54 protein-coding genes (2 of these 54 only partly in view) are annotated in these 56,472 nt (G+C 67.4%); 33 read left to right on the top strand and 21 right to left on the bottom strand.

The annotated features are described in order from the left end of the window. Window positions 1-1,149 carry the 5' portion of a YifB family Mg chelatase-like AAA ATPase gene (locus DKG74_RS12350; RefSeq protein WP_109906175.1) on the bottom strand. It extends 360 nt beyond the left edge of the window, so the window shows 1,149 of its 1,509 coding nt (coding positions 1-1,149); it begins with the start codon at window positions 1,147-1,149; its stop codon lies beyond the left edge, outside the window. Between the two features lie 161 nt (window positions 1,150-1,310). Between DKG74_RS12350 and DKG74_RS12345 the strand changes: the two genes are divergently transcribed. Then, complete coding sequence (locus tag DKG74_RS12345; RefSeq protein WP_109906173.1) at window positions 1,311-2,000, top strand: hypothetical protein; 690 nt, start codon at window positions 1,311-1,313, stop codon at window positions 1,998-2,000. A gap of 9 nt (window positions 2,001-2,009) precedes the next feature. On the opposite strand, the gene DKG74_RS12340 is transcribed toward DKG74_RS12345, so the two are convergent. Continuing rightward, entirely contained in the window at window positions 2,010-2,666 is a 657-nt protein-coding gene (locus DKG74_RS12340) for a glutathione S-transferase family protein (protein ID WP_109906171.1), read from the bottom strand. Between the two features lie 284 nt (window positions 2,667-2,950). Between DKG74_RS12340 and DKG74_RS12335 the strand changes: the two genes are divergently transcribed. Together DKG74_RS12335 and DKG74_RS12330 are read left to right on the top strand one after the other, a co-directional pair. Beyond that, on the top strand, window positions 2,951-4,171 hold the full coding sequence (locus tag DKG74_RS12335; RefSeq protein WP_109906169.1) for a polyhydroxyalkanoate depolymerase: 1,221 nt from the start codon (window positions 2,951-2,953) through the stop codon (window positions 4,169-4,171). A 46-nt stretch (window positions 4,172-4,217) separates the two neighbouring features. Further along, complete coding sequence (locus tag DKG74_RS12330; RefSeq protein ID WP_109906167.1) at window positions 4,218-5,315, top strand: fatty acid desaturase family protein; 1,098 nt, start codon at window positions 4,218-4,220, stop codon at window positions 5,313-5,315. Between the two features lie 169 nt (window positions 5,316-5,484). Here DKG74_RS12330 and DKG74_RS12325 read toward each other — a convergent pair whose 3' ends face one another. Continuing rightward, window positions 5,485-5,901, bottom strand: coding sequence for an ester cyclase (locus DKG74_RS12325; RefSeq protein WP_109906165.1), 417 nt, complete (start codon window positions 5,899-5,901; stop codon window positions 5,485-5,487). A gap of 130 nt (window positions 5,902-6,031) precedes the next feature. Between DKG74_RS12325 and chrA the strand changes: the two genes are divergently transcribed. Further along, the gene (chrA, locus tag DKG74_RS12320; RefSeq protein ID WP_109906163.1) at window positions 6,032-7,297 is read left to right on the top strand and encodes a chromate efflux transporter; all 1,266 of its coding nucleotides are present in this window, start codon (window positions 6,032-6,034) and stop codon (window positions 7,295-7,297) included. 42 nt (window positions 7,298-7,339) lie between these two features. On the opposite strand, the gene DKG74_RS12315 is transcribed toward chrA, so the two are convergent. Further along, a complete protein-coding gene (locus DKG74_RS12315) occupies window positions 7,340-9,232 on the bottom strand; it encodes a propionyl-CoA synthetase (RefSeq protein WP_109906312.1) in 1,893 nt (630 codons plus the stop codon). 211 nt (window positions 9,233-9,443) lie between these two features. Here DKG74_RS12315 and DKG74_RS12310 point away from each other — a divergent pair, with 211 nt between their 5' ends. The 4 genes from DKG74_RS12310 to DKG74_RS12295 all read left to right on the top strand — a co-directional run bounded on the left by DKG74_RS12310 (window position 9,444) and on the right by DKG74_RS12295 (window position 14,909). Further along, window positions 9,444-11,075 carry a methyl-accepting chemotaxis protein gene (locus DKG74_RS12310; protein WP_109906161.1) on the top strand — a complete coding sequence of 544 codons (1,632 nt, stop codon included), beginning with the start codon at window positions 9,444-9,446 and terminating at the stop codon, window positions 11,073-11,075. A gap of 111 nt (window positions 11,076-11,186) precedes the next feature. Next, the gene (locus tag DKG74_RS12305) at window positions 11,187-12,497 is read left to right on the top strand and encodes a hemolysin family protein (RefSeq protein ID WP_109906159.1); all 1,311 of its coding nucleotides are present in this window, start codon (window positions 11,187-11,189) and stop codon (window positions 12,495-12,497) included. A 76-nt stretch (window positions 12,498-12,573) separates the two neighbouring features. Then, window positions 12,574-13,203 (top strand): YjbE family putative metal transport protein, encoded by a 630-nt coding sequence (locus tag DKG74_RS12300; RefSeq protein WP_207779339.1) that lies wholly within the window; start codon window positions 12,574-12,576, stop codon window positions 13,201-13,203. A 74-nt stretch (window positions 13,204-13,277) separates the two neighbouring features. Next, window positions 13,278-14,909, top strand: coding sequence for an acyl-CoA synthetase (locus DKG74_RS12295; RefSeq protein ID WP_109906157.1), 1,632 nt, complete (start codon window positions 13,278-13,280; stop codon window positions 14,907-14,909). Window positions 14,910-14,974: 65 nt separating this feature from the next. On the opposite strand, the gene DKG74_RS12290 is transcribed toward DKG74_RS12295, so the two are convergent. The 5 genes from DKG74_RS12290 to DKG74_RS21775 all read right to left on the bottom strand — a co-directional run bounded on the left by DKG74_RS12290 (window position 14,975) and on the right by DKG74_RS21775 (window position 22,090). Next, the gene (locus tag DKG74_RS12290) at window positions 14,975-17,293 is read right to left on the bottom strand and encodes a calcium-binding protein (RefSeq protein WP_109906155.1); all 2,319 of its coding nucleotides are present in this window, start codon (window positions 17,291-17,293) and stop codon (window positions 14,975-14,977) included. A gap of 203 nt (window positions 17,294-17,496) precedes the next feature. Then, window positions 17,497-19,425 carry a PAS domain-containing sensor histidine kinase gene (locus tag DKG74_RS12285; RefSeq protein ID WP_109906153.1) on the bottom strand — a complete coding sequence of 643 codons (1,929 nt, stop codon included), beginning with the start codon at window positions 19,423-19,425 and terminating at the stop codon, window positions 17,497-17,499. Between the two features lie 128 nt (window positions 19,426-19,553). Then, window positions 19,554-20,183 carry a GcrA family cell cycle regulator gene (locus DKG74_RS12280; RefSeq protein WP_109906151.1) on the bottom strand — a complete coding sequence of 210 codons (630 nt, stop codon included), beginning with the start codon at window positions 20,181-20,183 and terminating at the stop codon, window positions 19,554-19,556. 48 nt (window positions 20,184-20,231) lie between these two features. Then, a complete protein-coding gene (bioD, locus tag DKG74_RS21780; RefSeq protein ID WP_165837656.1) occupies window positions 20,232-20,945 on the bottom strand; it encodes a dethiobiotin synthase in 714 nt (237 codons plus the stop codon). Continuing rightward, a complete protein-coding gene (locus tag DKG74_RS21775; RefSeq protein WP_165837655.1) occupies window positions 20,942-22,090 on the bottom strand; it encodes an aminotransferase class I/II-fold pyridoxal phosphate-dependent enzyme in 1,149 nt (382 codons plus the stop codon). The genes bioD and DKG74_RS21775 overlap by 4 nt, the downstream gene beginning before the upstream one ends. Before the next feature lie 192 nt (window positions 22,091-22,282). Between DKG74_RS21775 and bioB the strand changes: the two genes are divergently transcribed. Together bioB and DKG74_RS12265 are read left to right on the top strand one after the other, a co-directional pair. Then, window positions 22,283-23,314: a biotin synthase BioB gene (gene bioB / locus DKG74_RS12270; protein WP_109906147.1), complete on the top strand. Its 1,032-nt coding sequence runs from the start codon at window positions 22,283-22,285 to the stop codon at window positions 23,312-23,314. Window positions 23,315-23,318: 4 nt separating this feature from the next. After that, entirely contained in the window at window positions 23,319-24,587 is a 1,269-nt protein-coding gene (locus DKG74_RS12265; protein WP_109906145.1) for an adenosylmethionine--8-amino-7-oxononanoate transaminase, read from the top strand. Here DKG74_RS12265 and DKG74_RS12260 read toward each other — a convergent pair whose 3' ends face one another. Both DKG74_RS12260 and DKG74_RS12255 read right to left on the bottom strand, forming a co-directional pair. Further along, on the bottom strand, window positions 24,588-25,346 hold the full coding sequence (locus DKG74_RS12260; protein WP_109906143.1) for a TSUP family transporter: 759 nt from the start codon (window positions 25,344-25,346) through the stop codon (window positions 24,588-24,590). Window positions 25,347-25,352: 6 nt separating this feature from the next. Further along, on the bottom strand, window positions 25,353-25,625 hold the full coding sequence (locus DKG74_RS12255) for a hypothetical protein (RefSeq protein ID WP_109906141.1): 273 nt from the start codon (window positions 25,623-25,625) through the stop codon (window positions 25,353-25,355). A gap of 104 nt (window positions 25,626-25,729) precedes the next feature. Between DKG74_RS12255 and DKG74_RS12250 the strand changes: the two genes are divergently transcribed. From DKG74_RS12250 to DKG74_RS12195, 12 genes are all read left to right on the top strand, one after another. Further along, on the top strand, window positions 25,730-26,023 hold the full coding sequence (locus DKG74_RS12250) for a hypothetical protein (RefSeq protein WP_109906139.1): 294 nt from the start codon (window positions 25,730-25,732) through the stop codon (window positions 26,021-26,023). 108 nt (window positions 26,024-26,131) lie between these two features. After that, on the top strand, window positions 26,132-26,410 hold the full coding sequence (locus DKG74_RS12245) for an acyl carrier protein (protein WP_109906137.1): 279 nt from the start codon (window positions 26,132-26,134) through the stop codon (window positions 26,408-26,410). A 14-nt stretch (window positions 26,411-26,424) separates the two neighbouring features. Continuing rightward, window positions 26,425-26,886 carry a 3-hydroxyacyl-ACP dehydratase FabZ family protein gene (locus DKG74_RS12240; RefSeq protein ID WP_109906135.1) on the top strand — a complete coding sequence of 154 codons (462 nt, stop codon included), beginning with the start codon at window positions 26,425-26,427 and terminating at the stop codon, window positions 26,884-26,886. Window positions 26,887-26,913: 27 nt separating this feature from the next. Continuing rightward, complete coding sequence (locus DKG74_RS12235; protein ID WP_109906133.1) at window positions 26,914-28,104, top strand: beta-ketoacyl-ACP synthase; 1,191 nt, start codon at window positions 26,914-26,916, stop codon at window positions 28,102-28,104. Window positions 28,105-28,119: 15 nt separating this feature from the next. Continuing rightward, the gene (locus tag DKG74_RS12230; protein WP_109906130.1) at window positions 28,120-29,370 is read left to right on the top strand and encodes a beta-ketoacyl-ACP synthase; all 1,251 of its coding nucleotides are present in this window, start codon (window positions 28,120-28,122) and stop codon (window positions 29,368-29,370) included. Then, entirely contained in the window at window positions 29,370-30,095 is a 726-nt protein-coding gene (locus tag DKG74_RS12225; protein WP_109906128.1) for an SDR family oxidoreductase, read from the top strand. Before DKG74_RS12230 ends, DKG74_RS12225 begins: the two co-directional genes overlap by 1 nt. A 13-nt stretch (window positions 30,096-30,108) precedes the next feature. Next, entirely contained in the window at window positions 30,109-31,143 is a 1,035-nt protein-coding gene (locus DKG74_RS12220) for a zinc-binding dehydrogenase (RefSeq protein WP_243404113.1), read from the top strand. Window positions 31,144-31,255: 112 nt separating this feature from the next. Continuing rightward, window positions 31,256-33,154, top strand: coding sequence for a GmrSD restriction endonuclease domain-containing protein (locus tag DKG74_RS12215; protein WP_109906124.1), 1,899 nt, complete (start codon window positions 31,256-31,258; stop codon window positions 33,152-33,154). 92 nt (window positions 33,155-33,246) lie between these two features. Then, window positions 33,247-33,810 carry a DUF2975 domain-containing protein gene (locus DKG74_RS12210; RefSeq protein WP_109906122.1) on the top strand — a complete coding sequence of 188 codons (564 nt, stop codon included), beginning with the start codon at window positions 33,247-33,249 and terminating at the stop codon, window positions 33,808-33,810. Further along, a complete protein-coding gene (locus tag DKG74_RS12205) occupies window positions 33,810-34,025 on the top strand; it encodes a helix-turn-helix domain-containing protein (protein ID WP_109906120.1) in 216 nt (71 codons plus the stop codon). Before DKG74_RS12210 ends, DKG74_RS12205 begins: the two co-directional genes overlap by 1 nt. After that, window positions 34,022-34,228 (top strand): hypothetical protein, encoded by a 207-nt coding sequence (locus tag DKG74_RS12200; RefSeq protein ID WP_133251577.1) that lies wholly within the window; start codon window positions 34,022-34,024, stop codon window positions 34,226-34,228. The genes DKG74_RS12205 and DKG74_RS12200 overlap by 4 nt, the downstream gene beginning before the upstream one ends. Window positions 34,229-34,291: 63 nt before the next feature. Continuing rightward, window positions 34,292-35,674, top strand: a complete 1,383-nt coding sequence (locus DKG74_RS12195) for a sensor domain-containing diguanylate cyclase (protein WP_109906116.1) — start codon at window positions 34,292-34,294, stop codon at window positions 35,672-35,674. A gap of 10 nt (window positions 35,675-35,684) precedes the next feature. Here DKG74_RS12195 and DKG74_RS12190 read toward each other — a convergent pair whose 3' ends face one another. The 8 genes from DKG74_RS12190 to DKG74_RS12155 all read right to left on the bottom strand — a co-directional run bounded on the left by DKG74_RS12190 (window position 35,685) and on the right by DKG74_RS12155 (window position 43,505). Next, complete coding sequence (locus tag DKG74_RS12190) at window positions 35,685-37,283, bottom strand: peroxidase family protein (protein WP_165837654.1); 1,599 nt, start codon at window positions 37,281-37,283, stop codon at window positions 35,685-35,687. A gap of 158 nt (window positions 37,284-37,441) precedes the next feature. Then, on the bottom strand, window positions 37,442-38,029 hold the full coding sequence (locus DKG74_RS12185) for a hypothetical protein (protein WP_109906112.1): 588 nt from the start codon (window positions 38,027-38,029) through the stop codon (window positions 37,442-37,444). A gap of 10 nt (window positions 38,030-38,039) precedes the next feature. Continuing rightward, window positions 38,040-38,951, bottom strand: coding sequence for an Hsp33 family molecular chaperone (locus DKG74_RS12180; protein ID WP_109906110.1), 912 nt, complete (start codon window positions 38,949-38,951; stop codon window positions 38,040-38,042). A gap of 55 nt (window positions 38,952-39,006) precedes the next feature. Continuing rightward, complete coding sequence (argF, locus tag DKG74_RS12175; protein WP_109906108.1) at window positions 39,007-39,951, bottom strand: ornithine carbamoyltransferase; 945 nt, start codon at window positions 39,949-39,951, stop codon at window positions 39,007-39,009. Beyond that, the gene (locus DKG74_RS12170; RefSeq protein WP_243404112.1) at window positions 39,948-41,159 is read right to left on the bottom strand and encodes an aspartate aminotransferase family protein; all 1,212 of its coding nucleotides are present in this window, start codon (window positions 41,157-41,159) and stop codon (window positions 39,948-39,950) included. Before DKG74_RS12170 ends, argF begins: the two co-directional genes overlap by 4 nt. A 297-nt stretch (window positions 41,160-41,456) precedes the next feature. Continuing rightward, window positions 41,457-42,188 (bottom strand): SDR family NAD(P)-dependent oxidoreductase, encoded by a 732-nt coding sequence (locus tag DKG74_RS12165; RefSeq protein ID WP_109906104.1) that lies wholly within the window; start codon window positions 42,186-42,188, stop codon window positions 41,457-41,459. After that, on the bottom strand, window positions 42,185-42,769 hold the full coding sequence (locus DKG74_RS12160; protein WP_109906102.1) for a 2-hydroxychromene-2-carboxylate isomerase: 585 nt from the start codon (window positions 42,767-42,769) through the stop codon (window positions 42,185-42,187). Before DKG74_RS12160 ends, DKG74_RS12165 begins: the two co-directional genes overlap by 4 nt. Before the next feature lie 10 nt (window positions 42,770-42,779). Continuing rightward, window positions 42,780-43,505 (bottom strand): SDR family oxidoreductase, encoded by a 726-nt coding sequence (locus DKG74_RS12155; RefSeq protein ID WP_109906100.1) that lies wholly within the window; start codon window positions 43,503-43,505, stop codon window positions 42,780-42,782. A gap of 79 nt (window positions 43,506-43,584) precedes the next feature. Between DKG74_RS12155 and DKG74_RS12150 the strand changes: the two genes are divergently transcribed. Further along, complete coding sequence (locus tag DKG74_RS12150) at window positions 43,585-44,184, top strand: TetR/AcrR family transcriptional regulator (RefSeq protein ID WP_165837653.1); 600 nt, start codon at window positions 43,585-43,587, stop codon at window positions 44,182-44,184. 38 nt (window positions 44,185-44,222) lie between these two features. Continuing rightward, window positions 44,223-45,032: an SDR family oxidoreductase gene (locus DKG74_RS12145; protein ID WP_109906096.1), complete on the top strand. Its 810-nt coding sequence runs from the start codon at window positions 44,223-44,225 to the stop codon at window positions 45,030-45,032. Window positions 45,033-45,096: 64 nt separating this feature from the next. On the opposite strand, the gene DKG74_RS12140 is transcribed toward DKG74_RS12145, so the two are convergent. Both DKG74_RS12140 and DKG74_RS12135 read right to left on the bottom strand, forming a co-directional pair. Continuing rightward, on the bottom strand, window positions 45,097-45,411 hold the full coding sequence (locus tag DKG74_RS12140) for a hypothetical protein (protein ID WP_109906094.1): 315 nt from the start codon (window positions 45,409-45,411) through the stop codon (window positions 45,097-45,099). A gap of 44 nt (window positions 45,412-45,455) precedes the next feature. Further along, a complete protein-coding gene (locus DKG74_RS12135) occupies window positions 45,456-46,235 on the bottom strand; it encodes a TetR/AcrR family transcriptional regulator (RefSeq protein ID WP_165837652.1) in 780 nt (259 codons plus the stop codon). A gap of 147 nt (window positions 46,236-46,382) precedes the next feature. Here DKG74_RS12135 and DKG74_RS12130 point away from each other — a divergent pair, with 147 nt between their 5' ends. From DKG74_RS12130 to thiD, 9 genes are all read left to right on the top strand, one after another. Next, window positions 46,383-46,697: a chorismate mutase gene (locus tag DKG74_RS12130; protein WP_109906090.1), complete on the top strand. Its 315-nt coding sequence runs from the start codon at window positions 46,383-46,385 to the stop codon at window positions 46,695-46,697. 151 nt (window positions 46,698-46,848) lie between these two features. Next, window positions 46,849-48,192, top strand: coding sequence for a Tol-Pal system beta propeller repeat protein TolB (tolB, locus tag DKG74_RS12125; protein WP_109906308.1), 1,344 nt, complete (start codon window positions 46,849-46,851; stop codon window positions 48,190-48,192). A gap of 214 nt (window positions 48,193-48,406) precedes the next feature. After that, window positions 48,407-48,892, top strand: a complete 486-nt coding sequence (gene pal / locus DKG74_RS12120; RefSeq protein WP_109906088.1) for a peptidoglycan-associated lipoprotein Pal — start codon at window positions 48,407-48,409, stop codon at window positions 48,890-48,892. Between the two features lie 181 nt (window positions 48,893-49,073). Beyond that, complete coding sequence (ybgF, locus tag DKG74_RS12115; protein ID WP_165837651.1) at window positions 49,074-49,979, top strand: tol-pal system protein YbgF; 906 nt, start codon at window positions 49,074-49,076, stop codon at window positions 49,977-49,979. A 31-nt stretch (window positions 49,980-50,010) separates the two neighbouring features. Further along, window positions 50,011-51,231, top strand: a complete 1,221-nt coding sequence (gene tilS / locus DKG74_RS12110; protein WP_165837650.1) for a tRNA lysidine(34) synthetase TilS — start codon at window positions 50,011-50,013, stop codon at window positions 51,229-51,231. Window positions 51,232-51,343: 112 nt separating this feature from the next. After that, window positions 51,344-53,275 (top strand): ATP-dependent zinc metalloprotease FtsH, encoded by a 1,932-nt coding sequence (ftsH, locus tag DKG74_RS12105; RefSeq protein WP_109906082.1) that lies wholly within the window; start codon window positions 51,344-51,346, stop codon window positions 53,273-53,275. A gap of 81 nt (window positions 53,276-53,356) precedes the next feature. Further along, window positions 53,357-54,343 (top strand): dihydropteroate synthase, encoded by a 987-nt coding sequence (gene folP, locus DKG74_RS12100; protein WP_109906080.1) that lies wholly within the window; start codon window positions 53,357-53,359, stop codon window positions 54,341-54,343. A 14-nt stretch (window positions 54,344-54,357) separates the two neighbouring features. Continuing rightward, window positions 54,358-55,710 (top strand): phosphoglucosamine mutase, encoded by a 1,353-nt coding sequence (glmM, locus tag DKG74_RS12095; protein WP_109906306.1) that lies wholly within the window; start codon window positions 54,358-54,360, stop codon window positions 55,708-55,710. After that, a protein-coding gene (gene thiD, locus DKG74_RS12090) for a bifunctional hydroxymethylpyrimidine kinase/phosphomethylpyrimidine kinase (protein ID WP_109906078.1) crosses the window boundary here: on the top strand, window positions 55,707-56,472 show its 5' portion. It continues 50 nt past the right edge of the window; only the first 766 of its 816 coding nucleotides appear in the window; the start codon lies at window positions 55,707-55,709; its stop codon lies beyond the right edge, outside the window. Before glmM ends, thiD begins: the two co-directional genes overlap by 4 nt.

The following is a 56,472-nucleotide window of genomic DNA, read 5'->3' as shown; positions in this document are numbered from 1 at the left end:
GAAAAGATCGAACCGGTCGAGCAGCGGGCCGGACAGGCGGTTCTGATAATCGGCGGCGCAGCGCGGTGCCTTGGCGCAGGCGCGCCCGGCATCGTCGAGATAGCCGCAGCGGCACGGATTCATCGCCGCGACCAGCTGGAAACGGGCGGGATAGCTGACATGGGCATTGGCCCGCGCGACCACGGCACGGCCGGATTCGATCGGCTGGCGCAGGGCTTCGAGGGCGGCGCGCTGGAACTCCGGCAATTCGTCGAGGAACAGCACGCCGCGATGGGCAAGGCTGACCTCCCCCGGCTTGGCCCGCTGGCCGCCGCCGACGAGGGCCGCCTGGCTGGCGGAATGGTGGGGATTGCGGAACGGCCGCTCGCGGGTGATGGTGCCGTCGTTCAGCTGGCCCGCGACCGACAGCACGAGCGACAGCTCCAGCGCCTCCGCCGGCTCGAGCGGGGGCAACAGCCCGGGCAGGCGCGCCGCCAGCATGGATTTGCCCGACCCGGGACTGCCCTGCATCAGCAGGTGGTGACCGCCCGCCGCGGCGATTTCCAGCGCCCGCTTGGCACTTTCCTGACCCTTCACGTCGCGCAGGTCCGGCGCGGCGCCGCTCTCCGTCGGCGGCCGGGGGCGCGGCGTGTCAAGCAGCTGGGTCCCCTTGAAATGATTGACGAGGGCGATCAGCGACGCGGGGGCAAGCACGGCGGGATTGCCCGCCCAGGCGGCTTCCGGCCCCGAACGGGCGGGACAGATCAGGCCCCGCTCGTCGGCGACGGCGGCGACAGCGGCGTTGAGCACACCGGCGACCGGGTTCAAGCGCCCATCCAGCGATAATTCGCCAAGGGCGACATAGCCATCCAGCTCCTCGGCCGGGACAAGGCCGAGGGCCGCCATCAGGCCGAGGGCGATGGGCAGGTCGAAATGGCTGCCTTCCTTCGGCAGGTCGGCGGGGGCGAGGTTGACCGTGATCCGCTTGGGCGGCAGGCCGAGGCCGATGGCGCCCAGCGCCGCCCGCACCCGCTCCCGGCTTTCCGCCACCGCCTTGTCGGGCAGGCCGACGACCGAAAAGGCGGGCAACCCTTGCGCCAGCGCCACCTCGACCTCGACAGGCACGACTTCGATGCCCTCGAAGGCGACGGTGTGGATGCGGACGACCATGCGGGAACAAGCCTGAACCTGTTTAATCGAGGGTTGCAAGGCTAGATCAATGGGGGGGCCGGCGACTAGCCCTGATTGTCGTTTGTCCCTGGCCGCCCGCCACGGGTTGACGAAGGCCAGGCGGCACCGCATACCGGCTTCCACCGACACCGGGGGGCAAAATGGTTAACACTGCTTGCGAACTCAAGCGCCTGGCCGATGGCCTCTGGGCGGCGGAAACGGGCTTGCGTGCCCTCGGGATGCCGATGACGACGCGGATGACGATCGCGCGGCTGCCGTCCGGCCTGTGGGTGCATTCGCCGGTGCCGCTGGTGCCGCTGCGCGCCGCCGTCGACGATCTGGGACAGGTGCGCTGGCGCGTCGCGCCCAATCTGATGCACCATCTCTATCAGGCGCCCTGGCAGGCAGCCTATCCCGACAGCCCCCTGTTCGCGCCGCCCGGCCTGGCGGCGAAGCGGCCCGACCTGCGCATCGACGGCAGCCCCGTCGCGGGCGCGGCGTCCTGGGGCGACGACATCCTGGCGCTGCCCGTCGCGGGCAACCCCACCCTCGACGAGACTGTATTCCTGCATCGGCCGAGTGGCAGCCTGATCATCACCGACCTCGCGGTCAACCTGGGGCCCGAAGCTCACTGGATGGTTCGGCTCTATGCCCGGCTCATGGGCTGCCATGGCCGGCTGTCGCTGTCCTATCTGCTGAAGCTGCTGTACCGGGACCGGCAGGCGGCGCGGGCGTCGCTCGACCGCATCCTGTCGCTGGATTTCGACCGGGTGATCCCGGCCCACGGTCCCGTGATCGAGACCGGCGGCAAGGCGGCGCTGACGGCCGCCTTTGCCTGGCTGAAGCCCTGAAGACAGGCGTCAGAACTCGACGTCGAGCTCTTCCAGTTCCTCGGGCTCGGCGAGGGCGGCCGCCGTCCATTCGATCATCTGGGGCAGGTTCAGGATGCGGTTGGCATAGGTCTGGCACTTGCGGTCCAGCTTCACGTCGTAGGTCTTGAAGCGGGTACAGACGGGGGCGAACATGGCATCCGCCATGGTCAGCTTCGGGCCGAACAGATAGGGGCCGCCGTAAGTGTCGAGACAGGTGCGCCAGATGCCGATCATGTGGTCGATGTCGGCCTGGGCGCCGGCCCAGACCTTGAAGCCGGGGAAGTGGCTCTTCAGGTTCATCGGCAGGGCGGAACGCAGATTGGCGAAGCCCGAATGCATCTCGCCCGAGACCGAGCGGCAGTGGGTGCGGGCGGCCAGATCCTCGGGCAGCAGCGCGGCGCCGGGGATGACTTCCTGCAGGTATTCGGCGATGGCCAGCGTGTCCCACACCGTGATGTCGTTATGGGTGAGCGCCGGCACCTTGAAGGAAGGGGAAAGCAGCAGCAGCTCGGCCCGCGTGCCCGGATCGTCGATCGACAGGATTTTCTCTTCGAAGTCCAGCCCGACGAATTTGCACAGCAACCAGCCGCGCAAGGACCAGGACGAGTAATTCTTGCTGCTGATCGTCAGAGTGGCCATCGCCATGGACTACCTGCCTTCGCTTCTTGGGGCCCTGCCCTTGGTACCAGAAATTTTTCCCGTCCACCGTGCGGCAACTTCCCCCCGTACCGGACTTTGGTCCAAGGCCGGGAGTGAATTGCTTCCAAACTGCCTCCCGGCGACAGTTCGTTGTTGCACTCGGTGATCCGTCCCTATGATATTGTGGCAGTGCAGCGAAAAATGCACGGGTGAATTCGCCGCGAATGACCCCTCATCAAGCGAATCTGGGGCCGAGCACGTACAGACCTAGCCAATTGATCCGGTGATGCATGATCTATGAGATCTACCAAGCGCAGTCCGACATGCTGGATCCGCTTCGCGCGGCGGCCCGGGGCACGGCGACCGTGCTGCGCAACCCGATGCTGTCGGGCCTTTCGGCCTTCTATCCCTACCGGGCCTTCACCGCGGCCTTCGACGTTTTCGGCCACACCCGCCTGACCCACGATCGCCCGCCCTTCGACATCAAGTCGGTGACGGTCGGCAATCGCGAGGTGCCGGTGACCGAGGTGAAGGAATTCTCCACGCCCTTCGGCACGCTGCTCCACTTCAAGAAAGACGTCGGCGTCGTTCAGCCGCCGGTGCTCGTCGTCGCCCCCCTGTCCGGCCATTTCGCGACCTTGCTGCGCGGTACGGTCGTCACCCTGCTTCAAGACCACGACGTCTACATCACCGACTGGCATAATGCCCGTGACATTCCCGTGTCGGCCGGCCGCTTCGGCTTCGACGAATATGTCGAGCATGTGGTCACCTTCCTCGAGAAGATCGGCACCCCCGGTCACCTCGTCGCCGTCTGTCAGCCCTGCGTCCATGCCCTCGTCGCCGTCTGCGTCATGGCGATGAACGGCAACCCGATGCAGCCGCGCTCCATGACCCTGATGGCGGGCCCGATCGACTGCCGGGTGAATCCGACCGTGGTCAACAAGCTGGCGACCGACAATCCGATCGAATGGTTCGAGAAGAACCTGATCGCGACCGTGCCGCGCCGGCTGAAAGGCGGGGGTCGCAAGGTGTATCCGGGCTTCACCCAGCTTTCGGCCTTCATGAGCATGAACGCCGACCGCCATGTGAAGTCGCACCGCGAGCTTTACAACAATCTCGCCAAGGGCGAATGGGACAAGGCGGAGCAGACCCGCACCTTCTACGACGAATATTTCGCCGTCCTTGACTTGACCGCCGAATTCTATCTCGAGACCGTGAACCGCGTATTCCAGGAATACGAACTGCCGCTCGGCAAGATGTACTGGAAGGGCCAGAAGGTCGATCCGACCGCCGTGCGCAAGACTGCCCTGTTCACGGTCGAAGGCGAGCGGGACGATATCTGTTCCGTCGGCCAGACCGTCGCCGCCCAGGACCTCTGTTCCAAGATCCGCCCCTACCAGAAGTCCCACCACCTGCAGCCCGGCGTCGGCCATTACGGCGTCTTCAACGGCAAGAAGTGGGAAGGCCAGATCTACCCCCGCGTCAAGAACATGATCCTCGCCAACGACTGAGGAACAGGCCCTTCACGCTTTCACCACGACCCGGTAAAGTGGCGTCGTGACCGGTCGCATAACCTTTCAGCCGCGCCTTGCCGACGGCTTCGCCGCTCGGCTGCGCCTTCGCGCCGATGTGCTGCTCGATGATCCGCGGATCCTGCGCCGCGGGCATCTGATACTGGTCGGCAAGGGCCTGTTCTTTGCCGGCTGCAGCGGTATCGCCTATGCGGCCCTGCTCCTGTCCGGCGGCGTTGGCATATGGGCCTGGGCCTCGGTGATCGGTTTCGGCCTCGCGTCCCTGCTGCTGGCCATCAACATCGGCCATGACGCGGCCCATGGCACGCTGTTCCGGCGGCCCTGGCTCAATCACCTTGTGCAGTTCCTGACTTTCGCGCCCCTCGGGGTCGACGCCTATCTCTGGCGCTTTCGCCATATCGCCTCGCATCATGTCTTTCCGAACGTCAGTGGCTCGGACATCGACATCGACGAGAACCCGTTCCTGCGCCTGTCGCCCAATCAGCCCTGGAAGCGCCGCTTCCGCTTCCAGCATCTCTATGCGCCGGCCATCTACGCGCTGGTCGCGCTGCACAGCGCCTGGGTTCAGGATTTCGCCTATCTCTTCAAGCGGCAGCTGGCGAATGCCCGTAACATCCGGCACTCGCGGGCGCACCGCTTTCAGTTCTTCCTTGGCAAGGGTGTGCATCTCGCCCTCTGGTTCGGCCTGCCGCTCGCCCTGACCTCCATGTCGGCCGGGCGGGCGCTGGCGCTTTATGTCGTCGGTCTCGGCGTCATGTCGCTGGTCTTCGTCTTCCTGCTGGTCGGCACGCATTTCTCGACCGCCGCCGCCTTCCCGACGCCGGATTCGGCAGGGCGCCTGCCGCTGGATTTCGCCGGCCACGCCGTCGCGACCTCGGTCGACTGGTCCCCGGAAAGCCGCCTCGCGGGCTTCATCGCCGGCGGCGCCAATACCCATGCGGCCCATCACCTGTTTCCGCGCGTCGCCCATGTTCATTACCGCGCCTTGAACACGGCGATCCGGGAATGCGCCGCCGAATGCGCGCTCGACTACCATTGCACCAGCCTGCCCGGCATGATCGCCGACCACCTCCGCTTCCTCCGCCGCCTCGGCACCCCACCCGCCTCGACATCAGCCTCCTGACGCCGCTCTTAATCCGGTCTTTCTTAATCCGGGGACACTATATTTAATTCGATATATTATATATAGTGTCCCCGGATTAAATGCCCGAGAATTAAGGGGACGCTACAAATAAGGGGACGCTATATCTAATTGATCCCCGAATTGATGGCGGCGACGGAGACCGCGTTCCCTAGAGGAAGCCGATCTGGCGCATCAGGCTGGGCTGGTCGAGCATGCCCCAGCGTTCCTTGATGCGGCCGCTCGTCTCCTCGACCTTCCAGATGAAGGTGCCGGTCACGTCGATGCGGACGCCGGTCGGCAGGATGCCGCGGAAGGTGCCGCGATGGGTGCCGCGGAAGCGGCTGCGCACCGCCACCCGGTCTTCCTCCGCAACCATGTCGAGGATTTTCACCTGGAGGTCGGGGAAGGCGGCGTGAAGGCCGGCGATCTGCGCCTTCAATCCGCGCGGGCCGCGCACGGCCTCCCCCGGCGAGGTGTGGTCGACGAAATCGGGGGCGACCTGGGCGTCGATCGCGCTCGGGTCGTAGCCGTTGATGGTGGCTTGATAATGGGCGCGGATCAGCGCCTTCAGGCTCTGCGAATCCATGGCTGGACGATCCTCCCTGTCTTGTCTTGATTATCGCTGCGGGATCGAAAGCTGCGGCCATGATCGCATCTGTCACACTTCTGCGCTATCCCGTTCCGTGTTCCTTTATGACGATCCGGTTTCCCCTCGCATGACCGAGCCCGTGGCTCCCCCCTCCCCTCCCGGCCTGGGCGGCCTGGCCCGGCTGTTCGCCCGCATCGGCCTCATTTCCTTCGGCGGGGTCGCCGGGCAGCTCGCGCTGATGCATGACGAGGTGGTGGCGCGCCGGCGCTGGCTGGACGAGGCGACGTATCTGCGCGCGCTGAATTTCTGCATGTTGCTGCCGGGGCCGGAGGCGCAGCAATTGGCGACCTTCGTCGGCTGGCGGCTGGCCGGCTGGCGCGGCGCGGCGATCACCGGCACGCTGTTCGTGCTCCCGGGCGCCCTCGTCATGGCGCTGCTGGCCTATATCGCCGCCGCCCATGGCGAGGCGCCGCTGGTCGCCGGTCTGTTCGCCGGGGTGAAGCCGGTCGTCGTCGGCATCGTCGCCGCCGCGCTGTGGCGCCTCGGCCGGCGGGCCCTGAACACCACGGGCGCGCTGCTGGTCGCGCTCGGCGCCCTCCTCGCGTTGCAGCTGCTGCAGGCGCCCTTTCCCCTTGTCGTCATCGGCGCCGGATTGATCGGGCTCTTCGCCGGAAGGCGCGAGGCGGCCCCGGCCGGGGCCGTGCCGATCACGCGGGGCGGCCTTGTTCGTCAGGGCGCGCGGGTGCTGCGGCTGGCGGTGCTGTTCCTGCTGCTGTGGGCGGTGCCGGTGCTGCTGGCGATCTGGCTGGCTGGCGGCGGCATTTTTCCGGCGCTGACCGCGCTGTTCACCAAATCGGCCTTCGTCACCTTCGGCGGTGCCTATGCGGTGCTGCCCTATATCGCCGATCAGGCGGTCGCCCTGCACGGCTGGCTGTCGGCGGGCGAGATGGTCGACGGCCTCGCCCTCGCAGAGACGACGCCGGGGCCGACCATCCTCGTCCTCGAATATGTCGGCTTCCTTGCCGCCTTCAAGCAGCCGGGCGCCCTCGATCCGCTGGTCGCCGGCCTGCTGGGGGCCGGGCTCGTCACCTATGTGACCTTCCTGCCCAGTTTCCTGTTCATTCTGGCCGGCGCGCCGCTGGTCGAACATCTGGCGCGGGCGCCCGCCGCAGCGGCGGCCCTGACGGCGATCACCGCCGCCGTGGTCGGCGTCATGGCCAATCTCGCGCTGTTCTTCGGGGAGGCGGTGTTGCTGCCCGGCGGGCAGCCGGCCTGGGGTCCGCTGGTCGTGGCGCTGGCCAGCATGGCGGCGCTGCTGCGCTTCAATCTCGCCACCCACGGACTGGTGCTGGCTGGCGCCGCCGTCGGGGCGGCGCTGACCGTGATGACTTGAGCGGGCGGCTCCCACACGGGGGAAAGCCGCCCGTCCGAGAGTTTAGGCCGCGCCTTTTTCCGATTTGGCGTAGCCGATGTTGCGCAGCGATTCCGCGATCTCGTCGAGGATGATCGGATCGTCGATGGTCGCCGGCATCGACCACTGCTCGCTGTCCGCGATCTTGCGCATGGTGCCGCGCAGGATCTTGCCCGACCGGGTCTTGGGCAGGCGCTTGACGACGGTCACCGTCTTGAATGCGGCGACGGGGCCGATCTTGTCGCGCACCAGACGGACCAGTTCCTTCTCGATCTCCTCGTCCGGGCGGTTCACGCCCGCCTTCAGCACGACGAAGCCGACCGGCACCTGACCCTTCAGCTGGTCGGCGGCGCCGATCACGGCGCATTCGGCGACGTCCGGGTGATAGGACAGCACTTCTTCCATGCCGCCCGTGGACAGGCGATGGCCGGCGACATTGATGATGTCGTCGGTCCGGCTCATGACGTAGATGTAACCATCCTCGTCGATGTAACCGGCGTCGCCCGTCTTGTAGTAGCCGGGGAAGTCCTGGAGGTAGGAACGGATGAAGCCGTCGTCGTTCTGCCACAGGGTGGGCAGGGCGCCCGGCGCCAGCGGCAGCTTGACGACGATGGAGCCGATGTCGCCGCGCTTCACCTCGTTGTTGTCATTGTCGAGCACGCGGATGTCGTAACCCGGCACGGCGCAGGTCGGCGAGCCGTATTTCACCGGCAGCAGCTCGACGCCGACCATGTTGGCGGCCATCGGCCAGCCGGACTCGGTCTGCCACCAATGGTCGATCACCGGCACCTTCACCTTGTCCTCGGCCCACTGGATGGTGTCCGGGTCGGCGCGCTCGCCGGCCAGGAACAGGGTGCGCAGGCAGGAAATGTCGTAATCCGCCAGCAGCTTGCCCTCCGGGTCTTCCTTCTTGATGGCGCGGAAGGCGGTCGGGGCGCAGAACTGGGTGCGGACGTTATATTCCTCGATCACGCGCCAGAAGGCGCCGGCATCGGGCGTGCCCACCGGCTTGCCTTCATAGAGGATGGTGGTCGCGCCGATCAGCAGCGGACCATAGGTGATGTAGGAATGGCCGACGACCCAGCCCACGTCCGAGGCCGCCCAGAACACTTCGCCCGGGGCCGCGCCATAGATGTTCTTCATCGACCACGCGAGGGCCACCATGTGACCGGCGTTGTCGCGGACGACGCCCTTCGGAATGCCCGTGGTGCCAGAAGTATAGAGGACATAGAGCGGATCGGTCGAGGCGACGGGCACGCAGTCGGCGGGCGCCGTGCCGGGCACGACCTTGCCCCAGTCGAAATCGCGACCCTCGACCAGCGATGCCGCCAGCATCGGGCGCTGCCAGATCAGGGTGAATTCCGGCTTGAAGCTGGCGAGCTCGATCGCCTCGTCGAGCAGCGGCTTGTAGGCGACGGTGCGGCCCGGCTCGACGCCGCAGGAGGCGGAAATGATCGCCTTCGGCTTCGCGTCATTGATGCGGGTCGCCAGTTCCTTGGCGGCGAAACCGCCGAAGACGACGGAATGGATGGCACCCAGCCGGGCGCAGGCCAGCATGGCGAACAGCGCCTCGGGCACCATCGGCATGTAGACGATGACCCGGTCACCGGCGACGACGCCCCTGTCCCGCAGCCAGCCGGCGAGTTCGGCGACCTTGTCGCGCAGCTCGCGATAGGTGTAGCGGGTCTTGGTCCCGGTCACCGGGCTGTCGTAGATCAGCGCGTCCTGATCGGCGCGGCCGCCCTCGACATGGCGGTCGAGGCAGTTCCAGGCGGTATTGACCTTGCCACCGGGAAACCAGCTGTAAAGCGGCTTGCGGCTGTCGTCGAGGATCGCCTTCGGCGCCTCGATCCAGTCGATCGCCTTCGCCGCCTCGGCCCAGAAGCCCTCAGGATCGGCCTGCCAACGTGCGTACATCTCGGAATAGGCGCCCACGGCTTTCCCCCCGTTTTCCGGTCATCGTTCTCTATTGCGGCGAATTCAGCAAAATGCGGGGCCGGAATGCAACGTCCAATCCGCCGATACCCATCCCACTTTGGTCGCAGGGGCAGCGGCTGTCGCTGTTTCCGTTAACGTCATGTTAGCGATCTGCAAACAGCATCATCGGGTCCCGAGCCGGAGGCGCGTCATGTTTGGTTTGCGATCGAAAGCCAGGTCTTCCCTGACGCTGGTCGAGGCACCGAGTGCCGTGCCGTCCCCGCAACCCGGCGAGGACACCCGCGGACGCGCGATCGAGGCGGCACTCGGCCGCTCCCTCGCCGTCATCGAATTCGACCCCGAAGGCATGATCCTCGACGCCAACGAAAATTTCCTGGCGGTCATGGGCTACCGCATCGAAGACATCCGGGGGCAGCATCATTCGATCTTCGTCCCGCCCGCGGATCGCACTTCAGCCGCCTATCTCGCCTTCTGGGCCAAGCTGCGCCGTGGCGAACACGACAGCGGGCAATACAAGCGCCTCGCCAAGGGCGACCGCGAGGTCTGGATCCAGGCGACCTACAACCCCATCCTCGACGCTTCGGGCCGCCCCGTCCGGGTAATGAAATTCGCGACCGACATCACCGCCGAGAAACTGCGCACGGCCAATTTCGAGGGCCAGCTCGAAGCGATCAACAAGTCGCAGGCGGTGATCGAGTTCGACCTCGGCGGCAAGATCCTGACGGCGAATCCGAATTTTCTCGCCGCCATCGGCTATCGGCTGGACGAGATCGCGGGGCGCCACCATTCGATCTTCCTCGCCCCCGGCGAGGCGGAGCAGCCCGAATACCGGGCCTTCTGGGCCAAGCTGCGGCGGGGCGAATACGACAGCGGCCGCTATCGGCGAATCGGCAAGAACGGACGCGAGGTCTGGATTCAGGCCAGCTACAACCCGATCCTCGATCTGAACGGTCAGCCCTGCAAGGTCGTGAAATTCGCGACCGACATCACCGATCAGATCGCCCTGGCGCTCAAGATGCGCAGCGCGGCCGAAATCGTCGCGCGCGCCGCGACCGACATGCGCGCGACCTCCGAAGAGATCGCGGCGACGGCCGAGGAAACGACCCGTCAGGCCCTGGCGGTTTCGACGGCCGCCGCCACGGCGTCGAACAATGTCGAGACCGTGGCCGCGGCGGGCGAGGAAATGACCTCCTCCATCCACGAGATCGCGCGTCAGGTGGTCGAATCGGCCGCGATTTCGAGCAAGGCCGTGGCGGAGGCGGATAGCACAACCCGGGCCATGACCGAGTTGAAGCTGATGGCCCTGAAGATCGGCGACGTGATCAAGCTGATCAGCGATATCGCCAGCCAGACCAACCTTCTCGCGCTCAACGCGACGATCGAGGCCGCCCGTTCGGGCGAAGCGGGCAAGGGTTTCGCCGTCGTCGCCTCGGAAGTGAAGATCCTCGCCAACCAGACTGCCAAGGCGACCGAGGACATCGCCGCCCAGATCGGCGCCATGCAGCAGGCGACCGCGACCTCCATGACCGCGATCACCGGCATCACCCAGACCATCGGGCGAACTTCCGAGATCAGCAACGTGATTTCCGCCGCGGTCGAGGAACAGACCGCCACCACGCAGGAGATCGCCCGTTCCGCGGCCGAGGCGGCCAGCGGCACCGGCGAGGTCGCGCGCAACATCGAGGGCGTCAACGACGCCGCCCACCAGACCGGCGCCGCCTCGGCCCGCATGGTCACCGCCGCCAACGCCCTCGCGATCGAGGCCGACGCGATGAAGGACGACCTGCTGATTTATCTGCGCCGACTCGGGGTGAACGCCTGACCGCCGGACCCGACCGGGCAACCGCTCGCGAATGACGCAGGCTCACCGTCGATTCGGCGGGTGCGAAATTCCGCGACTGTGGTATGGTCACGGACGTTTTCACGTCCGCCGATGATCATCGACCTTACCATTCTTGTCCTGCTTGTCCTGCTGAACGCCTTTCTGGTGATGGCAGAACTGGCCGTCGTCGCCGCCAAGCGCGCACGGCTGAAGCGGGCGGCCGACGCCGGCAGCGAGTCTGCCCGCGTCGCCCTCGAACTCGCGGCCGATCCCGGCCGCTTCCTGTCAACCGTGCAGATCGGCATCACCGCCATCGGTACCCTGTCGGGTGCCTTCGGCGGTCAGGCGCTGGTCGGCCCGCTCAGCGCCGCGCTGTCCGACGTCGAGCCTCTCGCGCCCTATGCCGACACGATCGCCATCGCGATCATCGTCGCCGGCCTCACCTATGTGACGCTGATCCTCGGCGAACTGGTGCCCAAGCGCCTCGCCCTCGCCCAGGCGGAGGGCATCGCGACCTTCGTCGCCCGGCCCTTGCGCTGGCTCTCGATCGGCGCGGCGCCCTTCGTCGGCCTGATCACCGGATCGACCAATCTCGTGCTGAAGCTGCTGCCCAAGGGCAGCAAGGAGCCCGAGGTGACGGACGAGGAAGTGCGCGTCCTGATGCAGGAGGGCGCCGCCGCCGGCCATTTCCAGGAAGCCGAACGCGCCATCGTCGAAATGACCCTGCGCCTTGGCGACCGCAACGTCGACGCGCTGATGACGCCGCGCACCCAGATCGAGTGGCTGGACGTGAGCGATCCGCCCAAGCGGACCTGGCAGAAGATCGCCGACAGCAACTATTCCCGCTTCCCGGTGAAGAAGGGCACGACCAAGACCGTGCTCGGCTTCGTTCAGGTGAAGGATTTGTTCGCGCAGGCACAGGTCTTCGCCGGCAAGCCGCCGGATATCGCCGCCGCGATCCATTCGGCGCTTTATATCCCCGAGACGACGCCCGCCCTGAAGGCGCTGGAGGCGTTCCGGGCCAGCGGCAGCCCCATCGCCCTCATCGTCGACGAATATGGCGACATCCAGGGCCTCGTCACCCTGACCGACCTCCTGGAAGCCCTGATCGGCGAGCTCGAGGAAGCGGATACGCCGGAAGACGAACGCTCGGTCGTCCAGCGCGAGGACGGCTCCTATCTGATCGACGGCGGCTATGCCCTCGACCGGCTGTGGGATCTGCTCGCCATGCCGGAATTCCAGGATTCGGAAGCGGACTTCAACACGCTGGGCGGGTTGTCCATGCACCGGCTGAAACGGATTCCGGCGGCCGGCGACGTCTTCACCCTGGGCCGCTATCGGTTCGAGGTGGTCGACATGGACGGCCGCCGGGTCGACAAGGTCCTGGTCAGCGAAGTGACGCCGGATTCCGGCGAAACCTGATCGCCACCGTCCTGTTATCCTGCGTATCGCGGCTCCGCCCGTCCCCGGCGGCGGGCCGGCATTCATAGGTGTTCCCGTGGATATCAACCTGATCACCGAGCAATTGGTCGCCCTCGGCGGCATCGTCCTCGTCGACCTCGTGATGGCCGGCGACAATGCGATCGTCATCGGCATCGCCGCGTCCTCGGTACCGGCGCAGATCCGCAGCAAGGTGATCCTCTGGGGTCTCGCCGGCGCCATGGTCATGCGCATCGGCTTCGCCGCCGCGACGACCCAGCTGATGGGCCTGATCGGCCTGACCCTGGCCGGCGGGCTGCTCCTGCTCTGGGTCTCGTGGAAGATGTGGCGCGAGATCGAGATGCAGCGCCGCGCCGCCAAATCCGGCCAAGAGGAGGAGGAGGAATTCGTTCCCGGCTCCAAGGCGCCGACGACCTTCCGCGGCGCCGTCGGCCAGATCATCCTGGCCGATGTCTCGATGTCGCTCGACAATGTCCTCGCCGTCGCCGGCATCGCGCAGCATCACATGTGGGTGCTCGTCGTCGGCCTCGTCCTGTCCATCGCCCTGATGGGCGCGGCGGCCTCGCTGGTCGCCTCGCTGCTCAAGCGTTATCACTGGATCGCCTATGTCGGGCTCGCGATTGTGGCTTATGTCGCAGTGGACATGATCTACCGAGGGACGCTACAGGTCGTGGAGGCAGCCACCTGACCACAAGGGCGGCGCCGGTATCGTTCGAGAGGGCCAGTCTCGAAACCAACAAAAATTCCTCGGCGGGGGCCGATATGACCAGACAGAACCCTTACGAAACCGATCTCGACAAGAATGCCGCCAACTATGTCCCGCTCAGCCCCATCGGCTTTCTCGAGCGGGCGGCGGCGATCTATCCGCGGCGGACGGCGATCATTCACGGGGATCTGACGATCTCCTACGCCGAAGCCTATGCCCGCGCCCGCCGCCTCGCCTCGGCGCTGGCGGCGCGGGGGATCGGTCTTGGCGATACGGTCTCGGTCATGGCACCGAACATCCCGCCGGTGCTCGACGCCCATTTCGGCGTGCCGATGACGGGCGCCGTGCTCAATACGCTGAACATCCGGCTCGATGCCGCCAATATCGCCTTCACCCTCGACCATGCCGAGACCAAGGTGCTGATCACCGACCGGGAATTCTCCCATGTGATCAAGCAGGCGCTGGCCATGGCGAGCGTGAAGCCCATCGTCATCGACATCGACGATCCGCTCTACACCGGCAAGGGCGAGCGCCTGGGCGAAATCGAATACGACGACTTCATCGCCGGCGGCGATCCGGATTTCGCCTGGGAAGGCCCGGCCGACGAATGGCAGGCGATCAGCCTGAACTATACGTCCGGCACCACCGGCAACCCCAAGGGTGTCGTCTATCACCACCGCGGCGCCTATCTGAACGCGGTCGACAACATCGTCTCGGCCGGCATGACCGGTTCCTCGGTCTATCTCTGGACCCTGCCGATGTTCCACTGCAACGGCTGGTGCTTCACCTGGTCGCTCGCGGTCGTCGGCGGCACCCATGTCTGCCTGCGCCGGGTCGAGGCCGGGGCGATCTTCTCGTCGATCGAGAAATACAAGGTCACCCACCTGTGCGGCGCCCCCATCGTCATGGGGATGCTGATCAACGCCAGCGCCGAGGCGAAGCGGCCGCTGCCGGGCAAGGTAGAACTCTTCACCGCCGCCGCCCCGCCGCCCGCCGCCGTCATCGCGGCGATGGAGGCGAGCGGCTTCAAGATCACCCATCTCTACGGGTTGACCGAGACCTATGGCCCCTCGACCCTCTGCGCCTGGAACGAGGAATGGGATGCCCTGCCGGCCGATGAACAGGCGGCGCTGAAGGCGCGCCAGGGCGTGAAGTCGCCCCTGCTCGCCGGGCTCGAGGTGATGGACCCGGTCAGCATGACCCCGGTGCCGCGCGACGGCCTCTCCATGGGCGAGGTCATGTTCCGCGGCAACCTCGTCATGAAGGGCTACCTGAAGAACAAGGCGGCGTCGGACGAAGCCTTCGCCGGCGGCTGGTTCCATTCGGGCGACCTTGGCGTCATGCATCCGGACGGCTACATCCAGCTGCGCGACCGCTCGAAGGACATCATCATCTCGGGCGGCGAGAATATCTCGACCATCGAGGTCGAGGACGTGCTCTACAAGCACCCCAAGATCCTCGAGGCCGCCGTCGTGGCCCGTCCGGACGAGAAATGGGGCGAGACCCCTTGCGCCTTCATCTTCCTGAAGGCGGGCGAGACCATGACCGAGGAGGAGGTGATCGCCTTCTGCAAGGCCAATCTCGCCGGCTACAAGGTGCCGCGCACCATCGTCTTCGAGGAATTGCCCAAGACCTCGACCGGCAAGGTGCAGAAGTTCATCCTGCGGGATCGCGCCAAGTCGCTCTGACCGCGCAGGAGGCCATGGCCCCGCCGCCCCGGCCGATGCCGGGTCGGCGGATGCCATGAGCGCGCCTAGACGAAGGCGAAATCGCTGGCGTGCACCGCGGCGGCATTGGCGAAGGTGATCACGTCGTGGATCGCGCCATTCGCCGAATTCACCTGCCAGTGGGTGGCGTCGATCTGCACGAAGTTGCCGGCGCCATAGCCGGTGAACTGGAGCTTGTCGCCGACCGAGGCGCCGTTGCCGGTGAAATCCGTGATCGTGTCGCCATTCGCCTCGCCCGCGGCGAAGACGAAGATGTCGTTGTTGGCACCGCCGGTCAGCGTATCCGCGCCCGCGCCGCCGTTGATCGTGTCGGCGCCGCCCGCGCCGTCGATCGTGTCGGCGCCGCCGAGGCCGGACAGGCTGTTGCCGCCGTTGCCGCCCAGAATCACATTGGCCAGCGCATTGCCGGTGCCAGAGATGGCCTGGCTGGTCGCGATCACCAGGTTCTCGAACCCGTTCGCCAGCGTATAGGCGATGGTTGTCCGGACCGTGTCGATCCCGCCGCCCCCCGACTCGCTGACGGTGTCGCCGATGCTGTCGACGACATAGGTATCGTCGCCGATCCCGCCCCGCATTTCGTCGTCGCCCGAGCCGCCGTCCAGCGTGTCGTTGCCCGCCTCGCCCAGCAGGGCGTCGGCCCCCGCGCCGCCCGAGAGCGTATCGTCGCCATCGCCCCCCTTCAGCGTGTCGTCGCCGTTGCCGCCCGAGATCGTGTCGTTGCCCGCCATGCCGAACAGGCGGTTCGCGACATTGTTGCCGGTCATCGTGTTGTCAAGCGCGTTGCCCGTGCCGGTAGTCGTCGCGCTGCCGTCCTGGATCAGCTTCTCGACCCCGTCGGCCAGGGTATAGGTCACCGTGGTCCGCACCGTGTCGATGCCACCGCCTGAAGTCTCGTCGACCACGTCGCCGGCATTGTCGACGACATAGAGGTCGTCGCCATTGCCGCCCACCATCGTGTCGGCGCCGCGCCCGCCCGACAGCGTGTCGTTGCCGTCGGCGCCGGTGATCGTGTTGGCCAGGGTATTGCCCGTGCCGGTGAAGCCCGCGCCGCTGTTCCAATAGCCCGTATAGGTCAGATTCTCGACATTCTTCGGCAAGGTGTAGGTGTCGAGGTCGCTGAACACCGTGTCGAGGCCGGCATTGGCGGCCTCGATCACGACATCGCCGGCATCGTCCACCGTATAGGTGTCGTCACCCGTGCCGCCGGCCATGCTGTCGGCCCCGGCGCCGCCGTCGAGCCAGTCGCCGTCGGCACCGCCCGAGAGGATGTCGTTGCCTCCCTGGCCATAGAGATCCTGGGCACCGACGCCGCCGGTCAGCACGTCATCGCCCTCGCCCGCCATCACCATGTTCAGGATCGCGCCCCCGGTGATGCGGTCGGCATGGCCGGTGCCGAGCAGCGAGACATGTTCGATGTTGATGAAGGTCGTGCCATCGCTCGCCGTGACCAGCACGGCGGCCCCCGGCGACAGGTCCAGGGTCAGGCCGCTGGTCAGGTCGCCGCGGTCGATCATGGCCGCGTCCTCGTCGGCGCCGCCGTCGAGATGATCGACGCCATGCCCGGCCTCGAAATAATCCTGACCGGCACCCCCCGACAGCGTGTCGTCGCCATCGCCCGAAATGAAGATGTCCTGTTCCGAGCCGCCCAGGATGCGGTCATCGCCCGATCCGGTGAAGATCAGCAGATATTCGAGGCTGACCAGGGTCGAGCCGTCGTTGGCGGTCGCCATCACGCTGGGCCCAGCCGACAGGTCGATCTCGAAGGCCGTGGTCAGGTCGGAGCGATCGACGAAGCCTTCGTCATCACCGGCGCCGCCGTCGAGGTGGGCGATGCCGAGACCGGAATCGAGGTAGTCGTGATCATCACCGCCATACAGCCAGTCCTCGCCGTCCATGCCGTGCAGATATTGCGTGCCGGCGCCGCCGATCAGCGTGTCGTCGCCCGTCCCGCCATAGGCGCGGTCCCAGCCCGTGTAGTTGCCGCTGGAATCCCCGGTGTAGATCGTGTCGTTGCCCGCGCCGCCGTCGATCTCGTCGTCATCCGCGCCGCCCGTGATCGTGTCGTCGCCCCCCTCACCGAACAGGTGATTCTGGCCATAGGCGCCATCGGGACCGCCGGAGATTGAATCCTTGCCGTCGCCGCCATAGATCGTGTCGCTGCCGTTCTGGCCCTGCAGGTTGTCGTTGCCGCCACCGCCGTAGATCACGTCGTCGCCGTCGCCGCCCAGAATGCGGTCATTGCCCGTGTCCGTATCCGGACTGCCGTCGGGATAGCCGTAGAGCAGGTCGTCTTCCGTGGTCCCGGTGATCCGGTCCACGCCATTGGTGCCGAAAATGATCGCCATTCCGCTCTCCTGTCAGATCGGCGGAGGGCGCGCGGCCACCCGCCCCGATATCCTCGGATTTACCGAAGATTGCCGGCGTTATTTTTCGTATTTTATTGAAAATGGCGCCCCATCGCATTGACGCAGCTCAAGGGAGCGCGCCGAAAAGGGGCAATCGCCCGCGCGTGCGGCTGTCCGCGTCGGCCGCGTCCACGAACGCGGGGTCAGGCGGCTTCGAGAATGGCGTCCATGGCCTGGCGCAGGCGGGCGGTTTCGGTGGCCAGACGCTCGAGAGTGCGGGTGGCGAACAGCCAGTCGCCATTGCCGATGGCGAGACGGCAGGGTCCGAGGGCCGAGAGCAGGGGCCGTGCCTCGATATCCTTCGCCTGCCCCGCAAGGACATGGAGGATGTCGAGGGCGCGGTCGGCATCGCGGACATCGACCGCGGCGGCCAGATCGGCCTCGAGCTGATCGAGGGTTTCGGCGAAGACGGCGAGCACGGCCGCGAGGTCGAGATCGTCGGCGAGATCGAGGCGGGCCTTCAGCCCGGGCACGTCGATCGGCGGCAGGGCCGGCGCGCCGTCGTCATCGCCGCCCGACAGGAGATCGACGAGCTGGCCGAGGCTGACTGGCCGGGCCATGACACGATCCATGCCGGCGGTTCGCGCTTCGTCGGACGCCGGCCCCTGGGCCTGTTCCGCCATGCCGACGACATGGCCGCGCGGCAGGCCGTGGGCTTCCTCGTGCGTGCGCAGGCCGCGCACGAAGTCCGCGCCCGAGACGACGGGCAGATCGAAATCGGCGAGCACGAGATCGTAGGGCGTTTCCGACGTCGCGAGAATCAGCGCCTGCGCGCCGTTGGCGACAATGTCCACCCGGGCCCCGAGGGCCTGCAGTTGGCGAGCGAGGGTGGCGCGTTCATCGGCGTCGGCACTGGCGACCAGAACGCGAAGCCGGGCGACCGGACCGCCGGTGGCGGCAGGCGGAGGCGGAGGCGCTATCGGCTCGACCTGGGCTCCGGCGCGCAGGGCGTGACGCCATTCCACCGCCGGCCGCCGGTGGGTGGCCGCGACGCCGGGCGCCGGCAAGGCGACCCGGCGGGTGGACCCACCGCTTTCCAGCGCCTCGGTCTCGACCACGGCACCGAGGGTCGCGGCGAGCCTCTCGGCGAGGTCGGGCAGCAGCCCGTCCGCCGGGGCCGCCGCGCCGCTGTCATGCACCGACAGCCAGAGCAGGTCGTCGCCGCCTTCGAGGGTGAGGGCGATGCCGCCCTGATCGGTCTCGCGCAGGGCTTGCTCGATCAGGCAGGTGACCAGCTGGCGCAGGTGGGGGATGTCGATGTCGATCGCGAAGGGCAGGCCATCGCTACGCGTCGCCTCGAAATGCAGGCCTCGCCGGCTGGCTTCCCCCGAGAACTGCAGCCTGATGTCGTCGAGGAAATCGTCGAGCGAGAGCGGTGTCGCCGCGCCGCTGATCGAGGCCCCGGCATCCATGCGAGCGATATCGGGCAACCAGTCGACGAAGTCGCCGAGGCTACGAACGGCGCGCAACGCGCCCGCGATCAGGGGTCGCTGCTCCGGGCCGGGCTGCTGGCGCTCCAGCAGTTCGAGACCGGCGAGGATCGCGCCAAGCGGCCGGGAAATCTCGCGGCTGACGGCACCGATGAAATCCGCCCGCCCGGCCATGGCCCGTTCGGCCCGGGCGAGGGCTTCGATCCGCTCTTCCTCGAGACGGCGACGGCGCGTGATGTCGCGCTGGAACGAGACGAAGAACAGCTGGCCGCTGTCCGGGTCGATGACCGGAACGATGTCCATGTCGACCCAGTAACGCTCGCCGTCGCGGGCGCGGTTCAGGATTTCCGTGCGGATCTTGCGCCGGTTGGCGAGGGCGGAACGGATTTCGGCCCGGGTTTCCGGGCTTGTGTCCTCGCTCTGGAACAGGCGGGGCGACTGACCGAGCATGGCCGCCAGCGGATAGCCGGTCAGCCGGCACTGCTCGTCGTTGGCGCCGACGATGCGGGGGTAGGGCGGGGCCAGGTCGCCGGCCTCGCACACCATGATGCCGTCGCCATCCTGGGCGACCAGGGTTTCGATTTCGGCGAGGCGGTGACGCAAACGCGGCGAGATGGCGGATTCGGCAATCAGCTTGGACATGCCCCCAGCCTGTCCCAGGTTCTTCAATACGAGGTTAAGGGAGGCATTTTTCCAGCTGCGGCGCAAAAGAAAACGGGGCCCGAAGGCCCCGCTCGCTCGCTCGTCCGGCGAAAGCCGGCGGCGGCCTGCTACAGCAGGCTGCGCAGCAGGCGCTCGCGTTCGCGCTCGCGATCCCGGTCGCGCTTCTCGCGCGATTTCGGCGTCGCCGCCTGATAGGCGATGCGGGCGTGATCCTGGCAATAGGGCATACCGGTCTGGGCGCGGCGACCGCAGAAATGGAAGCCGGCATCGCCCGGATCGCCCACCGGCCACTTGCACATGCGGTCGTTGATCGACAGCAGGGTGGCGCGAACCATGGGTTCCGGCTCGGCCGCGATCGGTCGGGGCGCCGCCACGGGGGCCGGGCGCGCGGGCTGCAGGCGGGGCTGCGCCACCGGGGCCGCGGCGGCCGGCGCATCGCTCGCCGACGGGGCGCCACTGACAATCCGCACCGGGCGGGGGGCCGCCGGCGCGGCGGCGCGCGGCGCTTCCGCCACGGGCTTCGTCACCACGGTCTCGACCACCGGCAGATCGGCGGCAGGGGCCGCCGGACGTTCGCTGCGCACCGGGCTCGGCCGGCCGGACAGGCCGAGGCGGTGAACCTTGCCGATCACCGCGTTGCGCGTGATGTTGCCCAGTTTGGTCGCGATCTGGCTGGCGCTCAGGCCTTGTTCCCACAGGTCGCGCAGCGTCGCGATACGCTCATCGGTCCAGGACATGGCGTGTCCTCACTCCCCAGTAAACGGTCTTGACCGCAACGATAAACACTATATCTCGGCAGGCGCTTTTGGCGCCACACCAGATGCTGACTTGTCCACAAGAAATTGTGTCAGGCGGGGGGCCTGGCCCCAAGGCTCGGCTCCGGCGAGTCGCGGCACGACACAAAGGGGCAATTCCGGCAGAAATGCGGCGATGGAGCGGGTCAGTTCGGCGATATTGCCGCCACCTTCGCTCTCGCTGATCACGATGCCGGCGATGGGCAGGCCGCGCGCGCGCAAGGTCTCGACCGCCGTATAGGTATGGGACAGCGTGCCGAGATAGCTGCCGACGACGAGCAGCGACGGCCAGCGGGTGATCGCCAGCACGTCGAGAAAGGTCTCCCGCTCGGCGACAGGGGCCATCAGCCCGCCCGCGCCCTCGACGATCAGCGTCTCCCGGCCGGCGCCGGCCCTCTGGCAGAAGCCGGCGATGTCGGCCGCGGTGACGGCCCGGCCTTCCAGCCGGGCGGCGACATCGGGCGCGACCGGGGTCTTGAAGCGCCAGGGCGCGATGGCGGCGATGGCTTCTTCGGTGACCGGCCGGCCCTGCGCCATGAGGATGCGGCCGGGATCGCTCTCGGCCGCGGTCTCGGGCTCGTAGCCGCTGACCACCGGCTTCAGCACCAGCGTGTCGGTGCCGCGCAGCTGATGGGCAAGGGCACTGGTGACCAGCGTCTTGCCGATCTCGGTGCCGCTCGAGGTGATGAAGAGGGTCCGGCTCACAGGATCTTCTCCCGCAGCAGCGCGGCGACGGCGTCGATATCCGCATCCTCGATCGCGGCCGAAAAGGCGAAGCGCAGGCGCGAGGTGCCGGCGGGCACGGTCGGCGGCCTGATGGCGGACACGAGATAGCCCGCCTCGGCCAGCACGCGCTGCGCCTCCAGCGCCCGCGTTTCGGCGCCGAGGATGATCGGCACGATCGGGCTTTCGGCCGGGGCCATGTTGAGGGCGCGGGTGAAGCGCCGGGCCTTTTCCACCGGACGGGCGATCAGCTCGGGCTCGCTCTCGATGATGTTCAGGGCCTCGATGGCGGCGCCGATGGCGGCGGGCGGCAGGCCGGTCGAATAGACGAGTGTGCGCGACCGCGTCTTCATCAGGTCGATCACCGGCTTCGAGGCGCAGAGATAGGCGCCATAGGAGCCGATGGCCTTCGACAAGGTGCCCATCTGCAGCGGCACGGCGGCGGCGCCCTCGCCAACATGGACCGAGCCCCGGCCGCCGCCGATCACGCCGATGCCATGGGCATCGTCCGACATCAGCCAGGCGTCATATTCGGCGCAAAGCTCGCCCATCGCCTTCAGGGGGGCGAGGTCGCCGTCCATCGAGAAGACACCGTCGGTGACGACGAGGACATGGGTGTAGTTGCCACGCTCGGCCGCCAGGATCTCGCGCAGGTGCGAAAGGTCGTTGTGGCGGAAAGTCAGGGCGCGGCCGGGCGCCATCTGCGCGCCCGCGTTGATGCAATTGTGGGCCAGCTCGTCGACGATGACGAGCCCGTCCCTGCCGACGAGCACCGGAATGATGCCAAGATTGGCAAGATAGCCCGAGCCGAAGACGCAGGCGGCCTCGGTCCCCTTCAGCCGGGCAAGGCGGGCTTCCAGTTCTTCGATCAGCGGGTGGTTGCCGGTCACGAGGCGCGAGGCGCCGGCCCCGGCGCCATGCTGCTCGACCGCGCGGATCGCGGCGGCCTTCACCTGCGGGTGACTGGCGAAATTCAGATAGTCGTTGCAGGAAAACGAGACCAGGCGCCGGCCGCCGCGCTCCAGCCAGGCGCCGTCCAGCCGTGCCGTGGGCACGAGCGTGCGGCGCTGGTGACGCTGGTCCAGTTCTGCGAGCTTGCCTGCGGCAAAGGCGTCGAGAGAGCGCATGATCGACACGAGTTCCTGAAAGGCGGCGCACATTGGTCCCATTGCGGGCGGGGGTCAATCCCCATCCACGAACGGGCTGTTTCCGGTCTCGCCTATTGACCTTGCCGCAAAGCCGCATAGTCTGCGGGCCAGCACACGCGGGCCGTCGCCCGCGGCGTATCGTCTCGTCGTCTGCCGAGGATAGGGTCGCCCATGACCGAATTCGCCCCCGCCCCTTCGCTTGCCGTCACCGCCGGCCGTCCCGACGGCCTGCGCCACGACTGGCGCCGCGATGAAGTCGAGGCCCTGTTCACCAAGCCCTTCGCCGACCTGATCTTCGAGGCGCAGTCGGCCCACCGCCGCTTCTTCGATCCGAACGAAGTGCAGATGTCGACGCTTCTGTCGATCAAGACCGGCGGCTGCCCCGAGGATTGCGGCTATTGCCCGCAGTCGTCGAAATTCGACACCGGCCTCAAGGCCTCGAAGTTGATGGCGGTCGGCGCCGTCCTCGAGGAAGCGAAGCGGGCCAAGGACGCGGGCGCCAGCCGCTACTGCATGGGTGCCGCCTGGCGCAGCCCCAAGGACCGCGATCTCGACCAGGTGATCGACATGATCCGCGGCGTGAAGGCCATGGGCATGGAAACCTGCGTCACCCTGGGGATGCTCGACGCCGATCAGGCCCACCGCCTGAAGGACGCCGGCCTCGACTATTACAACCACAATCTCGACACCTCGCCCGAGTTCTACCCGGAAATCATCACCACCCGGACCTATCAGGACCGGCTGGACACGCTGTCAAACGTGCGGGACGCCGGCATCAACGTCTGCTGCGGCGGCATCGTCGGCATGGGCGAGGATCTGGACGACCGCGCCGGCCTGCTGCTGACCCTGGCCAATCTGCCGGTCCATCCCGAATCCGTGCCGATCAACCTTCTCGTCAAGGTCGAGGGCACCCAGCTCGGTCAGGAAGCCGATCTCGACCCCTTCGAATTCGTTCGCACCATCGCCGTCGCCAAGATCCTGATGCCGGCTTCGATGATCCGGCTGTCGGCCGGGCGCGAGCATATGTCGGACGAGATGCAGTCGCTGTGTTTCCTCGCCGGCGCCAATTCGATCTTCATCGGCCCGAAGCTGCTGACCACCGACAATCCGGCGGCGGAAAAGGACCAGCGCCTGTTCGACAAGCTGGGCGTCCGCCCGATGCCCGCTCCCTGCGAAGCCGCGAGCATCCGCGCCGCCGAGTAAGGCGATGACGGCACAGGCCCCCGGCTGGTACGCGGCCGGCCTCGGGCACGTCTGGCTGCCCTATACCCAGATGAAGACGGTGACGCCGCCCCTGCCGGTGGCGCGCACCGAGGGCACGCGCATCCATCTCGCCGACGGGCGGGTGCTGATCGACGGCATCGCCTCGTGGTGGACCGCCTGCCACGGCTATAACCACCCGCATATCCGCGCCGCCGCCACCCGCCAGCTGGAGCAATTGCCCCACGTCATGTTCGGCGGCCTGGTGCAGGAGCCGGCGCTGACCCTCGCCCGCCGGCTCGCCGCCCTGCTGCCGGGCGACCTGTCGCGGGTATTCTTCTCGGATTCGGGCTCGGTCTCGGTCGAGATCGCCATGAAGATGGCGACCCAGTATTTCCTGAACCGGGGCGTGACCGGCAAGGGCAAGTTCCTGTCGTTCCGCCACGGCTATCATGGCGACACGATCGGCACGATGGCGGTCTGCGACCCGGACGAGGGGATGCATTCCCTCTTCACCGACCTGCTGCCGCGCCATTTCATCGCCGACCTGCCGGTCGACGACGAGAGCGCCGCCGCCTTCGACACCGTCCTCGATGCCCATGGCGACGAGATCGCCGGCATCCTGGTCGAGCCGCTGGTGCAGGGCGCGGGCGGCATGAAGTTCCACGATGCCGCGGTCTTGCGCCGGCTGCGCGCCGCCGCCGACCGGATCGGCGCCCTGCTGATCTTCGACGAGATTTTCGTCGGTTTCGGCCGCACCGGTACCATGTTCGCCTGCGAGGCAGCGGGCGTGGTGCCCGATATCGTGACCCTGTCCAAGGCCTTGACCGGCGGCACCATGGCGCTGGCCGCGACCGTGGCGACGACAAGGGTGTTCGACGCCTTCTGGGACGACCGCGCCTCCGCCGCGCTGATGCATGGGCCGACCTATATGGGCAATGCCCTCGCCTGCGCGGTCGCCAATGCTTCCCTCGACCTCTTCGAGCGGGAGCCCCGTCTCGATCAGGTGCGGGCGATCGAGGGCTGGCTGCGCGCGCGGCTGCCCCAGTGCCGGGATCTGCCCGGCGTCGTCGACGTCCGGGTGAAGGGCGCCATCGGCGTCGTCCAGCTGGACAGGATCGGCGACCTGAACGCCCTGAAGCGCGCCTTCGTCGAGGCCGGGGTCTGGGTCCGGCCCTTCGGCGACATCGTCTATCTGACCCCCGCCTTCACCGTGACCGAGGACGAGGTGGATATTCTGACCGGGGCGATCCGCAAGGTGCTGGCGGCGCGCTGATCAGCCCCAGATCAGCAGCTTCAGCGCGAGGGCGAGTGACATCACGACGAGGATCGGCCGCACGATGCGGGCGCCCGCGGTGATCACCAGATGGGCACCCACCCGCGCCCCGATCAGCTGGCCGAGCGCCATCGCCCCGCCGATCACCCAGACGACGTGCCCGCCGCCGACGAAGACGGCCAGCGAAGCGACGTTCGAGGTGAAGTTCAGCACCTTGGCATGGGCGGTCGCCCGGCGCAGCGAATAGCCGAGCAGGGCGACGAAGGCGATGGCGAAGAAGGAGCCGGTGCCCGGCCCGAAGAAGCCGTCATAGGCGCCGATGGCGCTGGCGACGACGGCGATGAAGAAGGCGTCCGAGACCCGGCGGTGGGCCTCGATATCGCCGGCCCGGGGCGACAGCAGGACATAGAGTGCGACGCCGATCAGCAGGACCGGGATCACCTCGGCAAGGGCGGAGGCGTCGATCAGCCGCACGCCCACGGTGCCGAAGACCGCGCCGCCAAAGGTCGCCGCCATATAGGGCCAGAAACGGCGCAGGTCGATCTCGCCCCGGCGGATGAAGGTGATGCTGGCGACGAGGGTGCCGAAACTGCCCTGCAGCTTGTTGGTCGCCAGCGTCTCGGCCGGCGGCACCCCGACGGCGAGCAGCATGGGCACGGTCAGAAGACCGCCGCCGCCCGCGATGGCGTCGATGCAGCCGGCGACCAGCGCGACCAGGAACAGAAGCCCCAGAATCTCAGGGCCGGCGATGAAGTCCATGATCGGTCAGAGCCTGAGCAGCCGCGCCCGCGCCGCCGCGAAGAGCGCAAGCGGCGCCAGCGTGAAATGAAGAAGGTCGGGCAGCGCCGCGCGCGCCGACTGGCGCAGGAGTACGACATCCGCGACCTCGAGCGCCAGCCCGATCAGGATGACGATGCCGATCCCGGCCAGATGGCCAAGGCCCCGGCGCAGCGCCGCGAGAACGAGGATATAGACGATCAGCCCCAGATAGATCTGCGCCGCCTCCGAGCCGCCGGGCAGCGCCTCGAACACGGCCATCCTCACGTCCCGGTACATGGCTCACTCGTCATTATCGTTAATCTTTCGCTAGGGCGGCCGCTCTATGGTGGCGGGAGAATGCCACAAACCGAGCGCCGCCGCCCATGGCTGACAAGATCCCCGCCCTGCGCCTGAACACGATCGGCCAACTGGTCGAGAACGGCTATGCCCTGCGCCTCGACTGCGTGTCCTGCGCGGAGGGCGCCGATGTCGATCTGGAAGCCCTGATCCGCCAGCTGGGCGCCGATTTCACCCTGCCCGAGCTGCGCCGCCACGCCGCCTGCCCGCGCTGCGGCGGCGCCGTCACCCTGTCCATGCGCCTCGCCGCCGCCGGCCCCAAACCCGCCGGCCACCCGATGGCGATCCGCCTGCGCCCGCCCGCGCCCCCCCGGCGCTGAAGCAAGACCGGCGGCGGCGCCATAGCCGCCCTGCGCGGACGCGATTGCAATATTGGGGCGCAGTCCTTACCTTGCGGCGAGATTTTTCGACCCCAGGGGCACACTTTCATGTCCGACACGTTTGACGCCATCGCCGATATCATCGCCGAGACCTGCAACATCGACCGCGACACCATCACGCCGGAAAGCCATTCGATCGACGACCTCGGCATCGACAGCCTCGACTTCCTCGACGTCACCTTCGCCATCGACAAGAAATTCGGCATCAAGATGCCGGTCGAAGCCTGGATGAAAGAAGTGAACGAGGGCCGTGCCTCGACCGAGGATTATTTCATCATGGCCAATCTCGCCGCCAAGATCGACGAGCTGCGCGCCGCCAAGGCCTGACCGGCCCCCCGCCCATGCGGCTCGAATATTTCCAGCTCGTCGACCGCATCGAGACGATGGACCCGCAGGCGGGCACCGTCGTCTGCCGGGCGACCGTGCCGACCGAATCGACGGTGTTCGAGGGGCATTTTCCCGGCCATCCGCTGATGCCGGGCGTCCTCCTGCTCGAATGCATGGCGCAGACCGGCGGTCACATGATCCTGGCGCGCAACAATTACGACAAGATGGCCTTCCTCGCCCAGGCGGACCGGGCGAAATTCCGCAGCTTCATCGTGCCCGGCGACGTGCTCGAGGTGCACAGCAAGCTGACCCACGAAGGCTCGGGCTATGCCGTCTGCGAGGCGCGCATCCTGAAAGACGGCAAGACGGTCGCGGATGCCGAAATCCGCTATCGCGTCGTGCCTTTCCCCTCCCCGGAACTCCGGGAAAAAATGCTGGAGTTCGTGCGCTCGGTCGGCCACACCGGCATCGCCTGAGCCGAGATTCGTTAAGGTAGGACCATCATGACGCGCGAGGTTTGGATCACCGGCCAGGGGCTTCTGTCGCCGCTGGGCCAGGATCTGGAAACCACCTGGGCGGGCCTGCACGACCCGGCGGCCATTGCCGCCGCCGCCGACACCGGCTTCATGCCGCCCTTCACCATTTTCCCGGCCAGCCTGCCGCCGCTCGACAAATTCGTGCCGAAGCGCGGCGACCAGCGCGCCATGGGCCCCCTGATGCTGTCCGGCTGCGTCGCCGCCGCGATGGCGATGGAACAGGCCGGGCTGCTCGGCGCCGCACCCGAGGTGCTGAAGCAGGTCAACCTGATGGTCGGCGTCGGCGGGGGCGAGCGTGACGAAAAGGTGGACGAGACCATCCTCGCCGCCCTGAACGGCATCGACGACGGCAACATGCTGGCCGAGCAGCTGCAGACCGAGCTGCGCCCGACCCTGTTCCTCGCCCAGCTGCCCAATCTCTTTGCTGGCAACATCTCGATCGTGCTCGGCGTCTCCGGCTCCAGCCGCACCTTCATGGGCGAGGAAGCGGCCGGGGTCGACGCGGTCCGCGTCGCCTTCGAGCGCATCCAGGGCAGCCAGGCCGATCTGTTCCTGGTCGGCAGCGCCTTCAACGCCTCGCGTCAGGATATTCCCCTGCTCTATCAGGCTGGCGGTTACCTGCTGGAAGACCCGGCGCGCCCGTTCTGGCAGCGCCCGAAGGCCGGCATGTGCCTCGGCTCCGCCGGCGCTTTCCTGGTGATCGAATCGCGCGAAAGCGCCGAGGCCCGGGGCGCGAAGCCGCTGGCCCGGCTGTCGGCCGTGCTGAACGACCGCTGCCGCCGCGACGCCGGCCAGGCCAGCGCCAATGCCGCCCGCGAATGGGCGCAGGTCGCGCCAAAGCCGGGCTGCGCCGTGCTGTCGGCCGCGACCGGCGTCGGCCCGGTCACCGCCGAGGAACATGAATTCCTGCTGGCCAGGGTGACGGGCCCCGAACAGGCGCAGGTGCGCCCGACGGCACCCGCGCTTGGCCATTCGGTCGAATGCGCCTTCCTGACCAATCTCGTGCTCGCGACCAAGGCGGTGCAGGAGGGCAAGCTGTTCCCGGCCCTGACCGCGGACCCGGTCGAAGCCGCGCCCGCGCGGGATTTCGATCAGGTCGTCGTCACCACCTGGGGCCACCGCCGCGGCGAGGGCCTCGCCCTCGTCGAGCGTATCTGAGGGAAGGACTGGATCATGGCGTCTCGCGCTGTCGCGGTCACCGGCATCGGCATCGTCACCTCGCTCGGTCAGGGGGCCGAGGCGAACTGGCAAAAGCTGATTGCTGGCGAATCCGGTATCCATCGCATCACCCGCTTCCCCACCGACAAGCTGCGCACCACGATCGGCGGCTCGGTCGACTTCCTGCTGGAACAGCCCTTCTCGGCCACCCAGCTGTCCTTCGCCCTCGCCCGGACGGCGGCGGCGGAAGCGGTCGCGCAGGCGAAGCTGGGCGCGGCGGGCGATTTCCCCGGCGAATTGTTCCTCGCCTCGCCCCCGGTCGAACATGAATGGCCGCAGCGCGTCCGCCTCGACCGTCAGGCGCCGGGCCAGCCCCACACCTATGCCGGCATGATGAGCGCCGCCGCCCAGGCCGGCGAAGACCTCTATGTCGACTTCCTGAACGGCACCATCGCCGACAAGCTGGCCGACGAATTCGGCACCAAGGGCAGCCCGATCACCCTGACCACCGCCTGCGCCTCGGGCGCGACGGCGATCCAGCTCGGCGTCGAGGCGATCCGCCGGGGCCAGACCAAGGCGGCGCTCGCCATCGGCACCGACGGCTCCATCCACATGGAAGCCCTGATCCGCTTCACCCTGCTCTCCGCGCTCTCGACCAACAACGAAGACCCGACCAAGGCCGCCCGGCCCTTCGGCAAGGGCCGCGACGGTTTCGTGATGGCGGAAGGCGCGGGCGCCCTGGTGCTCGAGGATGCGGAAGCGGCCCGGGCGCGCGGCGCCACCATCCTCGGCTACATCAGGGGCGTGGGCGAGGCGGCGGATACGTTCCACCGCACCCGCTCCAACCCGAATGGCGAGGCGATCATCCGCGCCATCAACAATGCGCTGGGCGATGCCGGCATCACCCCGGACGATGTCGATTACATCAACGCCCATGGCACCTCGACGCCCGAGAACGACAAGATGGAAGCCTTCGGCATCCAGGCGGTGTTCGGCGACAAGGCGGGCCAGGTGCCGGTCTCGTCCAACAAGTCGATGATCGGTCATGCCCTGACCGCCGCCGGCGCGGTCGAGGCGGTGATCTCGATCCTGACCCTGCAGCATCAGGTGCTGCCGCCGACGATCAATCACGACGGCCCGCAGGATATTCCGCTCGATTTCGTGCCGAACGAGGCGCGGCCGGCCGATGTCGACCTGATCCTGTCCAATTCCTTTGGCTTTGGCGGGCAGAACGTCTGCCTCGTCATCGGGCGCAACCCGGACTGATGGCCGACCGAGTCCTCGTCACCGGTGGCACCGGCGGCATCGGCGGCGCCATCGTCCGGCGCCTCGCCGCCGACGGTTACCCGGTAACCTTCACCTGGCGCAGCGACGAGGCCACCGCCCGGGCGCTGGCCGAGGAGACGGGGGCGGAGGCGCTGCGTCTCGATCTCGCCGACCGCCCCGCCGTCACCGCCTTCGCGGAAGGCCTGCAGGCGCGGGACGAGGCCTTCTATGGCTTCGTCCACAACGCGGGCGCGACCCATGACGCGCTGGCCGCCACGATCGACATCGAGCGCGCGGCCGAGGTCATGCAGGTCAACCTCTTCGCCTTCATGGCGCTGGTGAAGGGCGTGGTGCGCGGCATGACCGCGGCGCGCCGGGGCCGCATCCTGGCCATCGGCGCGCTGGCGGCATCGCGCGGGATCGTCGGCAACGGCGCCTATGCGGCGTCGAAGGCGGCGCTGGAATCTTATGTCCGCACCCTGATGACCGAGGTCGCGCGGCGCGGCGTCACCGCCAATGTGATCGCGCCCGGCTGGATCGACACCGCGATGGCGGGCGAGACCCCGCCCGTGCTGGCCAAATCCATTCCGGCGCAACGGCTGGGAAAAGCCACCGAGATCGCCGCCACCGTCGCCTTTCTGTTGCGCGACGAGGCGGCATATGTCAATGGCACCACCCTGACGGTGGATGGCGGCCTCGGCGGCCTGCTCGCCGCGACCAAGTGAGAGAAGACAGGGGATGACCATGCTGGCGCTGCGCCTGATCGAGGAAGGCCGGACCGAACTCGTGGAGATGGCGGCGCCGCCCGCCCCGCCGCCGGGCCAGATCCAGGTGCGCATGAAGACGGTCGCGCTGAACCATATCGACGTCTGGGGCCTGCGCGGCATGGCCTTCGCCAAGCGGAAACTGCCGCTGACCGTCGCGGTCGAGGGCGCGGCCGTGGTCGTCGGCCTTGGCGACGGCGTCACCAGCCACAAGATCGGCGACCGGGTGGCGATCTATGCCGGCGTCACCTGCGGCCACTGCAAGCGCTGCCTGAAGGGCCAGGAAAACCTGTGCGAGAATATCGCCGGGATCATGGGCTTCCATATCGACGGCCTCGCCGCCCAACTGGTCAATCTCGACCCGCGCCAGGCGATCCATATTCCCGACGGTGTGAACGATGTCGACGCCGCCTGCGCGACGACGACCTTCGGTACGGTCGAGCACATGCTGTTCGAGAACGCCAAGCTGGAAGCCGGCGAGACCGTGCTGATCCAGGCCGGCGGCTCCGGCATCGGCACGACGGCGATCCGCATGGCCAAGCAGGCCGGCGCCTATGTCTTCACCACCGTCGGCTCGGACGAGAAGATCCAGAAGGTGCTCGACCTCGGGGCCGATGTCGCGATCAACTACAACAAGGATCGCTTCGAATCCATCGTGCGCCGGGCGACCGACAAGAAGGGCGTCGACGTCGTCTTCGAGCATGTCGGGCCGGACACCTGGGCCAAGTCCCTGTTCTCGCTGAAGCGCGGCGGCCGGCTGGTCACCTGCGGCTCGACGACGGGCGTCTCGGCCGAGACCAACCTGTTCCAGCTGTTCCAGATGCAGCTGCGCATCTTCGGCTCCTTCGGCGCCAATTTCGGCAACATCCGCTCCGGCCTTCAGAAGATGGCCGGGGGCCTCCGCCCGGTGATCGACAGCGAGATCGAGCTGGGCGATATCGGCACCGCCCTTCGCCGGATGCAGAGCCGCGACCTCTTCGGCAAGATCGTCGCCCACGTTCCGGATTGACTGGTTCCGCGCCCACCGCACGACTCGACCGACTTAGGGCTCGGGTAGTGAAATGTTGACTTTCGCTTGCCATTCTCCCTGATTGCCTATTGCCAGTTGTTCGGGGGGTGGCATGCCTGGATCGACGTTTCAAACCAATCCCATCGACCTCTACCGCCTGCTCGATGAATGTCATCGAGGGGCGATCCAGCTGCCGGATTTCCAGCGCAGTTGGGTCTGGGACGAAGACCGGATCAAGAGCCTGATCGCGTCCATTTCCAGGGCTTTCCCGGTCGGAGCAATCATGTCTCTCGACACCGGCGGGCCGGTGAACTTCAAGCCGCGGCCGATCGAGGGGACGCCACCGGAAGCAGGCCGAGTGCAGCCCCAATCCCTGCTGCTCGACGGCCAACAGCGCCTGACGTCGCTCTATCAGGTCTCCATTCGCGGCGAAGTCGTCGAAACCGTGACACCGAAGCGGAAGAAGGTACGGCGCTGGTTCTATATCGACATCCGCAAGGCTCTCGATTCCTCGGTGGACAGAGAGCTCGCCATCGTGGCCGTCCCCGAGGACAAGATCGAGCGTAGCGCCTTCGGCCACCCGACCGGGCTCGACCTGTCGACCAGCCACAAGGAATATGCCGCGCTGATGTTCCCGGTCACCCAGGTTTTCGACTGGGATCGCTGGCAGGACGGCTTCGACCATTTTTGGTCTGGCGCCGACCATGGAGCGACGCGGGAGCTTTTCCGGGCCTTCAAGCGGCAGGTGCTCGAGAACTTCAAGTACTATCGCGTGCCTGTTATCGCCCTTGATCGCACGACTTCGAAGGAGGCGGTCTGCGTCGTCTTCGAGAAGGTCAACACGGGAGGAAAGCCGCTGGACGCCTTCGAACTCGTGACCGCCATGTTCGCGGCCTCTGGCCATGAACTCCGCAAGGACTGGTACGGGGGCGGGGCGGAAAAGGGCCGCCAGCGGCGGCTGGCAGAGGTCTTGCGGCTGGGTGATTCTGAGGCGGGAATTCTCGCCGGCGTCAGCAACACCGATTTCCTGCAAGCCGTTTCGCTCTTCCATACAAGGGACAAGCGGCGGGCGGCCGAGGCGGAGGGAAGAGAAGCCCCGCCGGTATCAGGCAACAGGCAGGCCCTGCTGGATCTGCCCCTCGATGCCTATCTGAAATATCAGGATCAGGTGGAGAAGGGATTCGTCCAGGCGGCCAAATTCCTCCACCTGCTTCATGTGTATCGCATCTTCGATCTTCCCTATCAGTCTCAGGTCGTGCCTCTGGCAGCCATTCTGGCCGACATCGGGTCGGCCTGGGAACACGATGGGAACCGAAGAAAACTGGTGCAGTGGTATTGGTGTGGTGTCTTCGGTGAACTTTACGGTTCGGCCGCCGAGACCCGTATTGCCCGCGATTTCATGGAAGTCCCCGCCTGGCTGTCGACTGGAGTAGAGCCGACGACCGTCAAGGACGCGATCTTTCGCGCGGATCGCCTCAAGACGATGAGGATGCGGATTTCGGCGGCATACAAGGGCGTGAACGCCTTGCTCATGAAGGAGGGAGCGAGAGATTTTCGCTCGGGACAGGGCTTCGACCATACTGTGTTCTTCGGCGAGAACGTCGATATTCACCACATCTTCCCCAAGAAATGGTGTGTGGCGAACAAAATCCTGCCTTCCGAATATGATTCCATCATCAACAAGACACCCTTGTCCTATCGCACCAACAGGATCATCGGAGGCGATGCGCCCTCCAAATATCTGGGGCGGCTGGAGAAAGGAACCTCCGATTCACCGGCCATCAATCGCCGGACTTTGGAGCATCATGTCGCTTCCCACCTGCTGGAGCCCCTGCTGCTCTATGAAGACCGCTATCATGACTTCATGGCTGATCGGCAGAGGCGGCTGATCGGCCTCATCGAGGACGCCATGGGTAAGCGTGTCTATGGCGGCCCGGTGATCGACGAAGGTGAAGATATCGATGTGGACGACGAAACCGGCGAGCGACAGGCGGTGCTCCTCGCGCTTTGATGGATAAATTATTGCTGTGTAGCGATAATTTTTTATCGTAGTTCGATAATTTTGTGCCATTCTCCCGTCGTCATCGCGGCGGGAGAATTCTCATGACCGATCAGGACATCGTCGATTTCGTGCGGCTGCGCCGCCGTTCGGCCGTACTCGCAGCCCTGACCAGGGCTGTTATGATCCTGTTGCCGCTTGCCGTCGTGCTTTATGGCGAACTGGCCCCCGCCTTCGATCTTCTGACCATCGCCAAAGTGCCGTGGGTGGCGGTCGCCACTTTCGATCCGGCGACGGTCGAACCGTGGCAGCGCCATGCCGGGGTCGGGGTCGCGCTGGTGTCCGTCGTGCTGCTCGTCGTCGGGCTGCACCATCTTCATCGCTGCTTCGCCAATTTCGCGCGCGGGCAGGCCCTGACCCGCGAGAACGCCCGCCACTTCAGCCGCTTCGGCGCCTGGATCGCGGCCGCCGTGGTCGCCTCCTTCGTGGCAACGCCGGTGCTTTCCGTGCTGTTCACGCTGGGGATGCCGGCCGGGCAGCGGCAGCTCGCCATTGGGCTCGACAGCAATCAGCTCGTCGCCCTCCTCGTCGCGGGCGGGGCCTGGATCGTCGGCGCGATCATGGCCGAGGGCGCGCGGGCGGCGGAAGAAAACGCCCAGTTCGTCTGATGGCGATCCGCGTCACCCTCGGCCGCGTGATGGCGGAGAAAAAGGTGAAGTCCAAGGATCTCGCCGCCGCCATCGGCATCACCGAGGCCAATCTGTCCCTGCTGAAACAGGGCAAGGTGAAGGGCATCCGTTTCGAGACGCTGGACGCCCTGTGCCGCCAGCTCGGCTGCACACCGGGCGATCTGCTGCAGACCGTGTCGGAGGAAGAGGCATGAATATGCGTTGGATGTCGAGACTGGCGTGCCTGACGGCGCTATGCGGCGCCCTGTCGGCCTGCGAGAGCTACGATTGGCGCGCGGCTGGCCGCGCCAGCCTCGAGAGCCTGTGCCGGAGCGACGTCGGCTGCGACCGCAGCTGCGAGAGCGAGACGGGCGCGCGTAGCGTCGGCGATTGCCGGATCGCCCATGGCCAACCCTGAGGCAGCACGGTCTCTGGCCATGACGCTTGCCTTGTTGCATCATGCCCCGGGAAAAGAGGGATCATGCCGGGACGTGACATTCTGCTGGCGGAAGGGGCGGCCCCTCGTCATCTCTGGGTGATCGGCACGGCGGCGCTGCTGCTCGCGCTGACGGCGACGCTGGCCTTTATCGACGCCGACCGGCCCCTGCCCGAGATGCCGGCCTTTCTGCCTGCCTATGGCATGGCGGTGATCGTCATCAACCTGCAGACCGGTTTCATCATCCTGACCCATGTGCCCTTCGCCCGGCGCCGCTATCTGTTGGTGATGGGACTGGCCTATCTCTACGTCGCTGCCATCGCGACGGCGCAGATGCTGGTGTTTCCGGGCGTGCTCGCGCCGCACGGCCTCCTCGGTGCCGGGCCGCAGAGCGCGATCTGGCTCTGGGTGTTGTGGCACGGCGGCTTTCCCGGCCTGATCCTGGCGGCGATGATCCTGGGCTGGTGCGACCGGCGGCGGGAGCGGGTCGTCACCCTCGGCACATGGCACAATGTCGCTGCCTCCGGCGGCATTTTCGTCGTTGTCGGCATCTTGCTGTGGCTGGTCACGGGCGGCCAGACCATGCTGCCGCCGATCATCGCCGACGGCGGCAGTTTCGCCGACCTGTGGTATCGGCCGTCCGGCATCGCCGTGCTGCTGCTTAACGGCGCGGCCCTGATCGCCGTCGTGTTCGTCATGCGCGGGCGGACCATGATCGGCCTCGGCCTTGGTCTTGCCATGCTCGCGTCGCTGTCCGATTCACTGCTGACCCTGCATTCGGGGGCGCGCTATACCCTCGGCTGGTATGCCGCGCGGGGCCTCAGCATTCTCTCGGCCCTGTCGGTGCTGGCGGTTTATTTCCGCGAATTGACCAGGCTGCACGCTCGCATCATCCGCCTGAACGCCCGGCTGGAAACCCAGGCGACCGTGGACGAACTGACGGGCCTCTATAACCGCCGACATTTCAACCGCCAGCTCGACGCCGTGCTGCGCCTCGCCCGGCGGCGGGGCGGCGAAACCGCGCTGCTGCTGATCGACGTCGATCACTTCAAGCGTTTCAACGACCGCCACGGCCATCAGCAGGGCGACGAATGCCTGCGCCAGATCGGCGCCGCGATCCAGTCCATCGCGCGGCGCCCCGGCGACGTGGCCGCCCGCTATGGCGGCGAGGAATTCGCCGTCATCCTGCCCGATACCAGCGCGGAAGGGACCATCGCCGCCGCGCGCCGCCTGCTCGACGCCACTCGAGGTCTCGCCATCGTGCATGAGGACAGTCCGGCTGGCGGGATCGTCACGGTCAGCATCGGCGTGGCCGGCGGCGGGCCGGATGCGACCCCGGACAGCCTGATCCGGGCCGCGGACGGCGCACTCTATGCCGCCAAGGCGGCCGGCCGCGACCGGCTGGAGGTCGCGGCCGCCGCGCTGTGATATTCGGCCTTCAAAAGCCCGAGATCGCCAGGAAACCAAGCATCTGCGTCATGTGGAAGATGTCTTCCCATTTCGCAGGCGCCGACGGCGCCGAACTGTCGGCCGGTACCCCATAATTGGTCATCAGGGGGGCCAGGTCGAAGTCGGGAGAGTTGTAGAGCGAGCCAAGGATCGTTTCGGCCACGATATAGCTGCCCACATGCCCGAGATGGCTTGCTGTTGGCGCCTGCTCCGAAGCCTCGCGCAGGATGTAAAGCCACAGGGGGGTATCGACGGCGAAGCCCGCGTCGATATCGCGGATTTCCGGATATTCGGCGACAGTCCCGATGGGCAGGACCTGATCGGGCGAGAGAACAGCAATACCCGCGCCATAGGTGCTGCGTAGCGCGTAAGCGACCTCCTGACCGCTGGGCAGGCCGAAGTCCACGCCGCGCCGGATGTTTCGCTCGGCCAGGGAAATCGGAGGCTCACCGATACTGGGCGGCGGGAGGCGGAAGATGCTCGCCGGCAGATTGGCGTCGAGCGGCTCGCCCGATTGAGCCTCGCCGCCATCGTGATCCCGCAAGCCAAAGAAAAATTTCCAGTCGATGACGATATCGTCGTCTATTTTCGCGTTACCGCGCAGATCGCGGGGATCCTGCGGCGCATTGCCGGACGTCATCGTATTGAACAGGCGCAGGCCTTTGCTCCCCGTCAGCTTGTACGAGTCGCGAAGCTGGGAATGACCGAGACGGAACACCGCGTGCGCGAATTCCACTGGCATCGCGGTGACGTCGCGAAGATCGAACCCGGTTACATCCTTGCCACCTGCCAGCTCCAGCCGGGGTACGAGGGCGTTGCGAACGTCCCGGTTCATTTTCTGGTAGAAGGTCTTTCCTTCCTGCAGCTTACTCCAGACGTCCTGGATGATATCGGGATTGGCGACACGCGGCAGATAGTCCTTCACCACGATCTGGCGGAAAACACGCACGACCTTGGCCCTCGTGGCCTTGATCGACGCGACCCTGTCTTCAAGCGTGTCGGTGGTGGGGGGAACGTGAAGCTTGTTGTGCAGGCGCTCGAACAGGACATGAAGCTGAACAATTATCTTGTTCTCGTCATTGCGCGGATCTGCGATGCGCCGACCGTCGCGATAGTCCGTCAGCCGTTCGATGTCGACCGGAACACCATTATGCTCACGCAGCTTGAAATAGCCCTTCTCGTCGAACAGGGCGCCGTCGGGCCCTCCCAGCAGACCGTAAACGGAGTCGAGGTCAAGACTGCCGGTGCGGCCGTTGGTCGACGTCAACCCGCCGTCCTGCAAGACCTGTTGCCGCTGACCGATGATGGGATTCTGCTCGAGAAAGGCGAGTTCGGGTGTGACGACCCGGAATTCCGTCAGGTCGTGGTCGATGAATTGCCCCAGGAACGTGAAACCGGCCGCGAGGCCGGTGCCCGCTTGCTTCGATGGAAAGCCACCCGCCTGCAGGGGGCCGAGGGCGCCCGCGAGCAGGGAGATGGCATGGCTGTTGTATTGATGCGACCTGGCCGGGAACAGCCGGCCAAAGGGCGAACGATAGGCCTTCTGCAACATCCCCGGATCGACCGCGACCCAACCGTGGTGAGCCATCATTTCCCCCAATTTTTTTCGCCGAACGCCCTGAATGGCGCCTGGCGATAAAACTATGGGGCGAGTGTTTTTTCTTATCAACCACAATCCAAAGATTCATTTTATGGAATGATTGACCCGGTGCACACAACCATTGATTTTGGATGATTGACGAAAGATCAGCCGAGGAAGGCGCGCATGTCGCGGCGGAGAGCCGCCATGGCGCGGGCATCGAACTCGTTGATCAGCTCGCGCGAGATGGCATAGAGCGCCTGGCGCCGCTCGGTGAAGCTGACGTCCTTGGCCATGGTGGCGAAATATTCGGCGGTGATGGTCGATTCCGCCTCGGACCCGGACTCGCCGTTGGTCACCTTGGCGCGGAAGCGCGCCGACAGGCGGGCCGTGACCTTGCGGCCCTGTTCGCTGCGGAAGGCACCTTCGATGCCGGTCGTCACCGGCAGATATTCCTCGACCGCCGAAGCGTCGAGCAGGGTCACGGTCATATGGCCGTTGCTGCCCGCGGCCTGCACCCTGTCGCCCATCCAGTTCTCGAAGGCGACCTGGGGCGAGACGTCGAAATCCGCCTCGACATGGCCGGTGCCCAGCGGGCTGAAGGTGTTTTCCGTCGCGATGTCGGCGACATTGAACAGCAGCGGCGCCCCCGCGAAGCTGAAGGCGGGAAAGCTGGGCGCCGGGTCCTTGCTGGCGCAGGCGCCGACAAGGCCGGTCAGCGGCAGGGCGATCAGCAACTCGCGGCGCGACAGCATGGCTTGCTCCTTACGGCTCGATCGCTTGCGGATCGAAATCATAGGTCGTGTTGCAGAATTCGCAGGTGACGCCGATCCGGCCGTCGACCGCCATATGCGCACGGTCTTCGGGCGAAAATCGGGCGAGCATGGTCGATATCCGCTCGCGCGAGCAGCGGCAGCCGAAGGCGATGTGCAGGGTGGGGTAAACCCGCACCTCGTCCTCATGGTAGAGCCGCCAGGCCAGCTCCTCGGGCCGCAGCGACGGCTCCACCAGTTCCTCGGCCGTCGCGGTCATCGCCTTGGCCCGGGCGTTGCTCCAGTGATCCTCGTCGGTCCGGTCGGGCAGATGGCCGGTGCCGTCGCTGCGCGGGCCGGCGCTGCCGTGGGGCAGATGCTGGATCATCAGGCCGCCGGCGTGCCAGCCGCCGGGCGACTTGCGCGCGGCGAGGCGGACTGTCGTGGGGATCTGTTCGGAATCGCGGAAATAGCTCTCGGCGCAGGCGGCGAGGTCGGGCCCGTCGAGGGCGACGATGCCCTGATAACGGTCGGTCTCCGGCCCCTGGTCGAGGGTCATGGCGAGATAGCCCTTGCCCACGAGGGCGGCGAAGTTGGGCGAAGGCCCCAGCGCCTCGACCGCCGCCCGGTCGAACTGGGCGAAGCCGCGCACCGTGCCGGGGGTGACGAAATCGGCGACCATCATCGACAGCGGCCCGTCGCTCTTGGTCTGGGCGGTGAAGGTGCCGTCGAATTTCACCGAATTGCCCAGCAGCGTGACGGTCAGGATCAGCTGCGCCAGCTGGACCGAGACCGCGTCCGGGTAATCGTGCTTGCCCAGCACCGTGTCGAGCACCGGGCCGAGGCGCAGGATGCGGCCACGGACATCGAGACTGTCGATCTGGAACGGCAGGACGATGTCCTGCGCCTTGGTGTCGGTACTCATCACATGCGGTTCCGGTCGCGGGGCGCGGCGCGGCGGCACGCGCGCCCGCGTTTCATCAGGCGAGGCACCAGGTGAGGATGCCCTTCTGGGCGTGCAGGCGGTTTTCCGCCTCGTCCCAGACGATGGACTGCGGGCCGTCGATGACGTCCGAGGTCACTTCCTCGCCCCGGTGGGCGGGCAGGCAGTGCAGGAACACCGCGTCCTTGGCCGCAAGGCCCATGCGCCGGGTATCGACCCGGTAGGGCGCCAGCAGATTGTGCCGGCGCTCCGCCTCGGTGTCGCCCATCGAGACCCAGGTATCGGTGATGATCGCGTCCGCGCCTTCGGCAGCCGCGTCGGCGTCGGTCGTCAGCTCGATCTTCGCGCCTTCCGCCTTGGCCCAGTCGAGGATTTCCTTCGGCGGGGCCAGTTCGTCGGGACAGGCGAGGCGGAGGGCGAAATCGAAGCGCGCGGCGGCATGGATGAAGCTGCGCGCGACATTGTTGCCGTCGCCAAGCCAGGTGAAGGTGCGCCCGGCCACCGGGCCGCGATGCTCCTCATAGGTCATGATGTCGGCCATGATCTGGCACGGATGCGACCAGCGGGTCAGGCCGTTGATCACCGGCACCGTCGCCGCCTCGGCCATCTCGGTCAGATTGGTATGGGCCGAGGTGCGCAGCATGATGGCGTCGACGAAGCGCGACAGCACGCGGGCGGTGTCGGCGATGGTCTCTTCCCGGTTCAGCTGCAGCTCGGTGCCGAGCAGCAGCAGGGTCTGGCCGCCGAGCTGGCGCATCCCGACGTCGAAGGAGACGCGGGTGCGGGTCGACTGCTTCTCGAAGATCATCGCGAGAATGCGGCCGTCGAGCGGCTTGCCGGCGTCGGGCACGCCCTTGGGCAGGCCATGCCGGGCGGTCTTCAGCGCCTTGGCGCGGTCGAGGATGCCGCGCAGCGTCGCCTTGTCGAGGACGTCGAGATCGAGGAAATGCCGGGGCGGCGGGTTGAGGTCGATGACGGTCATGACGCAGCTTTCTGTTCTGCGGCGACCTGGGCCGACACGGCGGCGCAGGCGGCATCGAGGCGCCGCGCGGCTTCCGCCACGTCGTCCTCGGTGATGTTCAGGGGGGGCAGCAGGCGGATCGTGTTCTCGCCACCGCCGACGCCGATCAGCCCGGCGTCGCGCATCGCGCCGAGCAGTCGCTTGTTCTCGATCTTGTCGTTGACCTTGAGGCCGATCATCAGCCCGCGGCCCCGAATGCCCTCGATCAGGCCGGGGTGGCTGTCGACGATCATGGCGAGCGACTGTTTCAGCCGGTTGGCGGTGTCGTTCACCTGATCGAGGAAGCCGGGCGCCAGCATCAGGTCCATCACGGCATTGCCGACCGCCATGGCCAGCGGATTGCCGCCATAGGTCGAGCCATGGGTGCCAGCAACCATGCCGACCGCCGCCTTTTCGGTGGCGAGGCAGGCGCCGAGCGGGAAGCCACCGCCGATCGCCTTGGCCGTCGCCATGATGTCCGGCGTAACGCCGGCCCATTCATGGGCGAAGAGCTTGCCGGTCCGGCCCATGCCGCACTGCACTTCGTCGAGGACGAGCAGGATGCCGTGCTGGTCGCACAGCTGGCGGATGGCGCGCAGGGTCTCGTCCGGGATCGGGTTGATGCCGCCTTCGCCCTGGATGGGCTCGAACAGGATGCCCGCCGTCTCGGGACCGATTGCGGCCTTGAGCGCGGCGAGATCGCCGAAGGGGACATGGTCGAACCCGTCCATCATCGGGCCGAAGCCCTCGACCAGCTTCTTCTGGCCGGCGGCGGCGATGGTCGCCAGCGTGCGGCCGTGGAAGGCGCCCTCGAAGGTGATCAGGCGGTAGCGCTGCGGATTGCCGGTCGCCGAATGATATTTACGCGCCGTCTTGATCGCGCATTCGACCGCTTCCGCCCCCGAGTTGGTGAAGAAGGCGTAGTCGGCGAAAGTCGCGGCCACGAGGCGCTGCGCCAGCAGCTCCTGCCCCGGGATGCGGAACATGTTCGAGGTGTGCCAGACCTTGCCCGCCTGATCGGTCAGGGCCTTGACCAGATAGGGATGGGCATGGCCGAAGGCGCAGACCGCGATGCCGGCGGCGAAATCCAGGAATCGTCGGCCATCCGTCGACACCAGCCAGGCGCCTTCGCCCCGCTCGAAGGCGAGGTCGGCGCGCGCGTAGGTCGGAAGAACGGCGGACGTGGTCACGAGTCCAGCTCCTGCAAATAGAAAACCCTGCCGGCCGCCCGCCTTCCCCCATGGAAAACGCGGCCGCCAGCAGAACCCGGCACGAAAGAGCGGCAGAGTAAATAGCCGCCCCCCCGATCTGTCAATGTTTCTGCCCGATTTCCGGGCGGGACGAAACGTCCCGTCGCCGATGCCCTTGTGTTCGGGACCCTCCCATTTTTCGTCATGCCGGCGAAGGCCGGCATCTTTGACAGGCATAGGCGCCTTCCCGTCGCGAGGTCCGGCCTTCGCCGGGACGACGATGATCGAGAGTGCCGGCTACCACACTTCGGCGTAGGGGCGCAGTTCCAGTTCGTGGGTCCAGGCGCAGCGGGGCTGCAGGTGGAGCTGCCAGTAGGTTTCGGCGATGTCGGGCGGGGCGAGGGTCGCGTCCTCGCCCTTGCCCTCGATCAGGCCGGGCAGCAGGCTGCGCACCCGGTCACCGGCGACGACGCCGTCGATCACCACATGGGCGACATGGATGCCCTGCGGCCCGAATTCCCGCGCCATGCTCTGGGCGATGGCGCGCAGCCCCGCCTTGGCCGAAGCGAAGGCGGCGAACATCGGCTTGCCCCGCATTGAGGCGGAAGCGCCGGTGAAGATCATCGTGCCACCGTCGGGCAGCATGGCGCGCACAGCCCCCTGGCCGACCAGCAGGCCGGCCAGCGGCCCCTGCCGCCACATGCCCTCGAGAAAGCCGGGCGTGATGTCGAGAAAGCCCTGCGGCCAGTTGCCGCCGACGTTGAAGACGACGAGCCGGGGTGTCCGGCCATCGGCGGCGACGGCGGCGAAGACCGCGTCGACCTCGGCCTTGTCGGTCGCGTCGCACGGGATCGCCCGGGCGGTGCCGCCCTGTGCCTCGATGGCGGCGACGACGCCGGCCATCTTGTCGGGATGCCGGCCGGCGACATAGACCGGCAGGCCGCCCGTGGCGGCGCGCAGGGCAACGGCGCCGCCCACGCCCTCCACCGGGCCGACGCCGAAGACGACGGCGGCGGGCGCACCGGTCACGACAGCGCCTCCTCGACGAAGTCGAGGCGGTCCTGACCGAAGAACATCTGGTCGCCGACGAAGAAGGTCGGTGCGCCAAAGGCGCCGCGCGCCGCCACCTGCTCGGTATTGGCCTTCAGCCGGTCTTTCACCGCGGGGTCCGCCACCATCGCCTCGAAGGCGGCGGGGTCGAGGCCGGCGGCGGCCAGCACCTCGGCGACCACGGCGGGATCGCCCATGTTGCGGTCGTCGCGCCAGATCGCGTCATAAACGGCATCGCAATAGGTCTGGAACTGCGGCGTGCCGTCGTAACCGGCGGCGCCGCGCATCAGGGTGACCGTATTGATCGGGAAGGCGCTGTTCATGTTCAGCGGCACGGCGAATTTCTTCGCATAGCGCGACAGGTCGACGAAGAGATAGGCCCCCTTGGCCGGCACGGTCAGGGGCGCGCTGTTGCCGGTCGCCTTGAACAGCCCGCCCAGCAGTATGGGAATGCGCTTCACGGTCGCGCCGGTGCGCTTCGCCACCGCGTCGATGCGGCGCCAGGCCAGATAGGCGGCGGGGCTGCCGAAATCGAAGTAGAAGTCGACGGTCTTGGACATTCGCTTTTCCTCACCAGGTTTCCGACCAGGGGCGCAGGTCGAGTTCGTGGGTCCAGGCATCGCGCTTCTGGACATGCAGGGCCCAATAGGCATCGGCGATGTGATCGGGGTTCAGGATGCCGTCATGGGCCTTGGTGGCGTAGACGTCGGGGAAATTGTCCCGGATGAAGGCGGTGTCGATGGCGCCGTCGATGATCGTGTGGGCGACATGGATGCCCTGCGGGCCCATTTCCCGCGCCATGCTCTGGGCAAGGGCGCGCAAGCCGTGCTTGGCCGCGGCAAAGGCGGAAAAGCCGGCCCGACCGCGCAAGGAAGCGGTCGCCCCGGTGAAGACGATGGTGCCCCGGCCCCGCGTCAGCATGGCCTTCGCCGTCTCGCGCCCGGCGAGGAAGCCGGCGAAACAGGCCATTTCCCAGACCTTGTAGAACACCCGCGCCGTCGTCTCGGTGACCGGGAAGCGGACATTGGCGCCGATGTTGAACACCATCGCCTCGATCGGGCCGACCCCGGCCTCGATCCCGGCGATCAGGGCGATCACGTCTTCCTCCCGCCGGGCGTCGACGCCGAAGGGCAGGGCGGTGCCGCCCGCCGCCTCGATCTCGGCGACGAGGGGGGCGAGCTTCTCGGCATTGCGGCGGACCACGGCGGCGGTGAAGCCTTCACGGGCGAAGCGCCGCGCGATGGCGCCGCCGAGCGCGTCGCCCGCGCCGATGACGAGGGCTACCGGTTTCGACATGACTTCTCCTCCCGGCGACGCTATAGGTTGACCCTGTTCTGTATGTTCTGCGTCATCCAGAATCAGCATGATGCCCATCATGCAGAACGTCAAGGGCGGGGGCACAGGCATGGGTCATTCCCGGGCACAGAAACAGGCCAATCACGACCGCATTCTGGCGGCGGCGGTCGACCTGCTGCGCTGTCAGGGGCTGGACCACACCGGCATCGCCGAGGTGATGCGGGCGGCGGGCCTGACCCACGGCGGCTTCTACAGCCATTTCGAGCGCCGCGAAGCCATGGTCGAGGAAGCCCTGACCGATGCCTTCGCCGCCGACGAGGCCCGCCTGACCAAGGCCGCCAGCCGCAGCGACAAGGACCGGCGGGTCGCCATGATCGAGGCCTATCTCTCGCCCCTGCACCGCGACAATCCGGCCCGTGGCTGCACCGCCGCCGCCCTCGCCGGGGATGTCGCCCGCGCCGACGACGGCGTGCGGCGGATCTTCACCGAACAGCTGGAGCGGTATCGCGACCTGATCGCCGGCCTGATCCCGACCGGGCCGGAGGCGGCGCGATCCCATGCCCTGTTCGGCATATCCGCCATGATCGGCGCCCTGCTGCTGTCGCGCGCGGTCGACGACGAGACCCTGTCCGATGATATTCTGGACGCCGCCCGGCACCATCTGACCGAGCGCATATAACAAGCAAGAGAGTGCGCCAAGGCGCGAGAGGAGAGCCCATGTCCACCCCCTTCGACTTCACCGGCCAGCATGTCTTCGTCTCCGGCGGCACCAGCGGCATCAACCTCGGCGTCGCCGAGGCTTTCGCCGCGGCGGGCGCGAAGGTCAGCGTGCTGTCGCGCAAGCAGGACAAGGTCGATGCCGCCGTGGCGAAACTGAAGGCCCTCGGCCCCGATGCCCAGGGCTTCGCCGGCGACGTGCGCGACGCCGCCCGCATCGAGGCGGTCTTCGCCGAGGCGGTGGCGAGTTTCGGCGAGATCGACGTGCTGATTTCCGGCGCGGCCGGCAATTTCCCGGCCCCGGCCCTCGGCATTTCGCCGAACGGCTTCAAGTCGGTGGTCGACATCGACCTGCTCGGCACCTTCCATGTCGTGAAGGGCGCCTTCCCGCACATGAAGAAGCCCGGCGGCTCCATCGTCAACATCTCGGCGCCCCAGGCCTATATCCCGATGGATTTCCAGATGCATGTCTGCGCCGCCAAGGCCGGCGTCGACATGATCACCAGGGTCGGCGCCCTCGAATGGGGCAGCTTCGGCCTCCGGCTCAATTCCGTGGTGCCCGGCCCGATCGAGGACACGGAAGGCATGGCCCGTCTGGCGCCGACGCCCGAGGCGGCGGAGGCGACGCGCCAGTCCGTGCCCCTCGGCCGCTATGGCACCAAGGCGGATATCGCGAACACCTGCATGTTCCTGGCCAGCCCCTATGCCACCTATATCTCGGGCGCGATCATCCCCGTCGACGGCGGCTGGAGCCTGGGCGGCGTCGCCGCCATGTCGGCGACCATGAAGCGCGCCTTCATGGGCGGCTGAGCAACACCGCTCGTCATTCCGGCGACGCCCGATCGACGCTGAAGCCGCGAAACGCGATGCGGCTTCAGCGGACGGTCTTCGGGCCGTCCGGCAGGGACATCAGATAATCCGCGATTGCCTGGGACGTGGCCGCCGCCGCATCGGCATTCACCGACGACAAACCCATGTGTCCGGACGCTATGCCGATGAGATAGGCCGTGGCCTCGCGCTTCGAGCCCCCGTGGCAGATCATGCGGACGACATGGAGCAGGTAGCGGTCATATTCGTCCGCCCATGCCTCGTCGGGCACGTCATCCCGATGGGCGAGGCCGATGGGATCCCAGTGCTTCCAGCCGATGTCGCGCAGGCGCGAAAGCTCGATCCGCGGATGGAAAATCATCTCCCGGGCATCGTCTGGCAAGATGCCATCCGGCGACCGGCGCCCTAATCCACCGTCGGCGACAGGGCGGCGTCCCAGGGCGCGTCGTCGATGACGAGGTAGCGGATCATCAGGGTGGCGAGTTCGGCGGCGTAATCGTCGTCGGAAATGGCGATGATGCGCTGGTCGGCGAGTGAGCGGCTGATCAGCGAGGACAGGATGATCTGCACCGCGAGTTCGATGGGCCCGCCCGGCGCCGCCTTGTCCGTGACTTCCGGATAATGGCCGGCGACCTCGAACAGCCGGGCCATCATGTGGTCGCGCATGGCGCTGAAATAGGTCCAGGTGCGCATGTCGCGGAGCGAAGCGCGCACCACCTCGCGCAAGAGCACCGCATGGGCGCTGGCGAGGCGGACCATGACCACCACCATGCGGCGGACGACGACGGCGAAGGGCTGGCCCTCGAACCGCTCGGGGATCAGCATGGTGTCGAGCAGGGTCCAGGCCTTTTCCGCGAAACGCTGGGCCAGCGCCTCGAGCAGGGCTTCCTTGTCGGCGAAGCGCTGGTAGAAGGCGCCGGTGGAACAGCCCGCCCGTTCCGCGATGTCGACGACGCGCATCCGGTCGAAGCCGATCTCGTTCATCATCTCGAGCCCGACCTCGAGCAGACGCTCGAGCTTGTTGCGGCTGCGCGCCTGCGCCGCCGGCTTCAGCACGACGCCGAGCCGCCGCCGCCCGGCGCGCAAGGAATCCGCGTCGTCGCTCTCGATCGTTCGTGCCACGGCGCGTTCGGCCGGCTTGCGCCGGGTCGCGCCCGGCCGGGGTGCGCCCAGGGGGGTGTTCAATGCCTCGAGCCCTTCGTTTTGCTTTTGCCGAAATGGTATTGGCGTTCGGCTTTGGCGGCAATAGGCGGGAACCTTGCGAAACGGCGACATTTCCGCCAGCGTTGGCCGGTTCAGCTCACAGGTTCAGCATACTCAGGGAGGCGATGGATGGTGCAAACGGTCGAACAGGACGAAGTGTCGGCGGTCCTGCCCGAATTGCAGCGTCTGCGCGACAGCATCGACAATATCGACGCGGCCCTCGTCCACATGCTGGCGGAACGCTTCAAATGCACCCAGGCGGTCGGCGCCCTGAAGGCGCGCCACAAGCTGCCGCCGGCCGACCCGGCGCGCGAGGCCGAGCAGATCCGCCGCCTGCGCGGCCTTGCCGAATCGGCCAAGCTCGATCCCGAATTCGCCGAGAAATTCCTGAACTTCATCATCGGCGAGGTCATCCGCCACCACCGGGCCATCGCCGCCCGCTGACGAGGGCGGCAAGCGAGTCCCCCGGGCAACAGGCCGGCACAATCGCCGCCAATGCGGGGGCGACGGGTGGCGCGAGGGACAAGCCTTTGCCATTTTTGCCGCCTAGCCTTCGCCGGATGTGATTCGGTGACTCGCCGTGACGGACGTGATGATGACCCGCAAATTTTTCAGTCTTTCCCGCGAGGGACGCCGTGCCGCGAGGGCGCTGGCCCTCGGTCTCGCCCTGTCGCTGGGCGGCGCGCTGGCCCTGAACGGGCCGGCGCTGGCCCAGTCCTCGGTCGTCGTGCAGGACGGCAGGCGCGAAGCGATCCCGATCGCCGTGCCCAATTTCGCCGGCGGCGATCTCGGTCGCCAGATCGCCGAAGTGATCTCGGCCGATCTCGAACGCTCTGGCCTGTTCAAGCCGATTCCGGCCGGCACCTTCCCGCAGTCGCCCGACCAGCTGCAGGCCCAGCCGGCCTTCCCGTCGTGGCGGGGCGCCGGGGCCGATGCCCTGGTCGCCGGCAAGGTGGTGCCCCAGGGCGGCAAGACCGCCTTCGAATTCCGCCTGTGGGAGCTGAATTCGGAACAGCAGATGACGGGCACGGCCTTCACCGCCGATACCGCCAACTGGCGCCGGGTCGCCCATATCATCGCCGACACGATCTACAACAAGCTGACCGGCGATACCGGCTACTTCGACACCCGCGTCGTCTATGTCTCGGAATCCGGGCCGAAGAACCGGCGGGTGAAGCGTCTCGCCATCATGGACCAGGACGGCGCCAACCACCGCTTCCTGACCTCGGGCAAGGACCTCGTGCTGACGCCGCGCTTCTCCCCGCGCGACCAGACGATCACCTATATGTCCTATTTCAACGACAAGCCGCGGGTCTATCTGTTCAACATCGACACCGGACAGCAGGAAGTGCTGGGCGATTTCCCCGGCATGACCTTCGCGCCGCGCTTCTCGCCCGACGGCAACCGCGTCGTCATGTCGATGGCGCGCGACGGCAACACCGACATCTATGGCATCGACCTGCGCACGCGGAAGTTCAACCGCCTGACCACCAGCCCCGCCATCGACACCTCGCCCAGCTTCTCGCCGGACGGCAGCCAGATCGTCTACAACTCCGACCAGGGCGGCAGTCAGCAGCTCTACGTCATGAGTGCGGGCGGCGGCGGCGGAAAACGCATATCGTTCGGTGACGGCCGCTATGCAACGCCGGTATGGTCCCCGCGCGGCGATTACATTGCCTTCACCAAGATGAAGGGCGGCCGCTTCATGATCGGCGTCATGAAGCCCGACGGCTCGGGCGAGCGCATCCTGACCGAAAGCTTCCTGGACGAAGGTCCGACCTGGGCCCCCAATGGCCGCGTCATCGCCTTTTTCCGCCAGTCTCCGGGCGCTTCGGGCTCGGTGAAGCTCTATTCCGTCGATGTCACCGGCTTCAACGAGCGGTTGATGCCGACCCCGCTCGACGGCTCCGATCCGGCCTGGTCGCCGCTCAATCCCTGACGGTGAAACCCCCGCCACAATTTTGGCGAAGTTGGGCGGGTGTTGCGTCTATGCACTAGAGCGAAGGAAGCGGTAGTGGTAACGCTTCCTTCGCGTCCTTCCGCGCACGGCGCAGTGGATTTCGCAAGTGCGAGATGATATTTCTGCACCCAGCGATACCTCCATGCCGCTCGGCGCGCACCGACAGCGCTGCACCCTCAGGAGTTCTACTGCTATGCGCTTCACTCATCCCGGCTACAAGATCGCCAGCCTCGTCGCGGCCCTCTTCGTCGTGGCTGCCTGCTCCTCCACCCCGGAATCGGCCCCCACCGGCGGCTCGACCGGCGCCGCCTCGGCTTATGCCCCGGGCTCGCAGGAAGACCTCGCCGCTAACGCCGGCGACAGCGTCTTCTTCGACCTCGACCAGTACAACCTGAAGCCGGAAGGTCAGTCCACCCTCCAGGCCCAGGCCGCCTGGCTGGCGAAGTACCCGGCGGTCACGCTGACCATCGAAGGTCACTGCGACGAGCGCGGCACCCGCGAATACAACCTCGCCCTCGGCGAGCGTCGCGCCAACGCCGCCCGCGCCTATCTGATCTCGCTCGGCGTCGACGCCAACCGTCTGCAGGTCATCTCCTACGGCAAGGACCGTCCCTTCGCGGTCGGTTCGGACGAGGGCGCCTGGGCCCAGAACCGTCGTGGCTTCAGCCGCGTGAACTGATCCCGGTCCGCCTCGCGGATCTGGTAGGGTGAAGCATGGCCCGCCTCGGTACGCCGGGGCGGGCCTCTTCATGTCCGGGGCCGGCAAGCCGGCGCCTTGGCGCCATGCTTTCGCCAAGGTCCTTCGTCAATTAGATATGTTCGGGTTCTCCGCCGGCCCGGTCGATTCGAGGATTCGCCCCATGTTCCGTCTGTTCAGCCGTCCGTCCCGCCTGCCCGTCGCCGGGGCCCTGCTGCTGGCGGCCTGGACCGCCCCGGCCTTCGGCCAGGCGGCGAGCGATCTGGGCGCCCTGCGCGATCATCTGGCCGCCCTGTCGGAAACCGCGACCGAAATTCAGCTGGCCCAGGCCGGCGGCGTCTCCCCCGCCGCGGCGGCCCAGCTCGACCTGCGGCTTTCCGCGCTCGAGGAAGAAATCCGCCGCCTGACCGGCAAGATGGAAGAGGCGCAGAATACCGCCGACCGCAATCAGGCCGAAATGAAGCGCCTGCAGGACGATGTCGAATTCCGCCTGAACCGGCTGGAAGAGGCGACGGGTCTGATGGCCGGCGGCGGTGCCCCCGCCGCGGCTGGTGCCGGGGTCGGCGCCGCCGTGACGCCGACGCCCGCGCCCGCGGCCCCCGCGCCGTCGACGCCGGCCCCCGCGCCTGCGCCCTCGGGCGGATCGTCCCGCCCGGGCGGCCCGTCGACCGCCAGTTCCTCGCCCGCCGCGCTGACCGCCTATGATGCCGCCCTCGGCATGTTGCGCCGGGGCGAATACGATCAGGCCGAGGCCAGCCTGAAGTCCTTCATCTCGACCTATGGCTCGGACAAGCTGGCGGGCAATGCCCAATACTGGCTGGGCGAGACCTATTATGTGCGTGGCAATTACGATGTCGCGGCCCAGACCTTCCTGACCGGGGTCAAGACCTATGGCGACAGCGCCAAGGCGCCGGATTCCTTTCTGAAACTGGGCATGAGCCTCATTCAGATGGGCCAGAAGGACAAGGGGTGCCAGGTGCTGGGCGAATTGCCCGGCCGCTATGCCGACGCCAGCCAGACGATCAAGAGCCGTGCCGACCGCGAGCGCAAGGCCGCCGGCTGCCCCTGACAGGGTGCCCCCCGAGGCGCTCCCCCCTGAGGTGGCGGCGCGTTTCGCCGCCGCCCTCGATGCGCTCGCCCCCGGCGGGCGCCTCGCCCTCGCCGTTTCGGGCGGGGCCGACAGTCTCGCCCTTCTCCTGCTGGCTGACGGCTGGACCCGCGCGGCGCCGGACCGCCGGCTTTACGTCCTGACGGTCGATCACGGCCTTCGCCCCGAATCGGCGCGGGAAACCGGGGCCGTCGCCGCGCAGGCCACCGCCCTTGGCCATGACCACGCGGTGCTGCGCCCCAACCGGCCCCTGCCCCGGCGGGGACTCGAAGCCGCGGCACGGGCCTGCCGCTACGAACTGATGGCGGCCTGGTGCCGGGCGGCCGCGGTGCCGGCCCTCGCCACCGGCCACACGCTCGACGATCAGGCGGAAACCCTGCTGATGCGGCTCGAGCGGGGCAGCGGCCTCGACGGGCTGTCGGCCATGGCGCCCGAAACCCGGCTTGGCGACATCCGCCTGCTGCGCCCGCTGCTCGGCTTTCGCCGGGCGGAGACGGCGGCGCTGGTCGCGCGCGCCGGCCTTCACGCCGCCGACGACCCGATGAATCACGATCCCGCCTTCGAGCGGGTGCGCATCCGCCGGGCGATGACCACCCTCGGCCTCGACGCGGAGGGGCTGGCGGCGACGGCGGACCGGCTGCGGCGCGACCGCGCGGCGATCGAGACTCTGGTCGACGATCTGGTGCGCCGGGCCTTCACCCTGTCCCCCGCCGGGGTCGGCGGGATCGAGGTCGCCGCTTTGCGCGGCACGCCCGCGCCGCTGGTCGAGCGTGCCCTCGCCCGGCTGATCCGGGCGGTCGGCGGCGGCGCCTATCCGCCCCGGCGCGACCGGCTGGACCGGCTGGCCGCGCTGATCGCCGGGGATGGGGATTTTCCGGGCGCGACCCTCGGCGGTTGCCGCTTCCTGCCCGGCCGGGGGCATGTCCGGGTGCTGCGCGAGGCCCGCCGCCTCGGCCCCGATCTGGAACTCGGCGCCGGGGCCGCCGGGGTGTGGGACGGCCGCTTCGCCGTCGTCGCCGGGGCGCAGCCGGTGACCATCGCCGCCCTCGGCGCGCATCGCCCGCAAGGACTTCCCGCCCTGCCGGCGGCAGAGCGCCAGGTTCTGCCGGCGGTTTTCTCACAAGGCCGGCTGATCGCCGTCCCTACCCTGGAATTCGGGACTCCACAGGCGGCACGACTGCGCTATTGTGCCCCCAGCATGTTTTCGGCCTGAGACGGATCAGGGTGTTGTTTACCGGTTCAGGCACATTATTTAGAACAGAACGAATGAATGGACCGCCGGCAACGGCGGAAGGCCGGCATCGCCGGCGGGAAAGGTGACGCAAGTGAATTTGCCCGGCCGCAACCTCGCCCTGTGGGTCGTCATCGCGCTGCTGCTGTTTGCGCTCTTCAACGCCTTCCAGAGCTCGTCGGGCCGGAAGATGGGCACGTCGATGGCCTATTCGGACTTCATCGCCCAGGTCGACGCCGGGCGTGTCGCGGATGTCACCATCCAGGGCGACCAGATTTCCGGCCGCCTGTCCGACAACCGCGACTTCACGACCTATGCCCCCTTCGATCCGCAGATGGTTTCGCGCCTGCTCGACAAGGGCGTGAACGTGAAGGCGGAGCCGCTGGACAAATCCGGCCCGACCCTGCTCGACGTGCTCGTGTCGTGGTTCCCGATGCTGCTGCTGATCGGCGTCTGGATCTTCTTCATGCGCCAGATGCAGTCGGGCGGCGGCAAGGCCATGGGCTTCGGCAAGTCGAAGGCCCGCCTTTTGACCGAACGTCACGGCCGCGTCACCTTCGACGATGTCGCGGGCATCGACGAGGCCAAGGAAGAACTCGAGGAAATCGTCGACTTCCTGAAGGACCCGCAGAAATTCCAGCGCCTTGGCGGCCGCATCCCCAAGGGCGCGCTGCTGGTCGGCCCGCCGGGCACCGGCAAGACCCTGCTCGCCCGCGCCATCGCCGGCGAGGCGAATGTGCCCTTCTTCACCATCTCGGGCTCTGACTTCGTCGAGATGTTCGTCGGTGTCGGCGCGTCCCGCGTGCGCGACATGTTCGAACAGGCGAAGAAGAATGCGCCCTGCATCATCTTCATCGACGAAATCGACGCGGTCGGCCGTCATCGCGGCGCCGGCCTTGGCGGCGGCAACGACGAGCGCGAGCAGACCCTGAACCAGCTCCTCGTCGAGATGGACGGTTTCGAGGCGAACGAGGGCGTGATCCTGGTCGCCGCGACCAACCGGCCCGACGTGCTCGATCCCGCGCTGCTGCGCCCGGGCCGTTTCGACCGTCAGGTCGTGGTGCCGAACCCCGATATCTCGGGCCGCGAAAAGATCATCAAGGTCCATATGCGCAAGGTGCCGACGGCGGCCGATGTCGATGCAAGGGTGATCGCCCGCGGCACCCCCGGCTTCTCGGGCGCCGATCTCGCCAACCTCGTGAACGAGGCGGCGCTGCTCGCCGCGCGCAAGGGCCGCCGCATCGTCTCCATGGCCGAATTCGAGGCGGCCAAGGACAAGGTGATGATGGGCGCCGAGCGCCGCTCCATGGTCATGTCCGAGGAAGAGAAGCGCCTGACCGCCTTCCACGAAGGTGGCCACGCCATCGTCAGCCTGAACGTGCCCGCCGCCGATCCCATCCACAAGGCGACGATCATCCCGCGCGGCCGCGCCCTCGGCATGGTCATGCAGCTGCCGGAAGGCGACAAATATTCGCTGACCCGCGAATTCATGATCTCGCGCCTCGCCATCTCCATGGGCGGCCGCATGGCCGAGGAACTGGTGTTCGGCTACGACAAGGTGACCTCCGGCGCCTCCAGCGACATCATGGCGGCGACCTCCCTCGCCCGGAACATGGTCACCCGCTGGGGCCTGTCGGACGAGCTGGGCGCCGTCGCTTACGGCGACAATCAGGAGGAAGTCTTCCTCGGCCATTCGGTCTCGCGGACGCAGAACGTCTCGGAATCGACGGCCCAGAAGATCGACGCCGAGGTGAAGAAGCTGGTCGACAACGCGCTCGACACCGCGCGCCGCATCCTGACCGAGAAGCGCAAGGACCTCGACGCGCTGGCCAATGCCCTCCTTGAATACGAAACCCTGTCGGGCGAGGAAATCGTCGCCCTGCTCAAGGGCGAGAAGATCCACCGCGACGTCAGCGCGACCGAGCCCCCGGCCGACATCGGCAGCAGCTCGGCCGTGCCGCCGACCGGCAAATCCTCGGACGACCGCGGCCAGGGCCTGCGCCCGGAGTTGCAGCCGGGCAGCTGAGCGTTTACCGCTCCGCTTTCGACAAGGGCCGGTGGCGACACCGGCCCCTTTTTCTTTGTGGCGCCTGTGGTAAAGAGGGCCATGCACGGCAGCTATATATCCCCCGCCGGCCTGCTACGCGGGGCGGAAGCCGCCCAGGCGGTCGCCGAAGGCCGGGCCATGGCCCTGGGGCCGGGTCTTGCCCATCTTCATCATCTGCGCCTTGGTCCCGGCACGCGGGAGTTGCTGCCCCTGACCGGGGCGCCGGCCTATCCCGATCCGGGCCGCCCCCTCGTCATGGGCATCGTCAACGCGACGCCCGACAGTTTCTCGGACGGCGGCCGCTTCCTCGGCCGGGCCGGCATCGAACAGGCGGAACGGCTGGTCGAGGCCGGGGCCGACATGCTCGACATCGGCGGCGAATCGACGAGGCCGGGCGCGGCCGAAGTGCCGGTGGCCGAGGAAATCGACCGCATCTGCCCGGTGATCGAAGGGGCGCGGCGCCTCGGCGTCGGGATTTCGGTCGATACCCGCAAGGCGGCGGTGATGAAGGCCGCGCTTGAGGCCGGCGCGACCGTCGTCAACGATGTCTCCGCCCTCGCCTTCGATGCAGCGGCCGCGCCCTTCCTCGCCGGGCAGGATTGCCCCGTCGTCCTGATGCACGCCCGGAAACTGCCGGCGACCATGCAGCAGGCGCCGCATTACGACGACCTCCTCTTCGAGGTCGTCGCCGAACTCGATGCCGCCTGCGAGCGGGCGGTGGCGGCGGGCATCGCCAGGAGCCGCCTGATCCTCGACCCCGGTATCGGCTTCGCCAAGACCGCCCGCCACAATGCCGAGCTGATCGACGGGCTGCACGCGCTCCACGCCCTCCGCCTGCCCATCCTGCTCGGGGTGTCGCGGAAATCCTTCATCGGCCATTTCGCCGGAATCACCGAGCCCGCGGCGCGGCTGGCCGGCTCCCTCGCCGCCGCCCTCGCCGGGCTCGACCGGGGCGCGGCGATCCTGCGCGTGCACGATGTTGCAGAGACGGTGCAGGCAGTGAAACTATGGACGGCGATCAATGCCGCCCCGCCCCCGCACGACTGAAAGCCCGAGCGACCATGACCTCACGCAAGCTGTTTGGCACCGACGGCATCCGCGGCACCGCGAACATGGAGCCGATGACGGCGGAACTCGCCCTCGCCGTCGGCCAGGCCGCCGGCCGCCTGTTCCAGACCGGCAGCCACCGGCCCCGGGTGGTGATCGGCAAGGATACCCGTCTGTCGGGTTATATGCTCGAGGCGGCGCTGCAGGCGGGCTTCGTCGCCGTCGGCATGGATGTGATGCTGGTCGGCCCGATGCCGACACCCGCCGTCGCCATGCTGACCCGCTCGCTGCGCGCCGATCTCGGGGTGATGATCTCGGCCTCGCACAACGCCTATCAGGACAATGGCATCAAGCTGTTCGGCCCCGACGGCTACAAACTGTCGGACGAGGTCGAGATCGCGATCGAGAAGATGATCGAGGCGGGCGAGGTGAAGCGGGCGGAGCCCAGGGCCCTCGGCCGGGCGCAGCGGCTGGAGGATGCCGCCGGGCGTTACATCGAGTTCGCCAAGGCGACCTTCCCGCGCGGCATGAAGCTGGACGGGCTGAAGATCGTCGTCGATTGCGCCCATGGCGCCGCCTACAAGGTCGCGCCCACCGTGCTGTGGGAGCTGGGGGCCGAAGTCGTCTCCATCGGGGTCTCGCCCGACGGCTTCAACATCAACCGCGACTGCGGCTCGACCCATGCCAAGGCGCTGCGTCAGGCGGTGCTGCAGCACGATGCCCATATCGGCATCGCCCTCGACGGCGACGCCGACCGGCTGATCCTCGTGGACGAGGCCGGCCAGGTGGTCGACGGCGACCAGCTGATGGCCGTCGTCGCCGAGCATTTTCAGCGTACCGAGCGCCTGCGCGGCGGCGGCATCGTCGCCACCGTGATGTCCAACCTGGGGCTGGAGCGCCACCTCGCCCGTCTGGACCTGACCATGGCGCGCACCGCCGTCGGCGACCGCTATGTCGTCGAGCGGATGCGCGAACAGGGTTACAATGTCGGCGGGGAACAGTCGGGTCACATCATCCTGTCGGATTTCGCGACCACCGGCGACGGGCTGATCGCCGCCCTGCAGGTCCTCGCCATGGTGGTCGAGGCGGGACGGCCGGCGTCGGAAGTGTGCCGGCGTTTCCAGCCGCTGCCGCAGGTCCTGCGCAATGTCCGCTTCCTCGCCGGCCAGCGCCACCCGCTGGAGGACGAGGGGGTGAAGGCGATCATCGCCGCCGTCGAGTCGCGGCTGGAGCGCAGCGGCCGGCTGCTGATCCGGAAGTCCGGGACCGAACCCGTGATCCGCGTGATGGCGGAGGGCGAGGATCAGTCGCTGGTCGAGAGCGCGGTGGCGGAAGTGGTGCAGGCTTTGGAGCGGGTAGCGGCATGACGAAGGCGAACAGGGGCCGGGTGCTGATCGTCGCGGGGTCGGACAGCGGCGGCGGCGCCGGCATCCAGGCAGACATCAAGACGGTGACCGCCCTCGGCGGCTATGCCATGACCGCGATCACCGCCCTGACCATCCAGGACACGCTGGGCGTCCACGGCATCGTCGATATTCCGTCAGAGGCGGTTACACGCCAGATGGCGGTCTGTCTCGACGATATCGGCGCCGACGCGGTGAAAACCGGCATGTTGCATTCGGTCGACACGGTCGACGCGGTGCTTGCCGGGCTCGACCGGGCCTCGGCGCCGAACCTGCTGGTGGTCGATCCGGTCATGGTCGCCAAGGGTGGCACCAGCCTGACCACCGATGCGACCGTCGAGGCGCTGCGCACCCGCCTGATCCCCCGGGCGAGCGTGATCACGCCCAATCTGCCCGAAGCCTCGGTCCTGCTCGGCCGGCCGGTCACCCACATCGGCGACATGGACCGCGCCGCCTTCGATCTTCTGGCGCTCGGCTGCGGCGCCGTCCTGCTGAAGGGCGGCCATCTCGACGGCGAATTGCTGCGCGACGTGCTGGTGGTGCCCGAAGGCCTCGTCTATTTCGACGACCCGCGCATCGCGACCACCAGCACCCATGGCACCGGCTGCACCCTCGCCTCCGCCATCGCGACCGGCCTTGCCCAGGGACTGGACCTCGTCGCGGCGGTCAAGCGGGCGCGGGCCTATGTCCGCCGCGCGCTGGCGACGGCACCGGGCCTCGGCCAGG

Origin of the sequence: Zavarzinia aquatilis, assembly GCF_003173035.1 — a bacterium.
Classification (GTDB): domain Bacteria; phylum Pseudomonadota; class Alphaproteobacteria; order Zavarziniales; family Zavarziniaceae; genus Zavarzinia; species Zavarzinia aquatilis.
The sequence above is the reverse complement of the archived record's forward strand: the minus strand, read 5'-3'. Positions and strand labels throughout refer to the sequence as shown.

Bases quoted from the DNA above. Each gene is read 5' to 3' on its own strand.
- DKG74_RS12345 (WP_109906173.1), top strand. From the start codon at position 1,311: ATGGTTAACACTGCTTGCGAACTCAAGCGCCTGGCCGATGGCCTCTGG.
- DKG74_RS12340 (WP_109906171.1), bottom strand. From the start codon at position 2,666: ATGGCGATGGCCACTCTGACGATCAGCAGCAAGAATTACTCGTCCTGG.
- DKG74_RS12335 (WP_109906169.1), top strand. From the start codon at position 2,951: ATGATCTATGAGATCTACCAAGCGCAGTCCGACATGCTGGATCCGCTT.
- DKG74_RS12325 (WP_109906165.1), bottom strand. From the start codon at position 5,901: ATGGATTCGCAGAGCCTGAAGGCGCTGATCCGCGCCCATTATCAAGCC.
- chrA (WP_109906163.1), top strand. From the start codon at position 6,032: ATGACCGAGCCCGTGGCTCCCCCCTCCCCTCCCGGCCTGGGCGGCCTG.
- DKG74_RS12315 (WP_109906312.1), bottom strand. From the start codon at position 9,232: ATGTACGCACGTTGGCAGGCCGATCCTGAGGGCTTCTGGGCCGAGGCG.
- DKG74_RS12310 (WP_109906161.1), top strand. From the start codon at position 9,444: ATGTTTGGTTTGCGATCGAAAGCCAGGTCTTCCCTGACGCTGGTCGAG.
- DKG74_RS12305 (WP_109906159.1), top strand. From the start codon at position 11,187: ATGATCATCGACCTTACCATTCTTGTCCTGCTTGTCCTGCTGAACGCC.
- DKG74_RS12295 (WP_109906157.1), top strand. From the start codon at position 13,278: ATGACCAGACAGAACCCTTACGAAACCGATCTCGACAAGAATGCCGCC.
- DKG74_RS12290 (WP_109906155.1), bottom strand. From the start codon at position 17,293: ATGGCGATCATTTTCGGCACCAATGGCGTGGACCGGATCACCGGGACC.
- DKG74_RS12285 (WP_109906153.1), bottom strand. From the start codon at position 19,425: ATGTCCAAGCTGATTGCCGAATCCGCCATCTCGCCGCGTTTGCGTCAC.
- DKG74_RS12280 (WP_109906151.1), bottom strand. From the start codon at position 20,183: ATGTCCTGGACCGATGAGCGTATCGCGACGCTGCGCGACCTGTGGGAA.
- DKG74_RS21775 (WP_165837655.1), bottom strand. From the start codon at position 22,090: ATGCGCTCTCTCGACGCCTTTGCCGCAGGCAAGCTCGCAGAACTGGAC.
- bioB (WP_109906147.1), top strand. From the start codon at position 22,283: ATGACCGAATTCGCCCCCGCCCCTTCGCTTGCCGTCACCGCCGGCCGT.
- DKG74_RS12265 (WP_109906145.1), top strand. From the start codon at position 23,319: ATGACGGCACAGGCCCCCGGCTGGTACGCGGCCGGCCTCGGGCACGTC.
- DKG74_RS12260 (WP_109906143.1), bottom strand. From the start codon at position 25,346: ATGGACTTCATCGCCGGCCCTGAGATTCTGGGGCTTCTGTTCCTGGTC.
- DKG74_RS12255 (WP_109906141.1), bottom strand. From the start codon at position 25,625: ATGGCCGTGTTCGAGGCGCTGCCCGGCGGCTCGGAGGCGGCGCAGATC.
- DKG74_RS12250 (WP_109906139.1), top strand. From the start codon at position 25,730: ATGGCTGACAAGATCCCCGCCCTGCGCCTGAACACGATCGGCCAACTG.
- DKG74_RS12245 (WP_109906137.1), top strand. From the start codon at position 26,132: ATGTCCGACACGTTTGACGCCATCGCCGATATCATCGCCGAGACCTGC.
- DKG74_RS12240 (WP_109906135.1), top strand. From the start codon at position 26,425: ATGCGGCTCGAATATTTCCAGCTCGTCGACCGCATCGAGACGATGGAC.
- DKG74_RS12235 (WP_109906133.1), top strand. From the start codon at position 26,914: ATGACGCGCGAGGTTTGGATCACCGGCCAGGGGCTTCTGTCGCCGCTG.
- DKG74_RS12230 (WP_109906130.1), top strand. From the start codon at position 28,120: ATGGCGTCTCGCGCTGTCGCGGTCACCGGCATCGGCATCGTCACCTCG.
- DKG74_RS12225 (WP_109906128.1), top strand. From the start codon at position 29,370: ATGGCCGACCGAGTCCTCGTCACCGGTGGCACCGGCGGCATCGGCGGC.
- DKG74_RS12220 (WP_243404113.1), top strand. From the start codon at position 30,109: ATGACCATGCTGGCGCTGCGCCTGATCGAGGAAGGCCGGACCGAACTC.
- DKG74_RS12215 (WP_109906124.1), top strand. From the start codon at position 31,256: ATGCCTGGATCGACGTTTCAAACCAATCCCATCGACCTCTACCGCCTG.
- DKG74_RS12210 (WP_109906122.1), top strand. From the start codon at position 33,247: ATGACCGATCAGGACATCGTCGATTTCGTGCGGCTGCGCCGCCGTTCG.
- DKG74_RS12205 (WP_109906120.1), top strand. From the start codon at position 33,810: ATGGCGATCCGCGTCACCCTCGGCCGCGTGATGGCGGAGAAAAAGGTG.
- DKG74_RS12200 (WP_133251577.1), top strand. From the start codon at position 34,022: ATGAATATGCGTTGGATGTCGAGACTGGCGTGCCTGACGGCGCTATGC.
- DKG74_RS12195 (WP_109906116.1), top strand. From the start codon at position 34,292: ATGCCGGGACGTGACATTCTGCTGGCGGAAGGGGCGGCCCCTCGTCAT.
- DKG74_RS12190 (WP_165837654.1), bottom strand. From the start codon at position 37,283: ATGGCTCACCACGGTTGGGTCGCGGTCGATCCGGGGATGTTGCAGAAG.
- DKG74_RS12185 (WP_109906112.1), bottom strand. From the start codon at position 38,029: ATGCTGTCGCGCCGCGAGTTGCTGATCGCCCTGCCGCTGACCGGCCTT.
- DKG74_RS12180 (WP_109906110.1), bottom strand. From the start codon at position 38,951: ATGAGTACCGACACCAAGGCGCAGGACATCGTCCTGCCGTTCCAGATC.
- argF (WP_109906108.1), bottom strand. From the start codon at position 39,951: ATGACCGTCATCGACCTCAACCCGCCGCCCCGGCATTTCCTCGATCTC.
- DKG74_RS12160 (WP_109906102.1), bottom strand. From the start codon at position 42,769: ATGTCCAAGACCGTCGACTTCTACTTCGATTTCGGCAGCCCCGCCGCC.
- DKG74_RS12155 (WP_109906100.1), bottom strand. From the start codon at position 43,505: ATGTCGAAACCGGTAGCCCTCGTCATCGGCGCGGGCGACGCGCTCGGC.
- DKG74_RS12150 (WP_165837653.1), top strand. From the start codon at position 43,585: ATGCAGAACGTCAAGGGCGGGGGCACAGGCATGGGTCATTCCCGGGCA.
- DKG74_RS12145 (WP_109906096.1), top strand. From the start codon at position 44,223: ATGTCCACCCCCTTCGACTTCACCGGCCAGCATGTCTTCGTCTCCGGC.
- DKG74_RS12140 (WP_109906094.1), bottom strand. From the start codon at position 45,411: ATGATTTTCCATCCGCGGATCGAGCTTTCGCGCCTGCGCGACATCGGC.
- DKG74_RS12130 (WP_109906090.1), top strand. From the start codon at position 46,383: ATGGTGCAAACGGTCGAACAGGACGAAGTGTCGGCGGTCCTGCCCGAA.
- tolB (WP_109906308.1), top strand. From the start codon at position 46,849: ATGACCCGCAAATTTTTCAGTCTTTCCCGCGAGGGACGCCGTGCCGCG.
- pal (WP_109906088.1), top strand. From the start codon at position 48,407: ATGCGCTTCACTCATCCCGGCTACAAGATCGCCAGCCTCGTCGCGGCC.
- ybgF (WP_165837651.1), top strand. From the start codon at position 49,074: ATGTTCCGTCTGTTCAGCCGTCCGTCCCGCCTGCCCGTCGCCGGGGCC.
- folP (WP_109906080.1), top strand. From the start codon at position 53,357: ATGCACGGCAGCTATATATCCCCCGCCGGCCTGCTACGCGGGGCGGAA.
- glmM (WP_109906306.1), top strand. From the start codon at position 54,358: ATGACCTCACGCAAGCTGTTTGGCACCGACGGCATCCGCGGCACCGCG.